Source organism: Alcanivorax sp. DG881, assembly GCF_000155615.1.
GTDB lineage: Bacteria > Pseudomonadota > Gammaproteobacteria > Pseudomonadales > Alcanivoracaceae > Alcanivorax.
This window is the reverse complement of the sequence record NZ_DS989915.1, coordinates 975695-1019787: the sequence shown is the minus strand read 5'-3', so window position 1 is coordinate 1019787 and position 44093 is coordinate 975695. Positions and strand designations below refer to the sequence as shown.

Here is a 44093-nt window from a genome sequence, read left to right as displayed (position 1 = left end):
CCCCTCTCCTTTTCCCTTGCTGTTGTTCCCCTGATGCTTAGCCGCCTTCAATTGAGCGATTTCCGTAATTACGGCAGCGCAGAGGTGGATTTGTCCCCGTCCCTGAAGTGATCCTGGGGGATAATGGCAGCGGCAAGACCAGTGTTCTTGAAGCCATTTACTTTATCGGCAGTGGCGGTCGTTCGTTTCGGGGCGGTCGTTTGTCGCGCCTGGTGCGCGATGGTGCGGAAGCCGCCACGTTGTATGCGGAGGTTTTAGCCGCTGAGGAATTGCACCGGCTTGGGGTGGATCGCAGTCCTACAGAGGAAGGTGGGCGCTCGAATGTCTGACCCAATTTTTAATCGCATTGCCGTCATTGGCCTGGGGCTGATTGGTGGCTCCTTCGCAGCGGCCGCGCGCGAAAACGGCCTGGCCCGTTCCATCGTGGCCGGTTCCCGCTCCGAGCGGACCCTGGAACAGGGCATCGCTTTGGGCGTGGTCGACGAGGGCAGTCAGGATCTTGCCGAGGCCGTGGACGGGGCCGATCTGGTGTTCGTTTCCACCCCCGTGTCGGCCATGGGGAAGGTGCTGGCGGCTTTGAAACCGGGCCTGTCCGGCACGGCCATCGTCACCGACGGCGGCAGCGTGAAGGGCAACGTGGTTACGGCCGCCCGTGAAGCGTTAGGGGAACATTTCTCCCGGTTTGTGCCCGGCCATCCCATTGCCGGCAAGGAGAAAAGCGGTGTGACCGCCGCCGATGCGCAGTTGTATCGCGATCACCGGGTGATCCTGACGCCCACTGATGCCACCGACCCGGCGGCCACCGCCAAAGTGCGGGCCATCTGGACGGCCATGGGCGCGGAAGTGCTGCAGATGTCGCCGGATTACCACGACCAGGTCCTGGCGGAAACCAGCCATTTGCCGCACCTGCTGGCGTTCTCGCTGGTGGACACGCTGGCCAGGCAGGGAGATTCCACCGAGATCTTCCGCTATGCTGCCGGCGGTTTTCGCGACTTCACCCGCATCGCCAGCTCCGATCCGGTGATGTGGCACGACATCTTTCGTGAAAACAAGGCGGCCTTGCTGCAGGCGCTGGACCAGTTCAGCGATGGCATCGGCCGCTTCCGCCAGGCGGTGGAAAATGAAGATTCCGATGCCCTGATGGGCATCATGACTCGGGCGAACACCGCCCGGGCCCATTTTTTGGCTATGAACGGGCGCACTTCCTATACGCGCGCCCACCATGTTCAGTGTGCAGGTGACGACGTAACCATGACAGACAGTAATGACGCCGCCCAGAATCCCACTTTTGTGGTAACACCGGGTGGTCAGCTACAGGGCCGCCTGCGCGTGCCCGGCGATAAATCCATGTCCCACCGTTCTATCATGCTCGGTTCGCTGGCAGAAGGGGTGACCCAGGTAGAAGGCTTCCTGGAAGGGGAGGATGCCCTGGCGACCTTGCAGGCATTCCGCGACATGGGGGTGGTGATTGAAGGCCCCCATAACGGCCAGGTGACGATTCACGGGGTCGGGTTGCATGGCCTCAAGGCACCGGGTAAAGCGTTGTACATGGGCAACTCGGGCACCTCCATGCGCCTGCTGACTGGCTTGCTGGCCGGCCAGGCTTTCGATGTGGAGCTGACCGGGGATGCCTCCCTGTCCAAACGTCCCATGGAGCGTGTCGCCAAGCCGCTGCGGGAGATGGGCGCCCAAATCACCACGGGCGAGCAGGGGCGTCCCCCGGTGCGTATTCGTGGCGGTCAGCCCCTCAAGGGCTTCCATTACGACCTGCCAATGGCGTCCGCCCAGGTGAAATCAGCCGTGTTGCTGGGTGGTTTGTATGCCGATGGGGAAACGTCGGTGACCGAGCCGGCTCCCACCCGGGACCATACCGAGCGGATGCTGGGCGGTTTTGGCTATGAGGTGCGCCGTGACGGCGCCACCAGTGCGCTGACGGGCGGTGGCACACTGTCTGCCGGCAAGCTGGAAGTGCCGGCGGATATTTCCTCCGCCGCCTTCTTCCTGGTGGGGGCGTCCATCGCGGCCGACAGCGAAGTGACCTTGCCGCATGTGGGCATCAACCCCACACGCACCGGCGTGATCGACATTCTCAAACTAATGGGGGCGGATATTCGCCTGGAAAATCAGCGAGATGCCGGCGGCGAGCCGGTGGCGGACCTGGTCGTCAAGGCGGCGCCGCTCAAGGGAATCGAGATCCCCGAAGCACTGGTGCCGCTGGCCATCGACGAGTTTCCGGCGATCTTCATCGCTGCGGCCTGCGCCGAAGGCGAGACAATCCTGCGCGGCGCGGAAGAGCTGCGCGTGAAGGAATCCGACCGCATCCAGGTGATGGCCGATGGCCTGGCCGCGCTGGGCGTGAGCCATGAGGTGTTCGAAGACGGCATTCGCATCACCGGGGGTGAGTTCGGTGGCGGTGAGGTCCAGTCCCATGGTGACCATCGCATCGCCATGAGTTTTGCCATGGCCGCCCTGCGCGCCACTGGCCCCATTACCATTCATGATTGCGCCAACGTGGCCACCAGCTTCCCCGGGTTCGCCCAGTTAGCGACCCATGCAGGCCTGAAGCTGGAGGTGAAATGACCCCTATTTTGACGATTGACGGGCCGGTTTCCTCCGGCAAGGGCACCGTGGCCCGCTTGGTGGCAATTCGCCTGGGCTGGCACCTGCTGGATTCCGGTGCCTTGTACCGTGTGCTTGGATATCATGCACGAAATCAAGGTGTTGCGCTGGATGACGAGCCTGCATTGATCGCTCTCGCGGAGGATTTGCCGGTGCGGTTTGTGGAGCAGCAAGGCAATACCGCGGTGATTCTTGCTGGTGAGGATGTGTCCAATATCATTCGCCAGGAAAGTGTCGGCGAGCTGGCCAGCCAGGTGGCCGTGCTGCAGCCTGTGCGTGACGCCTTATTGGCCCGTCAGCGGGCTTTTGCCGAGTCTCCCGGGCTGGTGGCGGATGGCCGTGACATGGGCACTGTGGTGTTTACCTCCGCTCCCCTCAAGATTTACCTCACTGCCAGCGCTGAAGAGCGCGCCAGACGGCGCTTTGAGCAGTTGAAGGAAAAGGGCTTTGGTGCTACCCTCGCGACCCTCGTCGAGGACATCCGCACCCGGGATGACCGTGACATGAACCGTGAGGTGGCGCCATTGCGCCCGGCAGACGATGCCGTGGTGATCGATTCCACCACCATGACGGTTGATGACGTGGTAAACCGGATTCTTGATGAGGCTGCCGCACGCCAGTTGGCGTAACGGTAGCACACACTTCGTTAGCGCCCTTCGGTGGACCGCCATCGTGGGGCAACTCTGTGTTAAGCGGCCGATCTGCTCAACCCTGAAAAAGTAAGCCAGCTGGGGAAGGGCGGGTCTCATCTATTGACTAACCCATGTCTGCTGGTTGGCATGTGCGAAAACTTGAGTGAATTTCATGACTGAATCTTTTGCTGATCTCTTTGAAGAAAGCCTAAAGGACCTGGACGTTGCCCGTGGCTCCATTATCAAGGGTACCGTTGTATCCATCGATAGCGACTGGGTAACCGTTAACGCAGGCCTGAAATCCGAAGGCATTATTGCCCGTGAAGAATTCCTCAGCGAGGCAGCGAGCTGGAAATCGTTGAAGCGACGAAGTCGATGTTGCTGTAGACGCCATCGATGATGGTATGGGCTTCACCCGTCTGTCCCGTGAAAAAGCCAAGCGCGCCGAAGTTTGGGGCGAGCTGGAAAAAGCTTTCGACGAAGACGAGATCGTAAAAGGTATGATTTCCGGCAAGGTGAAGGGTGGCTTCACTGTCGACATCGGCCCGATCCGCGCCTTCCTGCCCGGCTCTCTGGTTGATATCCGTCCGGTTCGCGATGTTGCGCACCTGGAAGGCAAAGAGCTGGACTTCAAGGTCATCAAACTCGATCCCAAGCGTAACAACGTGGTGGTTTCCCGTCGTGCGGTGATGGAAGCAGAGCACAGCGCAGAGCGCGAGCAGCTGCTGGAATCCCTGCAGGAAGGCATGGAAGTCAAAGGTATCGTGAAGAACCTGACCGACTACGGTGCGTTCGTGGACCTGGGTGGCATCGACGGCCTGCTGCACATCACCGACATGGCCTGGAAGCGTATCAAGCACCCGAGCGAGATCGTGGAAGTTGGCCAGGAAATCGACGTCAAGGTACTCAAGTTCGACCGCGAGAAGATGCGTGTCTCCCTGGGTCTCAAGCAGCTGGGCGAAGATCCGTGGCACGATATCGTGGGCAAGTACCCGGAAGGTACCCGCGTGAAAGCCAAGGTAACCAACCTGACCGATTACGGCTGCTTTGCCGAAATCGAAGAAGGTGTGGAAGGCCTGGTTCACGTTTCCGAAATGGATTGGACCAACAAGAACATCCACCCGTCCAAGGTTGTAGAGATTGGCGACGAAGTGGAAGTGATGATCCTGGACATCGACGAAGACCGTCGTCGTATCTCCCTGGGTATCAAGCAGTGTCAGTCCAACCCGTGGGATGCCTTCGAGCAGAAGTACCAGAAAGGCGAGCGCATCAGCGGCAAAATCAAGTCCATCACTGACTTCGGCATCTTCATCGGCCTGGAAGGCGGTATCGATGGTCTGGTGCACCTGTCCGACATTTCCTGGGAAGAGCAGGGCGAAGACGCCGTGCGTAACTTCAACAAGGGCGATGAGCTGGAAACCGTGGTACTTTCTATCGACGCAGAGCGCGAAAGAATTTCCTTGGGTATCAAGCAGTTGACAGATGATCCGTTTGCTCAGTATGTTGCTGCTAACGATAAGGGCGCAATTGTTAAGGGCGTAGTGAAAGCAGTCGACGCGAAAGCGGCCACTGTTGAGCTGGCTGAGAACGTTGAAGGTACCCTGCGTGCCAGCGAAATCAGCCGTGATCGCGTTAACGATGCGACCGAGGTTCTCAAGGTCGGTGACGAGGTGGAAGCCAAAATCACCAACGTTGATCGCAAGAACCGTGTTCTTAGCTTGTCCATCAAGTCCAAGGATCAGGCTGATGAGCGTGAAGCCGTCGAAGGCCATCAGGAGCAGCAAGACGCTAACGCTCCGAAGACCATTGGCGACTTGATCAAGAAGCAAATGGAAAGCAGCAACGAGTCATAAACGGCTCCTCCCGGGGGCCGGCATCGCGCCGGCCCCACTGGGCTGGGAGCCCAGGGAGTAAGCTGTAATGGCATTAACCAAGTCAGAACTGATTGAGCGCATTGCCGACCGGCAAGCGCAGCTGTCCCCCAAGGATGTGGAGCTGGCAGTCAAGACCTTGATCGAGCAAATGGCCGATTCCCTGGCCGGCGGTGGTCGCATTGAAATTCGCGGCTTCGGCAGTTTTTCCCTCCATTTCCGCGCCCCCCGCGTGGGTCGCAATCCCAAAACCGGTGCCAGCGTCGAGCTGCACGGTAAATACGTTCCTCACTTCAAACCTGGCAAAGAGCTCCGTGAGCGTGTCAATGAATCGCTGACAGACTCAGGCGAAGATGTTGATAATAACGGCAGTGACGGCAATCAAGCTGCCGCCAGTTAGTGTTGCCCGGCTTTCGAGCCTGGCCAGAAAAGGACGTTCCCGATGCGAAACCTTTACCGGATTCTGGTAATTCTGGCCGTTGTGGCCATTTTTCTTGTCGCCTTCCTCTTTGTTACCAGCAATCGTGATCTGGTGATGATCGATCTCTTGGTAGATGCCTGGCAGTGGCAGGTCTCACTGGGTGTGCTGGTAGTCTCCGTGCTGGCCATCGGCTTGCTGCTGGGCCTGCTGGCCGGGGTTGGCCTGCGTGGCATCAAGGGCCTGTTTTCATGAGCGAATCGTTGTGGCTGATTCCGCTGTTTTTTGTGGCCATTTCTGCCGGTTTTTTCATGGGGCGACGCGAAAGCAAGCGTCGCCAGCGCCGCCGTATGGCATCCCTGTCCAAGGACTATGTGGCCGGTATCAACTTCTTCCTCAATGAAGAGCCTGACAAGGGCATTGAGGCCTTGCTCAACAGCCTGGACGTGAGTGAAGAAGGGCTGGAAACCCACCTGGCCTTGGGCAAGCTGTTTCGCAAGCGGGGCGAGTTTGACCGTGCCGCGCAGTTGCATACTCATCTGCTTGAACATGGCGACTATGGTCGGCCGGTACAGGAAGAAATTCAGCTGGAGCTGGCACAGGATTATCTGGCCAGCGGCATCTTTGATCTGGCCGAACAGGTACTGCTGGAAATGCTGGACCAGGATTGCCAGGCCAAGGATGAAGTGTGCGAACAGTTGATGGGCTTGTACGAACAGGAGCGTGACTGGGTCAACGCTATCAGCATGGGTGAGCGCCTGCTCAAGAACCGTGCGAACCTGGCGCCGGTGTTGGCCCAGTTCTGCTGTGAGCAGGCGGAAACCCTGCGTCGGGACGGCGACACCAATCCGGCCCGCCGCATGCTGCGCCGGGCGTTGTCATTCGATAACCAGTGCGTGCGCGCCAGCCTGGCGGAAGGTGACCTGGAAATGGAGGAATCCAACTGGGGCGCCGCGATTGATGCCTTTCAGCGGGTCTGGAACCAGGACAGCGACTTCTTTGATGAAACGCTGGAGCGCCTGCGAGAGTGTTTTCAGCATCAGGAAAAGGAAGAAGATTTCATCCAGATGCTGGCCGATTACAGTGCAGAGAAACCCAGCACCACGCGTATTCTGTTGCTCTCTGAAACGTTGAAAGAGCGCTATGGCGACAAGGAAGCGGCGGACTTTATCCGTGAATACATGAAGGCCAACCCGTCTGTGCGGGGGCTCAACCGCATCATCGATATGAGCCTGGCCAGCACCGCCGAGGGTGAAGCCCGTGAGCATCTGGACATGCTCAAGCAGGTGTCGGAGAAGCTGCTGAGCGACAAGAGCCTCTACAAGTGCCGCCGCTGTGGTTTTGAAACCCCATTGATGCAATGGCGCTGCCCAAGCTGCAAACGCTGGGGCACCATCAAGCCGGTGGTGAAGGAAGTCTAGAAGCAGCTGTGAGCCATGAGCTATCAGCTGTGAGCGACAAGCTAGGCTGGATTGGATTGGTATATAGGCCTAAAGGCACTGATTTCCTCGGCATTTCTACGAAGCGGCTGTAGGATTCCGCTTGAGGGACGAACCGTGCGAAGCACGGAATCGACCGCAGGGCGATCAGGCATTTCCGGGCTCTACGGGCCTCTAAAGAATGGCCTCCCTTCGGCCTCGCTACGCTCAGGTTCGCACCTCAAGTGGTGCTCCTACAAAAACCGCTCGCAGGACGATTAACGCTTGCCAATGGCAATTCTTGAACCCGGTTATCCCAGCGCCTACCATAGCTCCGCCTACCATCACCCAGGATCTCTGCCATGCCTATTTCCAGCCCCGTTATTGTCGCTCTGGACTATCCCGATGCAGCCCAGGCTCTGGCCATGGCAAAGCAACTGGATCCGGCCAAGGTGCGGGTAAAGGTGGGCAAGGAAATTTTTACCCGCAGTGGCCCGGCGGTGGTGGAATCGCTACACAAGCTGGGCTTTGAGGTATTTCTGGACCTGAAATTCCACGACATCCCCAATACCGTGGCAGGCGCTGTGGCGGCCGCGGCGGACATGGGCGTGTGGATGGTGAACGTGCACGCCAGTGGTGGCCAGCGGATGATGGAAGGCGCGGCCAATGCCATTGCCAATCGCGCCCAGCGTCCACACCTGATTGCCGTGACTGTGTTGACCAGCATGGATGACAGCGATCTGCAGCAGGTGGGTGTGGTGGATGTGCCCAAGGTACAGGTGCAGCGCCTGGCAGAGCTGGCCAAGGCGTCAGGCATGGATGGCGTGGTCTGTTCTGCCCAGGAAGCGGTAATGCTGAAACAGGCCTGCGGATCGGCCTTTGAACTGGTGACCCCGGGGATTCGACCGGAAGGGTCAGACGCGGGAGATCAGCGTCGGGTGCTTACACCGGTACAGGCTCGTGATGCGGGTGTGGACTATATGGTAATCGGCCGGCCCATCACCCAGTCCGCCACACCTACGGATGTAGTCGACGCTATATTACAAAGTCTGGCCTAATCTGCTTACAACACCGTTTGTGGCTGGCGGATAACAGCAGTATTTATGCCTCCTTAAAGTGAGATTTCCATTCAGAATAAAGAATACGGAGATCTCATATGAAACCCTGTTACGTTGCGATTCTGCCTCTGCTGATGGCCCTGGTAATGCCCGCCGCTGCCGTCGAACTGCAGCCTGCCCCTGGCACAGACGCTGTCAAAACCGCCGCCGCAGAACCCGCCAAGGCGGCTGGGGCGAAGGCAGAGAACCGTGCCGTCAATTTGAATACTGCCGATATGGCCGAACTGGAAACACTGCACGGGGTTGGCCCGAAAACGGCCCAGGCGATCATCGATTTTCGGGATAGCCAGGGCGGCTTTACCAGCCCGGATCAGCTGCTGGCGATCAAGGGTATCGGGGAGAAAACACTGGCGAAAATGCGCGACCAGATCGTGGTGCAATAGCACGCCAGGGGCTGATTGCTGCGCGGGAAATCTATCCCGCGCAGCGATTCAGCGAGAGAATCAGGGGTGAGGTTCGTTGTCTTCATCATCCTGATGGTCGATAACACTGAGGTCGTCGACACGATCCACGTCCCGTTCAGGTCGCGGCGCCTTGGGAGGCACAGGCACAGGCTCGCCGTTTTCCTCCGGGTTTTCCGCTTTCCCGCCTTTCTCTCCTTTGCTTTCTTTTTCCTTGCTGGCTTTTTCTGCCTGGGCTTCCACTTCCTCGGTGCTCTTCTCTTCACCGATGCGGAAGGCCGCAAAGCCGGCGTGGACCACCTGGTTAACCGCCATGCCCAGCACTCGCCCGTTGTAGGGGGCGATAATGGCGCTGCCCGTATTGCTGATCGGGTCGGTGACGGTGCCGAGGATCTGGCCCTTTTTCACCTTGTCGTTGAGTTTCACCTCGGAGAGCAGAATCCCGCCCTGGCTGGCACGAATCCATTCTGATTCGAAGAACACCGGCTGTGGAGCGCTCCAGAAACGGCTGGCCTTACGCATCTCCAGGTTTTCCAGCAGGGTTTCAATGGCCTGCACGCCATAGTTCACTGCCTGGGTTTCCAGCCGGTTGGGGCCACCGGCTTCCATGGTCACGGCGACGATGCCGTCTTTAACCGCCGCATCGCGGAGCATGCCGCTGACACCGGGGCTGTGCAACACTGTCATGCCGCCAAAGTGCTTGGCGAAGGCGACCACGTCCTGGTTATCCAGATCCGCGCGTAGCTGAGGCAGGTTGACCCGCTTCTGGGAGCCGGTGTGCAGATCGACCAGATAGTCGCAGTGGCTGACGATATTGCCAAACAGGGAATGGGCCACGCGACTGGCCGCGCTGCCATCCTTGTTGCCGGGGAAATAACGGTTCAGGTCACGGCGATCGCTCAGGTAGCGAGTACCACTGCGAAAACCGTCCAGGTTGACGATGGGCACACCAATCACCGTGCCAGCCAGCTGATCCGGTTCCAGTTCGTACATCAGGCGGCGGACCATCTCGATGCCGTTCAGTTCATCGCCATGGATGGCGGCGGTGAGGCAGAGTTTGGGGCCGGGTTTGTCACCGTGGGCGACCAGTACCGGCACCGGCGTGGCAATGGACGCGAAGGACTGATCCGGCGTCCAGTGCAGGGTGGCAAAGGTGCCGGGTTCCACTGTCTGGCCCAGCAGTGGCAGGGGGGAGGGTTTTTCCGGCTCCGCCTCGGCGTTACCAGACGCTTCGTCTGCGTCACTCTGGTTGCTGTCCGCCCGGTGAGGAGGCTTGTTGGGCGTGTCAGCGTCGGTTTCCTGCTGCCGCTCCAGCGCTCGCTCTTCGTCTTCCATTTCGGTGGCCCAGACGGGCTGAGCCAAGGCGGTGAGCAATGACAGGATGCCCAGGGTTATCCATGACAGGCGTTTGTGCACAAACGGCTCCTTGCGTGTCGTTTTCCGTACGGCCGGCGCGGCGCACCGCGCCCGCGCTAGCCCTGTTGGTCCAGCTCATCCCAGCGGGAGAAAGCCACTTCCAGTTGCTGCTCCAGCTCACTTTGCCGGGCTTGTGCAGCACTGATATCAGCCGGCTCACCCTTGTAAAAATCCGGGTCGGACATGCGTGTCTGTACCGCGTCCAGATCCGCTTCCAGCTGTTCGATGCGAGCGGGTAATTGTTCCAGTTCCCGTTGATCCTTGTATGACAGCTTCTTGCGGGCAGGAGCAGGCTTTTCCGCTACTGCTGCCGGCTTGGCGGCTTTGACGGCTTTTTCCCGCTTCGGTTCCGGACGCTGGCGTAACCAGTCCTGATAGCCGCCCACATAGCTGTTCAATTCACCGTGCTCGAAGACCAGCGTGGAGGTCACCACATTGTCGATGAACTCACGGTCGTGGCTGACCAGCAGCAGGGTGCCCTGGTAGTTGATCAGCTGTTCCTCCAGGAGTTCCAGGGTTTCCGCATCCAGATCGTTGGTGGGCTCATCGAGTACCAGCAGGTTGAAGGGCTTGGTGAACAGCTTGGCCAGCAGCAAACGGTTGCGCTCGCCGCCGGACAGGGATTTCACCGGCTGGCGAACCCGGGCGGGGTCGAACAGGAAATCCTGCAGATAGCCGATCACATGCTTGTTCTGGCCATTCAGGTTGATCACATCGGAGCCTTCCGCCACGTTGTCGATCACGCTTTTTTCTTCGTCCAGGGTGTCGCGCAGCTGGTCGAAATAGGCCACCTGCAGCTGGGTACCCTGTTTTACGGTGCCGCTGTCCGGAGCCAGGCGATCCAGCAGCAGGCGAATCAGGGTGGATTTACCACAGCCGTTCGGGCCCAGAATGCCCACCCGGTCGCCGCGCATCAGGGCCACGGAAAAATCGCGGACAATCTGTTTGCCGCCCACCGCATAGCTGATTTGGTCGGCTTCCACCACGATCTTGCCGGAGTTGTCGCTGCTCTGGATGGTCAGGCTGGCGGTGCCGGTGCGGCTGCGGCGCTGGGAAAATTCGTCGCGCATGGCTTTCAGAGCACGCACCCGGCCTTCATTGCGGGTGCGGCGTGCCTTGATGCCCTGGCGAATCCACTTTTCTTCCTGACTCAGTTTCTTGTCGAACTCGGCATTGGCTCTTTCTTCCGCATCCAGCGCCGCTTGTTTGCCACTCAGGTACTTTTCATAACTGCCGGGCCAGCTGGTCAGCTTGCCGCGATCCAGCTCGATGATGCGGGTGGCCAGTGAACGAATGAAGGCCCTGTCGTGGGAAATAAAGACCAGGGTAGTGCCAAAGTTTTTCAGGAACTCTTCCAGCCACTGGATGGATTCCATGTCCAGGTGGTTAGTGGGCTCGTCCAGCAGCAGGATGTCCGGGTCCTGTACCAGAGCACGGGCCAGCAGTACGCGCCGCTTCATGCCGCCGGAAAGGCCGGCGAAAGACATGTCACCATCCAGATTGAGCTTGGAAAGCACGGTGTCCACCCGCTGGGACAGCTGCCAGGCACCGCGGGCCTCGATCTCGGTGCTCAGCTCTTCGAAGCGGGCCAGTATCTTGTCGTCCCCGTCGCCCAGATGGTGTACCAGCTCGGCGTGTTCGCTGAGCAGGGCGCCTTGCTCCCCCAGCCCTTCGGCCACCATGAAGTGCACGCTGTGCTCCTGGTCATCGGGCACTTCCTGTTCCAGCCGGGCCACACTCAGCCCCTGGGTCTTCTCGATCTGACCGTCATCGGCCTGAATTTCTTCGGCGATGACCTTCATCAGGGTGGACTTGCCCGCCCCGTTACGGCCGATCAGACACAGGCGCTCACCCACGTCGATGGACAGGTTGACGTGGTCCAGCAGCGGTTGTTGGCCATAGCTGAGTTGAATGTCGCGAAGGGTAATCAGTGGCATACTTTATAAATCCAGGCGTCATGAAACGCGCATCACGCAACCCTCAGCCTTCAAACCCAACAACACCGGGCGAACGAGACAATGGCAAGAGGTGAGAGTCAGTGCCTCGCGCCCGGGCCTTTAAGCAGGGAGAATGGGGGCCGGATAAGTACGGCCTGTCCCGGTTGAAGCGGGTCGCGTGTTGCGTGCAGCGTCTATCTAATTGAACGCGCAGTGTAGCAGCTTGTTACGGGCGTGTACTGGTACTTGGCGCCAGGCCGCTGCAGCATGGTCTGGTAAAGAAAGGCTGGCGGCAGGGCCGCCACAGGACAAGAAAGAACAAGGAAGGGAGGGGTAATGTCGGAATTTCTGCGCGAACGCTACGAAGAGGTGGATCTGACGCCGGGGCAGGGCAAGATCACGGCGACGATCTCCATCGGACTGGGTTTTTTGGCGCTGCTGGGAAGTTTCTGTTTTCTTTATCCGGAACTGTTTACCACGCCTGAATTCAGGGCGTTCTATAATGCCGAGATCTTGCGGCTACTGCTGTTTATCGGCATCGGTATCGGGTTTACCTGCGGGTTTTTCAGCGTGTTTCGTCACCAGGAACGGCGTTACGGCATCATCGGCATGGTGCTGGCCTGCATGGCTGCGCTAATCGGTTCCGGGCGCCTGGATGTGCCACCGGTGGATGGCCGCAGCCTGTATGCCGGCCTGGATTATTTTATCCTGACACTGCTGGTGCTGGGGCTGGTCTTTATTCCGCTGGAGCGCGCCTACCCGAAGAACCGGGAACAGAAGACCCTGCGCGGTGGCTGGGTGACGGACATGAAGTACTTCCTGTTCAGCCATGTGGCCCTGCAGCTGATCAGCTTCTTCACCATCATCCCTATTCAGGTGTTGCTGCACGACAAGGTGGATATCGGCTTCCAGCAGGCCATCGCCAGCCAGCCCCTGTGGCTGCAGTTCATTGAAATTCTGATTGTGATCGATCTGGGCAGCTACTGGATTCACCGGGCCTTCCATGAAGTGCCCTGGCTATGGAAATTCCACGCCGTGCACCATTCCACCACCCAGATGGACTGGTTAGCCTCCTCACGGCTGCATGTGGTGGAAATTATCGCCAACCGTTTTATTGGCTATCTGCCGATCTTTATTCTCGGCTTCTCACCCTCGGCGGTGTATGCCTATCTGGTGTTCGTGTCGTTCCACGCCATTTTTATCCACGCCAATGTCCGTTTCCGGTTCCCGGGCGTGCGCTGGCTGATCGCGACCCCGGAATTTCATCACTGGCACCATTCCTCGGAAGACGAAGCCGTAGACAAAAACTACGCCGCCTTCCTGCCCATCTACGATAAACTGTTCGGCACCCTGATCATGCCGGATCGCCTGGCCGCCGAGTACGGCACCCGTGCCAGCACCCAAGTGCCGGAAGGGGTGGTCAAACAGTTCCTGTTCCCGTTCCGCCGGGGCTGAATATGCATTCCCATCGCAACCCTCAAAGATGAATTTATGGATGACGTGATAGACATGCTGCGTGAGCGCCATGACGGTGGTCTGGTGGCTCTGGAACTGCCAGACGAAGACCGGTTGGTGGAAATTGAAGAGCAGCTGCTGATTTCACTGCCGGGGGATTACAAGGAGTTCCTGCTTAACGCCAGCGACATCGTCTGTGGCAGCCTGGAGCCAGCCACGGTGATGGACGACTACGCCCACAATTTCCTCCCGGAAATGGCCGCCAACGCCTGGGACCAGGGCCTGCCTCGCTATTTGATTCCCGTTTGCGAAGCCGGCAACGGCATCTACGCCATGTCCCAGGAAGGGGAAGTGGTGCTGTGGGAGCCGGGTAGCGGCATCAACGAAGACGAGGTGTGGGGCAGCATCTGGCAATGGGCGCGGGAAGTGTGGTTAGAGAGTTAATTAATAGTTAATAATGAATAATTAATAGCTAAACCCTAAACCGACCTGACGTAGCCGCTGTAGGAGCGCATCTTGAGGCGCGAACCGAGCGACAGCGAGGAAAAGCCGTTTCGAGTTACGAGAAGCGAGTTTCGAACCCCAGAACCCGAAACCCGTTCTGTTTTGTCTTTCGCAACTCGAAACTCGTCACTCGCTTCTCAACCCAGTACTATACCCCCGCCAAATCGAGCTCATTATTAATCAACACCACGCATTGCGACGCAAACAGCATGGTCGGTCCCAGGCTGATCTTCTCCGTGCCCAGTCGCTTCAGGCTGTTGAAGCTCTTCTTCGGCATGGGAATGTGATCAGTGAGCAGAAAACAGGGTTTCTCGGCAAAGGTGAGCTCGCGGATGCTCTCTCCCTTGGGGTCCATCATGTACAGCTGATGCCCATCCTCAGCCAGCTCCTTCACCAGCTTTTCAAAGCTCTGCGTGCGCACGGTAATTCCGCTCTCCACGGCTTTCATCTGTTCCTTGCCCATGCCGGCAGAAGCATCCAGCGCCCGCACCACCTTGGCCAGCAGCGCCTGCTCATGAAATCCGCCAATATCCCGCATCTCCGCCGCCACAAAGGTGATGGTGCGGGAATAGTCCTGGGTGCTTTCCAGCACCAGATGCACTACCGCATCGTCTCGATGCGACTGGGCCACAAAAATCGCATTCATCAACGTATGCGCCAGAATCTCGCTATGGGCATCCCCGCCCACGTTGGCGAGTAGAGTCTGGCTGTTAGTGGAGGCCGCGCGGGCCCGGAGAACGAAGGTTCGCATGGTCAGTGGCTCAGAAAAATGTGGAAAGATTGTACATCACAGGAGGCTCTAACGTGATCGCAAGATCGTAAAGTTGCACGCGTCGCTCGTTTTCAGCGGAACGTTCCGCATAATCCGGAACGGGCAATACCAATACGCTGAATGCACGAATTGAACAGGGGCGCTCCTTACTCTTCAGAATTTCTATTCTTTTTAGGGTTGATAACACACTCAAGTCTGATGGCCTCCTGATTGAACTTTCCTAAGGTTGTGGGAATCGAAGGAAGAAAATTCAGGGTGTGCTTGTGCCCTGGATGAAAATAAAAAAGCTGGCCTAACGCTTCCCAGGTAAATGACTCATGTATAGAACTCTCGCGATAATCATGGCGTTTTTGCTGTTTGCCATTCAGTACGGGTTTGCAGAAGAGGGAGTACCTTTAATGCGGCCGGATGGGTCTACAATCACTTTCTATCTGGACAAGAAAGGAGGTCGGCATCTGCTGGTGCTGATGCAGGGATCGGATTGCAATAGTGTGGTACACAGCAAGGTGATTAATGACCGCTTTGCCGCTGTGATCGGTGATGCGGATGTTCTTACGGTGGAAAAATATGCCCTTACCCGGTCGGTTCCCTGGAACGGTTCGGGTGACAGTCCGGAGTGTCCGGCATCGTATTATGAGCATGATTCTCCGAGACAGCGGGCGGACGACTATCTGCAAGTGATGTCATGGTTAGATGAGCAACTTGAATATGACAACATTATTCTTCTGGGGGGGAGTGAGGGGGCACTGGTTGCAGCAATGGTTGCTTCCCGGAGTGATAAGGTGAGTGCGGTTATCACTCTTAATGGCGGAGGCCGATTTTTCGTTGATGACGTTTTTTATAGCATGAGCGTTGATCTTCCACCGGAAGCATTTGAACAGGCAACACAGGGGTTTCTGGAATTTAAAGGAGCCATCGAAAGTTCCGAGAGTATGACTTTTGTGATGAGTGGGCACGGTTTTCGTTGGTGGAAGAGTATGTTGGCTGCAGATCAGACTGAACTGTTGCTGAGTGTCAGCGCCCCTTTGTTGATTATTCAGTCCGAACTGGATAAGAGTGTTTCGCCAAAGCTGGCTTATGATCAAGCGAGGATGCTGATGAAAAACAGGAATAACGTCGAATTTCGCACGGTTAAGGGACTTGATCACAAGTTTCATGATCCTTCTGGAAAGGACCGCACAAGCGAAGTCGTCTCTTCCGTTAAAGAATGGTTAGGAGACAACCAGATAACAAGCGAAATCCGGTGATGACATTGGTGCGCCAGGCAAGGCGCGCAAGGACATTTACCTGGGGCCGCAGTAACGGGAGTGTTTTGAGTGACGAATTTGGGGTCAGATCTTGCCCTGGTCCCCAAGTAGCAAAAGGCAAGGCCTGATCCTAATGGCTGGTCGGAAGGAGGCAAGAGCTGGTAATTGTGCGAGGTATTATCTGTGGCCGTCTGGCTTGTTAAAATTGTCAAAGAGATTGTAAGGAGCGGTTTCATTTTGGGGTATCGGGGTGGATGGATTTTTTTGTTTCTCAATATGTAGGTAAACTGTCTTTTTCATTTTTAGAGCGTTAGGCATCAAAAGCCCAGGTAAAGCTATCCAGGAGTAATGAAATGGCATTGAAAAAATCATCAAAGCAGCTCGTTTCTGAAGCGTCAGAAAAAATAGAAACGCTGTCCTTGGAAGAAACAAAAGCTCTTGTTGGAAATTCAGATGTTCAATTCGTCGATATTCGTGATGTCAGAGAGCTTAACAAAGAAGGTACTATTCCAGGCGCAATACATGCCCCGCGCGGTATGCTCGAGTTTTGGGTGGATCCTGATAGTCCATATTTTAAGCCTGTCTTTGCTGAAGATAAGAAGTTTATCCTTTTTTGCCGCTCCAGTTGGCGGTCGGCACTGGCAGCCGCTACGTTAAAAGAGATGGGGTTGAACAATGTCGCTCACATTTCCGGTGGGTATGGAGCATGGGTTGAATCGGGAGGGAAAACCGTTCCCGTTAAAAAGAAAATATAGTGTTCTTGATCGAGGTTGTTTTTCTTATGAAAGCATTGGGGAGAGACTTTTCTTTCGTCGCGTGCTCTGCCAAGCCCACCCCCTTTAGTGGACATCTTCTCATAACCGTGCAGCGTATCCGCAGTCAAACCTCTCGTTTCCCGTTACTTGGCTTCAGCAGGGAAATGGGAAGATTGGCCTTTTCCTCGATAGCCTGAGTTCAGGAGAAATTCAATGCACACCAACGAACGACCACCGGGTATGAATGAAGCGGATCGTGTGATCCTGTTTGATGGTGTTTGCGTGCTGTGCAGCTACTGGGCACGGTTTCTGGTGCGTTTTGATGCTCGCCGCCGATATAAGCTGGCTACTGTGCAGTCTGATGAAGGGCGTGCGATTCTGGCCTGGTGCGGTTTGCCGCTTGAGGAATTTGATACGTTGGTGCTGGTGGAGAAAGGCGCGTTTTATGTGCGTTCTACCGCCATTATTCGGGTGCTTAGGGGGCTTCCTTTTCCGTGGCCACTGGCGGCGGTCGCGCTGATATGCCCGCGTGGCATACGTGACTGGCTGTACGACCGTATGGCGCGCAATCGCTACCGTCTTTTTGGTAAATACGATGCCTGCGTGCTTCCTTCGCCGGACCACGCAGACCGTTTTCTGGGGGCGAAGTAGGTGATGAATCTTCAGGTCTGCCGTTTTTCCATCGCCTTTATCTGGCTTTATCAGGGCATTGTACCGAAGCTGCTGGGGCCCCATGCGGATGAGCTGCGCATGAATATGGCGCTTGGCCTGAATGAGGCACAGGCGCACCTGCTTTCTTATGTGGGGGGTGGGATGGAAGTGGTGCTCGGGTTGATGGTGTGGGTCTTTTACCGCCAGCGCTGGCCTTATGTCATCACTATTGCGGCCTTGTTCGGGCTGTTCGCTTTCACTCTTTTTGTGGTGCCTGCGTTTACCGTATCTGCATTTAATTCAACCACGGTTAATCTCGCGGTCTGTTCACTGGCGGTCATTGCGCTTGCCGAGCTGCGTGTGATGGAATCCGGAGGCTGACGTGCGCGCAGACAGTGCGACAACCGATCACACCAAAAATGACTCCGAGACGACGATGTTTATTGCAATGAACCGCTTCAAGATCAAACCCGGCTGCGAGCAGGACTTTATCGCTATCTGGAAAGGCCGGGATACTTTTCTGCAAGAGGTGCCGGGCTTCAAGAGTTTCAATCTGCTGCAGGGGGCAAGCACCGAGGAGTACACGCTGTTTTCGTCCCACGCCACCTGGGAATCCCGTGAAGCGTTTGAAGGCTGGACCAGGTCGGATGCGTTCCGAAAGGCCCACGCCAATGCCGGCGCCCGCAAGGATATTTACCTGGGGCCGCCGCAGCTGGAGTGTTTTGAGGTGGTGCTGTAAGCCCAGGCTCCCCGTAGGCGCGTTGCGGTTACCCAATCGAGTTGCGAGAAACGAGGAACGAGAAGCGAAAACCTGACTTTCCCAACGTCCAGATTTTGATTTTCGAAACTCGCTGCCCGCGACTCGTCACGGTTGCTCTATCGCGCCGCCAGCGACGCTCCTGCGGTGGTTAGCGCGGATCGCTGCTTTCGTTGGACTCGCCGTCGTTGGCTTCTGGCGGTCGAGTGTTGTCGTCCCCATTACCTTCCTCTTCTGCCGAATGTGTTTCCAGATTCAGCTGGTCGCCGTTGCCATTGCGGATATGGATGTCCAGTTGGCTGAAGGCGATTTCCACGTTGTGCTCATGGCAGAGGGCGTCGATGTGGCGGTTCAGCTCGTCGGTGGCGGCCAGGCGGTCGTTGATGTCATCCACGTGGACGCGCAGTTCATGGTCCAGGGTACTGGCACCAAAGCCCATAAACAGTACGACAGGTTCCGGGTCACGTAGTACGCGGCGGTTCTCTTTTGCGGCCTGCAGCAGAATGTCGCGGCATTTCTGCAAATCGGAGCCGTAGGCAAAGCCCACCTTGAGGATGATCCGGGTTACGGTGTCGGAGAGGGACCAGTTGATCAGCCGTTCGGTGACGAACACCTTGTTGGGGACCAGGATTTCCTTGCGGTCGAAATCAATCAAGGTGGTGGCACGGATGCGAATGCGGCTGACGGTGCCATCCAGGTTGTTGATGGTAATCACGTCACCGATGCGAATCGGGCGCTCGAACAGCAGGATGATACCGGAGATAAAGTTGGCAAAGATTTCCTGCAGGCCGAAACCCAGCCCGACGCCCAGTGCCGCCACCAGCCATTGCATCTTGTCCCAGCTCAGGCCCAGCGCGCCAAGCGTCAGCATGATACCGCTGGCGACAATCACGTAGGAGAGCAAGGTGGTGGTGGCGTAGCTGGTGCCCTGGCGCAGATCCATGCGTGACAGCACCAGCACTTCCAGCAGGCCCGGCAGGTTGCTGGCCAACAGGAAGGTCACGGCACCGATGACCAGCGAGGCAATCACGTCGCCAAGGCTGATGGGGGAGGTGGTGGCGGCCTGGCCGGCCCCTTCGGCGGTTTCCCACAGCACGATGTTGTCGGTATAGGCGAAGGCATGCAGTACGTCTGCCCAGACCCAATACACCAGCAGGCCGATTGCGGCCACCAGCGCCAGGCGGATCAGGCGCAGGGACTGCTGGTTGACCTGTTTCAGGTCCAGTTGCGGTTCTTCCACTTCCACGGCTTCGGCGCTGCTGGTGTCTTCTTTCTGTTCGGCTTCGCGCTGTGCCACGGCCCGTTTGTAGGAAAGCCGCTGGGCTGCCACGGCGAGGCCGCGCACGGCGGTGGCATCCAGAACGATCCACAGTGCGATCAGGTAGAGGCTGTAGATCATGTGCCCGGTGAGGCGTACCGAGGTGTAGTAGTAACCCACGCCGGTGAGCACGATCAGGGTGAGCGGGGCAAGAATGCACAGGCCGGTGGCCAGGGTCCTCATGGTGCGGCTGTAATGACGGCCGGGGTAGGACTGCGCCACCCAGGGCAGGCTCACCATGATGGTGATCATGGATGCCATCATGATTACCAGTCCGAGCCGGTCATTACTGAGCTGTGCTGGCCACTGGTCACCAAACGCCACCAGGAAGGTAAGGGGGATGAGCGCCAGGCCGGTTACCAGCAGGCGTCGCCGCATTTGATGGTTGTATTCCATGCTCCAGCGGAAATGGCGCTGGGCGATGCCATTGGTTTTAAGCAGGCGGTAGAGCACTTCGAATACCAGCCATAGCAAGGCAATCTGGGCCACGGCAGCGCCCATGACGCTGGTGAATGTGCCAGGCTGCACCCACAAGCCGGCGGCCAGCAGGCCAAGGAAAAGCGGGACAGGTGCCGCAATAAGAAAGGTGTACAGCAGGCTCAGGGGGGTGTGCGCCTGGCTGTCACGGCGCAGGTACCCTACATCCTTGTTCATTTCGTCGATGCGGGTTTTGAGCTTGCTGCGTACCACCATCAGCAGCGCTGCCGGGATGAGCAGTCCGATCAGCCAGACCCATTTGCGGCTGAACAGATTGCCGGTTCCCTCCCACAGGTCGCCCCAGGGCATGGTTTTAACCTGTTCCATCAGTTCTTTTGGCAGTTTGCCAAGCCATTCAAAGCTCAGGGGCTGGTTGCTGGGCATCCAGAAGGTTTGTTCGGAAATGGTGTTGTGCAGGCTGCGGGTAATTTTGCGCAGCTGTTCATGGCTGAGCTGGGTACGAGTGAGGATGGCCAGCTGGCGGCTCAGTTCCTGGTCCAGTTGGTCGTAAATGGCCAGGCGCTCTTCGCGGAGGATGGAAAAGGCCTGCTCCAGTGCCGGGCTCAGGGGTTTGTCCGCCTGGGTCTGTGAGGGCAGGGGGGCGTCATCCAGATCCTGCATGGCCCGTTCGATATCGAACTGGCTGAGGCGCGCGTCAGAAATATCCTTGTCCAGATTCAGTTCGCCCTGATCCTGGGGCAGGCTTTTTTGCTGCTCGTAAAGAATGCGCGACAGCAGCAAGCTGCCATCGAGCATGCGAATCTGGTCGTTGACGGTGGAGGATAATGAACGTGCCTTGTCCAGTTCGGTCTTGGTGTTGACCGCTTCACGCAGCAGGCTGTTTACACTTTCGCTGGCACCAGCCAGTTGTTCACGTAGGGCCCGGTTCTTGTCCATGGCTTTCTGGACCTGGGGGTGGTCCAGCACGCTTTGCGGGAGATCGGTTTCCGGGGAATTGGCGGTTTCCTCCAGCTGATTCAGGCGGCGCTCATTGATGAGTGGCTGCAGGGCGTCCAGTTTTGCTTCGATGATGAGCTGATGCTGTTTGTCGCTTTGTTGTCTCAGGCGGGCGATGTCCTGCTGCTTGTCGACGATGGCCAGCTCCTGGTTGTAGCGCTCGATGCGCGACTCCAGGGCTTTCATCTCCGTGTTCAAGGTGCCCGTTTGTAATTCGGACAAGGCTTCGCCTTCTTCATCCACGCCCTGGTTGAGGCGGGTGCGAATGACGTCCAGCCGGTCCATGGCTTTGCTGATCACGTTCTGGGCCTGTTCCGGCAGGGTCTGGGCACGGGTCAGGTCGCTGTTGGCGTCAGCCAGGTCTTCCTGGTTGGCTTCCAGGGCATCCAGCTCACTGACCAGGGCTTTCACCAGAGCGTCCAGATTTTTGGATGCGTAGTGTTTTTCCCAGTCGGTGTCCCGCTCCTGGCGCAGACGTGTGAGTTCGGCGTTGAGGCGTGTGCGTTGGCTGGCAGCCTGCCGGGAAAAGGTTTTCAGTTCCTTGATTTTTTCCTGGTTGCTGTCGATCTCCTGACGGAATTTCAGGGTCTCCTTGAGCTGTTTTTTGTCGGGATTGTCCGTGCCGTCAGATTTTTTATCACTGGTTTCCGTGAGCTGCTTTTGCAGGTCGCCAACGCCGGGCAGGGAAAAACTGCCAGGCTGCGCGATGGCGAGAACGGGTAGCAATATCAGCAGTGCGACAGGCAGTCGTCGATCCATAACAACGAGGCTCCAGAAAAGTGTTGTTGTCTTTGTATCACAGGGTTGCGTTTATTGCTTTCCCGGTGGCGTGTGCTGTGTTGAAGAGCGGCTTGTCAGGGCATTCGCGGCGTTACAGTCGCTTGATGCGGCGCAGCAGCTGGCGAACCAGTCCCAGTTCCCGGTCACTGGCCAGGGGCAGCAGTTCGTCCACCCATTGGTGGAGGTTTTCGGTCGGCTGTATCTGTAGTGCCGCCAGAAGTTGATGCAGGGCCTGGCGGGTGTGGCCGAAGGTGGTTGGGTCCGCTTCGGGCTGCACTGTCGCCGGCCGTTTGCGCAATTCCCATGCATAGACCATCACGGCCTGGCCCAGGTTCAGTGACGGTTGTGCCTGCGCCAGCGGGATGCTGCTGGCCAGGTCGCAGCGGGCCACTTCGTCGCCGGTCAGGCCGCTGGCTTCCCGGCCGAAGACGATGGCGACCCGCTGCACGCTGTTTCCCTTGCCAGCGACCAGTTCGGCGCAACGATCCGCATCCACATAACGGTCTTTCTGCAGGCGGTGCCGGGCGGTACAGGCAATGCTCAGGTCCACATCGGCCAGCGCCTGATCCAGGGTGTCCACGATCACGGCCTGCTCCAGCACGTCGTTGCTGTGGTGTGCGACCCACTGGGCGGCGCGCATGTCGCCCGGATTAACCAGTCGCAACTCTTTGAAACCCATGGTTTTTATGGCGCGGGCAGCGGCGCCGATGTTTTCCCCGCGGGCGGGTTCCACCAGAACAAAAACGATGTCCATGTATTGTCACTTCTTCATGGCAGGGTGTGCAGGTGCCCATTCTATACGAGGGGCGGGCATGGAGAGGAGCCGAAAAGGGAAGGCGAGCAGGGCGCGGCCTGTCAGGAAATGTCCATGTTTTGTCCGTCTGAGCCCTTGGGTTGGTATGCCGGGTTGTTTATTGTTTGATCAATAAACACAAAAAGTTACATAACCACAATAACGGGAGGGGACCCCCATGAAGAAGCTCGCACTCACCGGCCTGCTGGCCGCAGCTGTTCTGTCATCGCCTGCCCAGGCGTTTCAGCAAATCACCCACAAACGCATTGCCATTGATGCGGTTAACTACATGAAGGCGCACCCGACGACCACGGAGTACAACCGCCTGAAGAGTTGGGTCAACGCGGCCGGCTACAGCATGGACCAGTTTGCGGAAGTGATTGGGCAGGGTGCCTACGACGTGGACGATTTCCAGGATACCTACCTGTGTGGCGCGGTCACCGGGGACTGCGTGTATGCGCCGGTCTTCAATGCCGGGGCCTCCCTGGTGAACTACACTTCCTACTGGCATTTCCAGAACCATACCCGTGGCTCTGATGTTCACGGCAACGACCTGGGCGGTTATAACTACGACCTGCTCACCGTTTGGGGCGATATCGATAACATCGCGGCGACCTGGCTGGTGGGTGACTACATGGACGATGGTAACGGGGGCATGACCGGCTGGTGCTTCTGGAGCTGCGCCGATGACACTGAGTACAACACCTACGGTGTGACCGAAGCCAACTATCGTCAGGGCAGTACGTCCAGCAAGTCCATGTACGATGACTTCGAGGAAATGCCGTTCCAGCCCATCGATAACCTGGGCCAGTACTGGTACAGCCAGTTCCTCGCCAACCCCACGGCCCAGACCCTGGGTTTCGTGATGCACACCACTGACCTGCTGCAACCGCACCATGTGTGGACTACCTCGGCACTGAACCACAGTGGCTGGGAATCCTGGGTGGCGGATTACTACGACAGCGAGAACCTGAACAACACCGCTTTGGTCGATCAGGCTCTGACGGATTTCACTCCGCTTGCTACCGCCAGCAATGACATTCGCCCCTTGCTGACTCAAGGCGGTGCCATGGCTTACAGCAACGGCGGGATCGTGCTGTCCAGCACCGACCACTCGGACCGGGTACAGGTGGCACAGGTGGTGATTCCCCATGCCATCGCCATGGTGGTGCATGTGCTGAATCATGCCGCTGTGAAGGTTAATCCCTGATAAGAAAACGCAACAAGCGGCATGCATCACGCTACACGTAAAAGCACGTGCAGGGAGATGCGTGCCCGCGTTGCACCAATAACAAGATAGAGGAAAACGGCCATGGGATTGCATCGATGGATGTTGGCCATTGGGTTCGCAGCTGTTGCGTTGGCCGGCTATGCCAGCTGGCAGCGTTGGGGACCGTTGCCCGATAACGTGGCAGCAAGCGTGGATGGCAGCGTGATTCCGGCGGCGACCCTGAATGTGTTTGTGGCTGCCGCACAGCGCAGCGAACCGCAGGTCAGCCGTGAAGCTGTGCTCAAGGGGCTGGTGGAAAACCGGTTGTTGGCGGCCCTGGCCCATGAACATGACGACGTGGCCGCCCACGGGCATGCCGACACCAGTCGGGTGGGCTACGATGCGCAGACTCGCCAGGAACAACAACGCTTCAAACTGATTCGTACGGCTTTTGCCGATGACCTGCGGGTAGCGGTGGAAGAAAGCGGCACGACTGACAGTCTGGATTATCTGACTGAGCCGTTGTTGCTGTCTGAGGATGTGTTGGCTCCGTTGCTGTCGCTGGATCAGGCGTTGTACGCCACCATGACTGAGGCCCAGCAGCAGGCGGCCAGCCAGCTGGTGATTGCCCGTTACCGTTTTGCGGAGGATCAGCCAGAGCAGACGCTGACGCTGTGGGATCTGTATCGCCGGCAGAACATCCAGCTGAAAGTGCAGATGCACAACCTCAATACCGGCTTTATCCGTGAGGCGATCAAGCAGCAGCTCACCATGGAGTATGTGTTCTACTGGTTTGATCAACACTCCGGTTTGTCGGCCCGGGCCATTGCGGCAGTGGATGACTGTATTGATGACGCCATGAGCCGCGATGAGCTGCTCCATGACCTGGGGCTGATGCACGATATCCATGACGATAACCCGCAGTTACGGGCTTTGGCGGCTGAAGTGAGCCAGGACCAGATCGCCGCGTATTACCAACAGCACCAGGACGAATTTACCCGTGTGGAGCGTGTTCACGCTTACCACTTGCGGGTCAACAGTCAGGCCGAAGCCGACCGGATTTATGCCGAGCTGCTGGATGTCCAGAAAGCGCAGAAAGCCCAGAAAGCGGATAGTGGGGACCCGGCCATCGCGTTTGCTGACGCAGTCGCGCGTTATTCCGTTGCCGATGACCGTGAGCAGGGCGGGGCGCTGGGCTGGATCGACCGTGATAGCCGAGAGGACCACTGGACCCAGGCGCTGGCGTTTGTGCAGCCGGTGCAGCGAGTGTCACCGCCGTTCCGTAGCCCGGCCACAGACAGCGCGCCTTACTGGGAGCTACTCTGGGTAGACCAGAAAGAAATGGGCTACCAGAGTGTGGACAGCGAATCGGTGCGTTACCGGGCGGCCCAGGCCATCGCCCGGGAGCAGATGCAGCAGCGTTTTCAGACCTTGCTGGCTGATGCCACCGAGGCGGCGACGTTGCGGGTCAACCACGAGGTGTTGTGATGGCGGTGGGTGAGTGCCGGCCAGGCCAGACCGGGAGCTATCAGCGCCAACAGGGGCGGTTGCGGCCTGGGTTGCTGGCCGGGTTGTTGATAGCCGCAAGCGCCAGTGCCTATTGGCTGTTGCCCCCGGCGCCGGCGGCATCGGCAGGCAATATGGCGGCGGAAGCTACTGCGGATTCGAGCCCTGATGCCGGCCCCAAAGTGGAAGCCGCAGCGCCGCCGGCAGCCCTGCCGATGATCGATACGGTGGCGGAACGTTCTCTGCCTATGCCGAAGAAGCGGGCGGATAACGCCCCGTCCGTGGTGCCGACGCCTTCACCCCAGGCGGTAGCGGCCCTGCGTGAAAGTATGCGAAACGGCGACCCGCGTACGCCGCCGCTGGTTCGCAATACGGATTTACGTGAACCGCCCAGCGCGGCGGAACTGGCCGACCCAGCGCAGTATCAGCAGTACGAAGCGAGACAGAATCAGGCGGTTCGTGCGTCTTTCGTAGCGGCAGCGAATCGCAAAATGGTGGAGCTGGAAGGGCTGATCGCCAGGGGCAAGGAATTCGGCATCGCCCCTGAACAGCTGCAAGAAGGGATCGCCAAACTGGACAAGCTGCGTGAGCAGCGCGATCAGTTGGTGGCGCAGCACCCTGAGCTTGCGGCTGAAGAGGAGGAAGCCGGAGCAGAGGGCGCTGAGGATGCGGAAGGCGCCGGCGATACGTCGCAGTACTGAGCGCCCAGTTCGCGGGCGCTGTCCTGAATCTCGCTATCATCCGGTGCCACCGACAAGGCCTGGCAAATACTCTGCCGGGCCTGTTTGCTGTCACCCGCTGCCTTTTGGGCATAGGCCAGGTTGTTCCAGGCGGCGGCCAGTTCCGGCTCATGGCGCACGGCTTGTTCAAACGCAGCCCGCGCTTCTTGCTGCTTGCCCTGCGCCCACAAGGCATTGCCATAGCCAAACCACAGCTGCCCGCTTTGCGGGAAGGCGTCCACGGCAGCGGGCCAGAAGGCGGCGCTATTGGGCAGCGGCGAGATGGCCCGGAACAGCGCATCAGGCTCGGCGCTGGCGGGCAACTGGCCGGCTTCCACCAGCGTGAATCCCCACTGATCGGCCCTGGCCCAGGTGCGAATAAAGCGATTCCAGTGGCTGCTATCGCTCTGGGTGGTGCCGCTGTGCAACACCACGGTATCGCCCTCATCCCGATAACCGGTTACCACGGCGAAGTGCCACTTTGGCCAGCTTGGCAACGCCAGGTTCTGCATCACCAGCACTGGGCGGTTGGCCTGTAATTCCTGAAACAACGCCTCGGCGGATTCCACCGGATAGGCCATCAAGCCGCGGCTGCGGGCTGCGGCCCGCAGCTCAATGCCCAGCGACCCTTTGCGCTCCGGCAACCAGACTTCGTCCACCAGTGCGTCGGCGCTGACTTCCTTGCCTGCCCACTGCAGCATCATCGCCAGGGCGGCTGGGCCGCATTGATAAGCGTCCTGGGGGACAAAGGGCACCACCACCTGTTGATCGGTGTGCACGCTGGCGCTTTGCGGTGGGGGAAAACTCTGGCAACCGCCCAGCGTTAGCAGTGCGGTTGCCAGTAGGGCGGCAACCGGTTTTCCGGAAAACATGCCGCGCAATGCCGTCACCATTAATTGACCGGGTCAATCACCGGGAAGACATCGGTAGCGCCGAGCAGATCCAGAATCACCAGTACCAGGATGATAGCCAGTACCACGCCCAGTACGCCCTGACCGGCTGGCAGCTCTTCGGATTTCTGAGCCAGCTGCTGCAGCTCGGCATCGGTGAGGCGGTCCAGTCGCTGACTGACCTGCTCCTGGTTTACGCCGTATTCGCTTAGCGCCTGAGCGGCCACTTTATGATCCATCAGCTGCATGACTTGCTGCTTCATGGCCGCGCGATCCTGTTGCTGAATCACGGTGTCATTACCAATCATGGCGGCTTGTGCGGCGGGAACCATCAGCACTTGCATAAACAGCAATACAAAGGCACTGAAAATACCGGTAACGCGTTTTGACGTGGTCATGAACCATTCTCCTGTGTTCTTGAAGGGTTATACGCTACCAGTGTGACCGCTATTCAACAGGATCGCTGCGTGATCCGGGCGATCTTTTACAAGGACTTTACCGATGTCGGTGGCAGCAATGCCTTCACGATCAAGATGTTGCAGTGCCTGCCCGGCATAGTCGGCGGGCAGACAGAACACTAGCCCCCCGGCGGTTTGCGGGTCGCACAGGGCGGTAAGCAGGGCGTCGTCCACGGGCTGCGGCTGTTGGCAATGCACCAGTATCTGTCGGTTGGCATCGCTGAGGGTGCTGGCCACACCTTGTTGAATCAGCGACAGCGTGCCAGGCAGCAGCGGTACCTTGTGGCAATCCACCGACAGGGTAACGCCACTTTGCTGGCTGATTTCGTAGAGATGGCCGAGCAGCCCGAAGCCGGTGATATCGGTGCAGGCATTCACGGGGACATCCTGCAGGGCCCGTTGCGCCATATGGTTGCTGGTCAGCAGGTGGCGCAGCGTTGTGTCCAGCCAGGGGCCGTGGAATGCGGCACCATTGCTGCTGTTCGCCTGCATCAGGGCCGCCAATTGCACGCCGCTACCCAATGGCTTGGTGAGGATCAGCCGGTCGCCGTCGCGGGCGCCGCGTTTGTGCCAGAGCTGTGCCGGATCCGCCTGGCCGTTGACGGTGAAACCCGCGGCCATCTGTGGGCCTTCGATGGTGTGGCCACCGACCAGGGTGCAGCCGGCTGCGTTCAGTTCCCGGACGGCTCCGGCCATCATCCGTTGCAGGTCACGGCCCTGCAGGCGCGGGTGGTGCCAGGGCAGGGTAATGTTGGCCAGGGCTGAGTGGGGCCGGGCGTTCATGGCGTACAGGTCGCTGAGGCTGTGCAGGGCGGCAATGCGCCCGAACAGGTAGGGCTCATCGATAAAGGCGGGAAAGAAATCCAGGCTCTGGACCAGCCGCTGCCCGGCGGGCCAATCGATGATGGCGGCATCATCGGCGGCGTCTACACCGGCTTCAATCCCCGGATTAATGACTGGCTGAAGGCCTGCCAGTGCTTCATGGAGGGCGTCGCTGCCGACCTTGGCGCCGCAGCCGGCGCAGTGCAGGGCGTCGGGGTCCGCGGGGGCGGTGGGCATGGCGGGCAGGTGTTGATCGAACTTGGCCATGAAGGCCCGGTCGATATGATCCTTCCAGCGCCATACCCAGTGCCCGGCCACAGACAGGCTGCCGCCACGACTGGCAATGGCATCTTTGCCGCCGGCGGATAGCAGCGACAGGAATCGGGATTGCGGGCGATAGGCAACCAGCGGTTGCCCTTGAATGGCCGCGCGCAGGTTGTCGGCCAGTGTGCGCGCCTGACGAACCGCGTAGACCCCGGCCTTGGGCAGGGATGTGGGAAAGGCGGCGCAGTCACCGGTGGCAAAAATGCGTGCATCGGAGAGCGTCTGCAGGCTTTCCGTGACGCGTACAAAACCGCGCTGGTCGCACTCCAGCCCGCTGTCTTCCAGTATCGGCAGGCCGCGCACCCCCGTGCACCAGAGCACCCATTGGGCGGTTAGCGGCTGATCTCCCATCTGCAGTTGCTGTTGTGCATCACAGTGAACGCGATTGTGGGTATGCAGGGCGACGTTATGGGCTTGCAGCCGCTTGCGCATCTTCTCGCGCACGCTGGCGGGAAAGCCGGGCAGCAATTCCCCTCCGGTGATCAGTTGAATCTCTGCCGGTTGCTGGCGGTTCTGAAAATGGTGGGCCATGGCCAGTGCCATTTCGGTACCGCCGGCACCGGCGCCGACCACCGCCAGTGAGGGCGTTTGCCCGCCGGCGTCGCGGCAGAGTTGTTGCCAGCGGGTATAAAAGCTGGCCACCGGTTTGACCGGCACAACGCTGTCGTGATCGTTGCCGATGGGCGAGAGATCCGGCGTGGCGCCCACGTCCAGGCTCAGCCAGTCGTAGGCCAGCTGGCTGCCATCGCTGAGCTGTAATTGCCGTTTCTGTGGATCAAGCTGTGTGACGCTGGCCTGAACAAACCGGCAGCCGCTGGCCTGGCACAACCGGTACACATCCACATGGGTGTCATCCAGCGTGTAGTGGCCGGCGATCAGCCCCGGCAACATGCCGGAATAGGCGCTCAGGCTGTCCGGGGACACCAGGGTCAGGCGTACGCCGGGAATCGGTTTCATGGCCAGCATGCGCAGGGCCAGCGCATGGCTGTGGCCGGCGCCGACAAAGACCAGGTCGTATTGAGCGGAAGGGCTTATCACAGTTGCAGGTCACCTTGCAGATAGCAGCGGGCGGTGCCGCTGAGGGTGACGCGGTCGCCTTTCAGCTGGCAGTGCAGTTCACCGCCACGGGCAGAGAGCTGGCGGGCATGGAGCGTGTTTTTGCCGAGTTTGTCCGCCCAGTAAGGCACCAGGGTGCAATGGGCCGAGCCGGTGACCGGGTCTTCCGGAACGCCTTTGGCCGGGGCAAAAAAGCGGCTGACAAAATCACAGTCGTCGCCGGGCGCGGAAATCATTACCGCGAAGGTATCCAGCGCCGCGATGGCGGTGAAGTCGGGTTGAAAATTGCGCACCTGATCGGCGCTGTCCACGATGATCAGGGTGTCCCGGGCTTGTAGCACCTCGCGAATGGGCAAATCCAGCGCCCGGGAAAACGGGGTGATGTCAGTGAGCGCGTGGGCCGGCCGTGACGGAAAATCCAGGCTTAATGTCTGCCCGCTGCAAGTCACGAACAAGGGACCGGAGGCGGTGGAAAAACGCACTCGCTCACCGGGAAAGCCCAGCGCATTGAACACCACCCAGGCGGTGGCCAGGGTGGCGTGGCCGCACAGGTCGACTTCCACCTGAGGGGTAAACCAGCGCAACGCGTAGCCTTGATCGTCGGGGACCAGAAAAGCGGTTTCCGAGAGATTGTTTTCCAGTGCGATGTTCTGCAGCAGGGCGTCATCCAGCCAGTGTGTCAGCGGCACCACCGCGGCCGGGTTGCCGGCAAACAGGGCGTCGGTAAAGGCGTCCACTTGGTACAGTTTCATAGTGCGACTCGTGTTTGCGTTCTTCTGGCGGTGTCGGTCAACCGCTTGCCGGGGCCTTGCTTGCTGAAACACCGTGGCCCGGTTGCAGCCTCAGGCGCTGTCTTAGCGTGCGTGACAGGGCATCCACTCCCAGATTGAGCAACACCGTGGCCAGGATCAACAGGGCGGTTCGGTCAAAGCGGAATTCCGCCACGCTGGAATCAATATAGAAACCCAGGGTGTGAATGCCAAGAATCCCCAGTACCGCCGTTTCGCGCATGATCACCTCCCAGCGATAGAGCAGGAAAGCGAGCAGGTTCGGGCTGATGCGTGGCAAGACCTCCCAGGCGTAGCGGTTGATCCCGGTCGGCGCGTCCGCCCGCAGGCGCAGGGTTTCACTGAAACGGCCCGTCAGGTGGGCGACGATGGCGCCGGTATGCAGGGCAAGCGCAAAAATGCCGGGCAACATGGAGGGGCCGAGCAGGATCAGGAAAAAGAAGGCGAGAAAAAACTCCGGTGTGGTGCGCAGCACCACCAGCAGGCCATGGCCCAGCATACGGCTGACCCGGTTACCGAATAACGGTGAGGTAAGGGGAAACAATACCAGCGCCAGAATGCCGGTGAGCAGTAGCGCGGCCAGGCCCAATACGCTGGTCTGCCACAGGCCGGGCCACAGTTGTTGCTGCCAGAGCATGGCAAACCACTGCCACAGTTCCAGCAGGCCACCGCCGTGACGCAGGGGGGCAGGCACCAGATCCACGGTGACAAAACGCACCAGGGTGGACAGGTTGCCGGTGAAGACCGGGGGCGCCCACACCACGGCGGCGATCAAATACAGGGGAATCAGCGCCGGGCGCAGCCACCAGCGCAGGGTGAAAATCAGCGCGAAAAACAGGTACAGCAAAGCCGCTCCCTGATCGTAGACCCCTTCACGAAAGGCGGTTTCCAGATGGAAGCCCAGGGTAGGCAAACCGATAAAGCCGAGAATGGCGGAGGCGCGCAAGGCGCATTCCAGCCGGTAACTGCCGTAGGCCTTGAACGCCTGCCAGACCAGTGGCAGCCGGGCGAAGAAAAAGCGGCTGACGGCGGAGGTGCTGGCGGGCAGGGAATGAGCGGGGGCTGGGTCCGATTCCTCCAGAAATTCGCCGAATACCTTGGCAAAGATACCCGCATAGGGAATGGCGATGGCCAGTACCCCTGTAAGCGTGCTCAGGCCGGCAACCTGTAGTAGCAGCAGGCCCCAGAACAGCTCGTGGACGGCACGGATGCTGGCGGCAAAACTGCGTACCGCCCGCGACGACCAGCAGACTGCCATCAAAAAACCGAACAGGGCAGCCAGCGCGGTGCCTTGCCAGGCAAAGGCCAGGGTATTGGCCAGCGCCTGGCCCAGCTGCTCGGTGGCGAAAAAATCCGGGGTCATAAACCCCTTGGCCATGCGCAGCAGTTCCTGGCCAGGACTGGAGCGGGCGATCTCCATGTCGGCCAGCAACAGTGCCACCAGGCCGGCCAGGGCGAGGCCGCCGGTGGTGCGCCGCCAGCGACTGGCTGTGGTGTTCAGCGGTGGGCTGGCGGGAGGCATGGTAGGGCGTTCACTGCTACGCATCGTCCTGATACAAGGTATCCAGATCGCTGAGGGACAGCGACCGGGTGGCGGCGTCGAGGACGATTTGGCCCTGGTTCAGGCCGATGATCCGGTCGCTGCAGGCCAGTGCCAACGCCTGATCATGCAGGGCAATCACGGCACTGTGGTGGCGAGCCAGTGACAGGGTGAGCAAGGCAAGGCCCTGGTGTTCGTCCAGACTGGAAACGGGTTCGTCGGCGAGCAGAACCGGGCGTTGCGTGTAAAGGGCCCGGCCCAGTGCGGTGCGTTGCGCCTGGCCGCCGGAGAGCTGATCGACGCTGGTGAACAGCTTGTCGTGAAGCGACAGGTCGGCCGCCAAAGCGCCCACCTGTTCGCGCTCGTGTCGACTGGGAGCAAGCAGGTTGCGCAGATTGGTGACGGTGCGGTTGCGCGACAGGGCGCCCATGTAGATGTTGTGGAACACGCTTAGCATGGGCACCAGGGCGCCCGCCTGGGGGCACCAGGCACAGACGCTTTCCTGCTGGCTGCGCAGGGCATTGAGAAGGGTGGACTTGCCGGCGCCGGAGGGGCCGAGCAGGGCGACTTTTTCGCCCTGCTCAATGGTCAGCGTCAGGCTGTCGAAGACAACCTGATCGCCATGCCCCAACCGGGCCTGCTGGAAATGGAACACGCCGGAACTTGCCTGTGGCCGTTAGTCCAACAGGCCGATGGCGCTGGCGGTGTCCTCGATGGGGGCATAGTCCGCATTGGAGGCCGGGATAAATTTTTCCCGGGGGAAAGCCTGCAGCAGTGCCGGATCGTCGATGGACAGCAGGGTTTCGGTAACGCGCTGGCTGAAGCCTTCGCCGAAGCGCTCATCCAGATCGCCGCGCACGGTCCAGTGGTAGTCTGGATAGGTGGGGGTTTCCCAGATCACGCTGACCTTGCTGGTGTCGATTTTGCCTTCCGACAGCTCGCGCTCCCAGACTTTGAAATTTACCGCGCCAGTGGCGTAGGCACCGCTTTGTACCAGGGCGATGGTGCGGCTGTGGTCGCCGGAGAAACCGACTTTCTCGAACAGGTCTTCCGGCGACTTGTTGAAGGTATCGCGCAGATAGAATTCCGGCATCAGGCGGCCGGAGGTGCTGCCTTTGGAGCCGAAGGTGAATGACGGCTGTGCAATGAAGTCGTCGCCCAGCGTGTCGACGGGCTCAAGCCCGGTGCTGCTGTTGGCAATGAAATAGGATTTGAACGCGGTGTCTTCCTGGCCCTGGGCGATGGCCTGGGAACCGGGAACAAGACGTCGCGCCTGTACGCCGGACAGACCGCCGAACCAGGCCATTTGCACTTCATCGTTGCGGAAGGCAGTCACTGCGGCAGCGTAGGATTTCACCGGCACGTATTGCACGGGCACGCCCAACTGTTCTTCCAGGTAAGCGGCGATGGTACCGAACCGTTTTACCAGCTGGGATTCATCCTGATCCGGAATCGCCGTAAAGGTGAAGGTATCGGTTTTGGGGTCATTACAGGCAGAGAGCAGCAGGGCAGCAGCCAGTGCAGCCAGAAATTTCAAACGCATTGTTGTCTCCGTTCAATAGGGAGGCTTACCGAACTTTATGCGGGAAAACGCACGGATACGATTGCGGGTTCGGCCATACGCAGTCGTGGCAGCAGTATAACGGCTTGCGAGGGGTTTTGCGTTAGCGGTTGTTGAGGAAATCGCTGACTTCGGCGCGGGTGCCCTGGAAGACAATGGTGCCTTCGCGGCGCGACAGCATGTAGTCGTACATGGGGTCGTAATAATCGGCGAGCAGGCTGTGAATCCATTCGCGATGCAACTCGGTATCGCCGCAGGCGGTTTGTACGGCCAGGGCTTCCTGGAGTTGCTGGCGAAGCTGTTGATGGCGAATGCCACCCAGGCGGCGGCGAATGCGATCCATGGCTGCCAGCAGTTCATCGCCAAGCTGCTTGAGGGCATTCTGCTCACCGAAGTAGCGGGCATATTCCTGTAACGGCCCGATCACGTAATCTTCCAGGGTGACCTGTACGCGGGCGTCCAGGGATTCCTCAATGACGATGCGTGGCTGTGCCTTGATCTGGTCTTGCAGGGAAAAAGGCAGATGGCAGCGCCCGATCAGCTTGCTTTCGTCTTCCACCAGAATGCGGGCAGGCTGGGCGGCACGTTGTTTTATCAGGGCGATGGCCAGGCTGTTTTCAAAATCAATTTGGCCGGGTTGGCCGCCGGGGCGTCGGCCGAAGGAGGAGCCGCGGTGGTGGGCCAGCCCTTCCAGATCGATGGCGTTGGCCTGTTGTTCAATCACGCGTGTTTTTGCACAGCCGGTACGGCCGCATAGCACTTCCAGTGGCAGGCTGGCGATACAGGCTTCCATTTCATCAATCAGAAATCGGCGCAGCGCCTTGTAACCACCAGTGATCAGTGGTGCATCGATGCCTGCTTCGCGTAGCCAGGCCTGGGTGGTCTGGCTGCGCAGCCCGCCACGGAAGCAATACAGGTAGCCGTTGGGGTTGGCCTGCCACCACTGCTGCCAGGCCCGCATACGCTGTTCCCGTTCCTCGCCGCTGACCAGCTTGTTGCCCAGATCAATTGCCGCCTGCTGGCCCTGCTGCTTGTAGCAGATGCCAATCTGGTGACGTTCGTCATCGTTGATCAGGGAAATATTGGCCGCACCGGGAAAGGCGCCCTTGGCGAATTCCACGGGGGCGCGCACGTCCAGCAGGGGCGTGTCATTCAGAAACAGGGAAAGGTAATCACGGGTATCGTCTCGCATGGGGAGCGAGTTTAGTGCAGTGGCATGCAGCACGCTACAGGCAGCACGCAACAACACGGGCCGACGCTGGAAAGCCTGAAACGTCAGAGGCCGCGACCAGACTGTGGGCGCGGCCTCTGACGTTTCGTCCTGCTCGAAAGCCGGACGTGTTGTTGCGTGCAGCGTGATGCCTGTTGCGGCTGCTATTACTCCGCCGGACGGATCTGGCCGGCCAGGTGGGGTTTGATCCCGTCCTTGGCGAGCAGACGGAAATCGCTGCCGCCGTCGGCCGGCTTGTTCTCGAACTTCACGGTGGCGGGCACGAACATGGGCAATTTGAACTGCACGTCCACGGTGAACGCGTCTTCCGGCAGCTGGTTCTGCAGTTCGGCCAGGCAGCGGGCCTTGGACCACATGCCGTGGGCGATCTGGCGTTTGAAGCCGAACAGCTTGGCGGACAGCGGGTATAGATGAATCGGGTTGCGGTCACCGGAGACGGCGCCGTAGCGGCGGCCGATATCCCCCGGCACTTTCCACTCCACCGTGTCGGTGGCCGGTTGCGGCTTGGGTGCGTCTTTCTTCTTGCTGCTGCTACCGCCGCCGCTGCGGAAGAAATTCACGGACTCACTTTCCCAGACTCGCTCGCCACCGGTGCTGACGCTGGTGAAGATGGAAAATTCGTAACCCTTGTCGACTTTCTGCAGGTTGCCCAGAAAGCACTTCACGTTCAGTTGCTCGCGTTCTGCAATGGGGCGGTACTGGGTGATGCTGTTGCGTACATGTACCAGGCCCATGGCGGGGAACGGAAAACCGTCGGTAAGAATCAGAGCCATATGCAGCGGGAAAGCGTGCATGTGCGGATAGGTCACGGGCAGTTTGCCGTCGGCGGCAAACCCGCACACCTTCCGGTAAGCAGTCAGATGCTTTTCATCGAGGGAGACGTCATTCAGTCGCAGGCCCACGTCCGGCAAGGTGGGGTTGCTGCCGGGCTTTACGGTGGCGCGCAATACGGCCTTGGCGAAGTTGATCACCATGGGTGGTGAATTACGCAGTTCGCGGAATTTGACCTCACTCATTACTCAATCCTTTCCCGTTGATTGCGTTGCAGCGTAGGCAACGGTGGCAATGCAAAAGAGTATAGAACAGGGCAGGCGAGTCGCTATTGGCCGTATAGACAGGCGGTCTGGTGAGTTAAGCACAGGGGCGCGGCGCAAGGTCGTAAAGTGTGAAGTGTGTTCAGGAATGGCTCTTGTCCGAGCGCCACATGCCTACGCCGAAGTAAATCAGGCGCAGTTGTTTCTCCGCGGTGATCAGCACTTCTTGCTGGCCGGTCTCATCAATTTCTTCCAGTTCCAGCATTTCCTGTGTCAGCGCGGTGACGTTGTTGACGACCAGCCCGGCCATCATTTGCAGGTCTTCAGCATTAATGTGATTGAGGAAGGGGAAGCGCGCCATGTCCATGGCCAGTTCGTTGGTGAACATGCGGATTTCACGGCGGATGGCATTGCGCATGGTGGGCGTGCCGCTGGCCAGTTCCTTGGAGACGAACAGAAAGTGCGCCCGGTTGTTGCGCACATAGGTGAAGTAGGTCTCCACGGAGCCACGCAGCATGCGCTCGTTGGGCAGTTCCTGCTGACGCACCTGGCGCATCATTTGACGCAGGGTACGGAACGACTCGTCCAGCAGCGTGAGGCCCAGGGCGCTCATGTCCGGGAAATGACGATAGAAGGCTGTGGGCACCACGCCCGCTTTCTTGGTGACTTCCCGCAGACTAAGGGCGGAAAAGGGCGCCTTTTTAACCACCAGCTCCAGCGCGGCCGACATCAGGGCTTCACGGGTCTGGCCCCGTTTGGGCTTGCGAGATCTGCTGGTGCTTTCCGTCGTCATTGGTTTTTGCCTCCAAAATCAGCTGCTTATTCTCTTCTGTGCGGGCTGGTGATGCAACCAATTCCCCTTGAGCCTTTGTAACACCATGATAGGCAAAGACTTTATTTTTTTAGTGAACATGTGTTGACGGGAAAGGGTGTGTTGTGAATAATGCGTACAACTGTTCACTTATAGGGCCTGACCCCATGAACTCGATGACACTGACATCCAACCGTTTTCAGCAAGGTGTTAACCGCCTGCTGCAATCCCGTGTGGCGGAAATTCTGTCTTATCCCCACGGCGTTGACCGTTATCTGGAAGTGTTCAATCCGCTGTGGTCTGTTAACGAAGTGCGCGCCAGGGTAGAAGCCGTACGCTACCTGACCAATGACAGCGTGACCCTGACCCTGCGTCCCAACCACAACTGGGAAGGCTTTATTCCGGGTCAGTTTGTCCAGCTTTCCGTGACCATTGATGGCAAGCGTCAGACGCGCTGCTATTCCCCGGCCAATTCCCTGCACCGTACCGATGGCTGCATCGAATTGACCGCCAAAGTGCACGCTAACGGCTTTGTTTCCCGTCATCTGCGTGAACAGCTGAGTGTTGGCGATGTGGTAATCCTGTCCCAGGCGGATGGCGAGTTTGCCCTGCCGGAAGAACGTCCGGAGCAGGTGCTGTTGATCAGTGGTGGCAGCGGTATCACCCCGGTGATGTCCATGCTGCGCACCCTGTGTGATGAAGGCTTTGCTGGCCCGATTACCTTTCTGCATTACGCCAATAGCGCCGCCGACATGATCTACGCCAGCGAGCTGGACGAGATCGCGCGGACCCACGACAACGTGACCCTGGTGCGCTGCTTCAACAATGACGGTGAACAGGGCGAGCTGTCGGGCCTGTTTTGCCGTGAACATCTGTTTACCGCTGCGCCAGAATTTGCACAGGCAACCACTTTTCTGTGTGGCCCGCCGCCGATGATGGCCGCGGTGGAGAAAGTCTGGGAAGAAGACGGCTTGGCAGAACGGCTGCACAAGGAGCAGTTCACCCTGGCGGCGCCGCAGATCGAAAGCGACAGCGCTGAAGGCGAAGTGCGCTTCGTACAGAGCGAGAAAATGGCCATCAATAATGGCGCTACCCTGCTGGAGCAGGCCGAGTCCGCCGGGCTGACCCCGGAATCCGGTTGCCGCATGGGTATCTGCCACGCCTGTACCTGCCGTAAGACGGCTGGTGAAGTCCGCGATATCCGCACCGGTGAGATCACCAGTGGTGAAGAAGACATTCAAATTTGCATCAGCGTGCCGGTGGGCACGGTGACGCTAGACATCTAAACGGAATTACCCCAACCGAAGCGTCCCGAGACGAATCTTCAAACCGGGTTTAAGGAGAAAGCACATGAGTATTTTCAGTAACTTGAGCGCCGAACAATTCGAGACCATTGGCCAGGAACTGGACGCCATTCGTAATCGTGAAATGGCGGACCTGGGCGAAGAAGATGCCACCTATATTCGCACCCTGATCAAGCGTCAGCGTCGTCTGGAGATTGCCGGGCGCGGCCTGTTGATGGCGGGTTTCCTGCCGCCGGCATGGCTGGCCGGTGTAGCTTGTCTGTCTGCCTCCAAGATCCTGGACAACATGGAAATCGGCCATAACGTGATGCACGGCCAGTACGACTGGATGGGTGATCCGGCCATTAACTCCAAGGTTTTTGACTGGGACAACACCTGCACCAACACGGCCTGGAAGCAGACCCACAATTTCGAGCACCACACCTTCACCAACGTGCTCGACAAGGACCATGACATTGGTTACGGCATCCTGCGCATGTCGGAAGACCAGGAATGGGAGCCCCGCTTCCTGTTCAACCCGATCCTGGCAGGCATCCTGGCTACCTTCTTCCAGCACTTTGTGGCGATTCAGAGCCTCAAGCTGGAGGACTACCTGATCTACAAGACCAAGACCAAGGAAGAGGTGAAGGCCGAATTCAAGCCGACCTGGAAGAAGATGCGCAAGCAATTGGTCAAGGACTATCTGTTGTTCCCGGCCCTGGCGGGTCCGTTCGCCCCCTTCGTGTTCGCCGGTAACCTGACGGCCAATGTGGCGCGTAACCTGTGGTCTTCCCAGGTGATTTATAACGGTCACTTCCCGGAAGAGGTGGAACAGTTCCCGGAGTCCGTGATTGAGAACGAGACCCGTGGCCAGTGGTATGTACGCCAGCTGCTGGGCTCTGCCAACTTTGAAGGCAGCCGTCTTATGCACGTGATGAGCGGCAACCTGAGCTTCCAGATCGAGCACCACCTGTTCCCGGACATGCCGGCGCATCGTTACGCGAGAATCGCCCCGGAAGTACGCGCTATTTGTGAAAAACACGGCCTGCCTTACAACACCGGGTCGTTCATGCGGCAATCCCTGAGCGTCTGGAAACGGATCTTCAAACTGTCCCTGCCCAGCAAAACGGAAGGCGACAGCAAGAAAGGCCCGCTCAATGGTCTGCGAGCCAAAGTGGTGTCCCTTACCCGTGAACCGCAGTCAGAAAACCGCAAGGCTGCCTGATCGCCCCAGCAGCCTGCTAGGCGGTTTGATCTCCTGGTTCGGGCCGGTGCTGCGCTGGTTCCGGCCCTGCCATCCTTATGCTACTCTCAGTGATTCTGAGAGTAGCTTTTTTTGTATTGGGGACAAGGCAACGCATGGCAGAAATGACGGATTCCGGTGTGCTGTTACGGATGGCCTACAAGGCCATGGTAAAAGCCGGTATTGATGCCGATGCCGTGTTGGCGGAGGTTGGGCTCGACAAGTCCATTTTGCAGGTCCCTGACCTGCGTACCCCTCATGATGCCCAGGAATGGTTCTGGCAGGCTCTGGAAAAAGTGTCTGGCGATGAACATATCGGGTTGCATCTGGGTGAACATATTCCCGTCTATAAAGGCCAGGTGCTGGAGTACCTGTTCCTGTCCAGTCCGACCTTTGGTGAAGGCCTGAAGCGGGCGCTGGATTATCAGCGCTTGCTGTCCGATGCCGCCCAGGGGGAATTGTTTGAGGAAGGCGATCGGGTTTTCCTCAAGCAGATGATCTGGAGTAACCGTCTCAGTCATCTCAATGAATGCATGATGATGGGCGTGATCAAGTTTTTCCGTTTCGTTACCGATGATGCGTTTGAGCCGGTGGAGGTGCATTTTGGCCACGCCCGCCATGCGGATCAGCTGGAATACGAGCGCCTGTTCGATTGCCCGGTGAAATTCGATATGCCCAGTGTGGGCATGTATTTCGATGCCAAGGTCATGACTCTGCCATCCGCCCATCACGAACCGGAGCTGTTGCACCTGCACGAACAGCTCGCCAGTGAACAGGTCGCCCGGCTGGAAAAACAGGATTTGGTCGCTCAGGTGAACCGGCTGATTGGTGAATTACTGGAGTCCGGCCACGCCAACCTGGAAGAGGTGGCGGAACGGTTGGGGATCAAGGCGCGCCAGTTGCGCACGCGGCTGGCAGATGCCGGCACCAACTTCAACCAGCTGGTGGCCGACTACCGTTGCCGTCTGGCCAAACGCTTGCTGGCCGGTACCGATGAATCCATTGATGAAATTGTCTATCTCACCGGCTTTTCCGAGCCTTCCACCTTTTACCGTGCATTCAAACGCTGGGTGGGGATGACCCCCATTGAATACCGCAAGTTGAAAGCGGAAGAGGACGCGCTGGGCTAAGGTAGTAGTCAGGCTTTAGTGAAATAAAAAAGGCGCCAATGGCGCCTTTTTTATTGCGCTATCGCTTGGCCGCCGCCTGTTTAAAGCACCATGGCCGCCAGCCACCCGGCGGCAATCAGCGGCAAGTTGTAGTGCAGGAAGGTAGGGATAACCGTGTCGCGAATATGGTCGTGTTGGCCGTCTGCATTGAGGCCGGCGGTGGGGCCGAGAGTGGAATCTGATGCCGGTGAGCCGGCATCACCGAGGGCAGCGGCGCTGCCTACCAGCGCTGCCGTGGCCAGGGGAGAAAAGCCCAGTGCCAGGCAGAGCGGCACATACAGGGTGGTGATGATGGGAATGGTGGAAAAGGACGAACCAATGCCCAGAGTCACGAACAGGCCAAGCAACAGCAGCAGCGCGGCAGCGATAGGCGGGCTTTGCAAGCCACTGGTTACCGCTTCCACCAATACGGGAACCTGGCCGCTGGCATTCACCACAGAGGCGTAACCGTTAGCGGCGATCATGATGAAGCCGATCAGGGACATCATTTTGACCCCCTGAGTGAAGGCATCCTGGGAATCCCGCCAGGGCACCACGCCGCCCGCTGTAAAGACCAGAAAACCCACCAGTGCGCCGAGAATAATCGAGTCGCTGTAAAGCTGCAGGGCCAGCGCCGACGCCAATGCCAGGGCGGCGACGATCACGTTGCGTACCGAGAGAGGGGCGTGCTGTTCTTCACCGGGTAGCTGTACGGGCCGGTAGTCGCGGGGTTTGCGGTAACGGATGATGGCAAGCAACAGGCCAACCACCATGCCCGCAGCGGGCAGTAGCATGGCCAGCGGCAGGGTGTCGTTGGGTAACTCAAGGCCGGCCTTGGCCAGGCTGGGGCCCAGTTGGGTATGCAGGAAAATACTGCCGAAGCCCACTGGTAACACCATATAAGGCGTGATCAGGCCAAAGGTCAGGATGCAGGCGGCCAGCCGGCGATCCAGGCGCAGCTGGTGCATCACTTCCAGCAAGGGGGGCACCAGAATCGGGATGAAGGCGATATGAATGGGCACCAGGTTCTGGCTCATGATCGCGGCTGCCAACAGCACGGTGAGCAGCAGGGTGCGAATGCGGCGAAGCTGGCTCGGCGCCGGCGAGCGGCCAAGTTTTTCGATAATGCGCCCGGCCAGCCATTCGGTGATACCGGAGCGGGCGATGGCCACGGCAAAAGCCCCCAGCAAGGCATAGCTGAGGGCAATGTTGGCACCGTCGCCTAACCCGTCAGTGAAAGCGGAAAGCGTGCTTTGCAATTCCAGTCCACTGCCCAGTCCTGCCACCAGAGCGGCGCACAGTAGCGCCAGCACCACATTCATGCGGGCAAGGCTGAGGCCCATCAGAATCAATACGGACCAGACAATGGGATTGAATAACGGATTCATGGTGCCTCCACCGGGCGTGCTCTGAGTCTACCGCGAGGCGGCGCAGTCTAGCAGGGGCGGCGAGCACTTCCTAACCGGGTATGGGGCGTATTGGCGTCGCTACCCCAGGATGGAGTGTTAATAATTCCAGTGTAGTTCGGCAAACAGGGTGCGCCCCGGGTAGGGGTAATAGGCGTAGTAACGCGCATCTGTCAGGTTGTCCACGCCCAGCGCCAGGCTGAATTGTTCGTCAATCTGGTAGCGCCCACGAAGGTCCAGGACCAGATAGTCGTCGGTGAAACCAAAGCCTTCTGCCTCACCATCGCTGTTGTCCAGGGTGTCATAGGCGTCGCTGGCATAACGCAAGCCGCTGCTCAGGGCCACCTGTCGGGTGGCTTGATAAAGGGCCTGCAGGTTTGCTCTCCAGCGGGGTACGCCGGGGAACTGTTTGCCTCTGGAGGACGGCAGAGTGGCGTTGTTCTTGATGGTGGCCTGGGTGTAAGACAGATTGAAATCAACGGTGAGGTCGTTGAGCAGCAAGCGGGGCCAGTGGCCGATAAATTCGATGCCCCGGGAGAGCACCCGATCGATGTTCTGATAATTGGTGATGCCGGTGAAGGCATTGGTCTGGCGGAAAATGGTGTTATCCACGTCGTTTTCCCACAGGTTTATGGTGATCGTCGCCTCAGGAAAGAAACGCTTTAGCATCAGGTTTTTGCTCAGGCCGTCTTCGGTTTTCAGGTTCGGATCAAAGGCGGCGTTGAAGTTACCGGTGTTATCCAGGTTGCCCTGATACAGCTCGCCAACGGTGGCGAAACGGTATGCCTGGCCCACTGACAGCGTAGACAGCCATGATGGGTTGAAACGGTAGCTCAGGCTGGCCTTGGGTGAGAAACGGGTTTCATGCCGCTCCGGGTAGTCGGCCATTAACCCGGGCAGGGTCAGGCTGCCCTGGCTGGCATGCCACCATTCCTGGCGACCGCCCAGTGTCAGTGCCAGTTTTTGCGTCAGCGCCCACTCGTTCTCGATGAACAGGGCCTGGGTTTGGGTTTGGCCCCGGGAGCGGCTGGTCAGGGTGGGATTCAGGGCGGTGCGCCAGGCGCTGGTGGCATAACTGGCCAGATCCAACTGGTAACGGTCAAAGTGATAGCCGAACGCCAGCCGCTGGCCCAGCCAGCGGTGGTTATGCCGGTGCCCCAGGTTTAGATCCAGGGTTTGCCAGCCGGTACCGAGGTCTTCGATCTGGGCGCCAGGACCGCCCCTGGTGGCCAATTGGTAATTATTGGCGGAGATGCGGATATCCTCGTCCAGCAGGTTGTAGGTCGAGATAGCTGTTTGAATATCCCACCCCTGGCCGAGGTCGCCTTCCAGCTCCAGCCCGACCAGCAGGTCTTGTCTATCGGTGGTGTTCATGCGCTGCCCGAAAACCGTGTAGTCGGCACCGTCAATGTTAACGGTGCCGTCGTACACCGGGTTGCCCTGGTTGTCGTGCAGGTAAGATTCAGGGTCCAGTGAATCGCTGCGCCGGTTCAGGTAGGCGAGGGTAAGGCGGGCTTGCAGGGACTCTGTTAGATCGTAGCCAAACTTCAGTTTGAGATTCTGTTCGGTAATGTCTTCTGAGGGGCCGGCGTTGTACACGTAACCGCCAGGGGAATAGGGGGCCGCGCCGGTGACGGGCGTGCCGGAGTTGCTTCCCTGGGGGGAGCCGGTGATGCCATAGGTTTGGGGCTGGGCCTTGTTGCGCAACTGGCTGGCCGCCATCAGGACGCGCCATTTCCCGCTGTGGTTGCCGACCATGGCATTGAGGCGGTTGCCGGGATAGTCGTCCTCTGTGCCGTAAGCATCGAAAGCTTGCAGGAAGGCGCTGGCACTCAAGTGTGCTTCGAACTGGTCCGGCATACGCGTGGTAAAAGCGACAACGCCCCCCAGGCTGTTGCCGCTGTAGCGGGCCGAGTAGGGGCCATAGAGGATGTCGACACTGTCAATTTCCCGGGGCTGGATGGCATCCCAGCGTGGCGCGGTGGCGAAATTGGCGCCGAGAAAGTTGCTCAGCAGAAGCCCGTCGCTGTAGACCAGCGCGCGGGGGGTCTGGAAGGTATGCATGTCGCGAAAGGTGAGCAGTCCATTCTGGTCGCCGATAAAACGTTTACGGACCACCAGATTGGGTTGGTATTTGATTACGTCTTCGCTGTCGGCGGTGTTGATTGTCGCGAGCTCGGAGGCCGTGATATGGGTGTTGAGTGCGACGGGCTGGCTTTCCAGGGCGGGCTTGTTCCCGGTGACCGAGATGGTATCCAGTTCATTGGCGTGTGCGGTAACGCTGGCCAGCAGCAAGCTGCCGATAATAAGACGTTGCATGAAACCCCCATTTCATCCTGAGGGCCATTATTCGCGTAAGTGACTGCGGTAACAATGTGGTCATGCTGGCGGGCTGTGAAATGAGGCCGGAAGGGGCGAACGCCCCTAACGATTTAACGGTCCGTGCGGTGTGATTCACCCTCAATGGTGTCACCGTTGAGGGGGGGCCGGTCATCGTTGCTGCCCGGCCGCTGCTGGAACGGGTTGGTGTCTCCGCCAGGGTAGCTGGAGCGGGTGTAAGCAAACCCGGCTCCTTGCACGGTGGTGAAGCTTTGCAATGAGCCTTTCTGGATGACTTTGTTGGCCATCCAGCGGCGTGAGCCGGGCAGTAGCAGGGCAAAGCCCACGGTGTCGGTAATAAAGCCGGGGGTGATCAGCAGGGCGCCGCCGAGCAGCAGCATCATGCCTTCCACCATTTCCTGCCCGGGCATTTCACCTTGTTGCATGC

At 58.9% G+C, this 44093-nt stretch carries 39 protein-coding genes and 1 pseudogene; 22 read left to right on the top strand and 18 right to left on the bottom strand.

The features are described 5' to 3' along the window. The first annotated feature begins 107 nt into the window (after window positions 1-107). The 9 genes and pseudogenes from ADG881_RS17865 (at window position 108) to ADG881_RS04530 (ending at window position 8459) form a co-directional block, all read left to right on the top strand. Window positions 108-329, top strand: a complete 222-nt coding sequence (locus tag ADG881_RS17865; protein WP_007151320.1) for a hypothetical protein — start codon at window positions 108-110, stop codon at window positions 327-329. Further along, window positions 322-2580, top strand: a complete 2259-nt coding sequence (locus tag ADG881_RS04565; protein ID WP_007149164.1) for a bifunctional prephenate dehydrogenase/3-phosphoshikimate 1-carboxyvinyltransferase — start codon at window positions 322-324, stop codon at window positions 2578-2580. Before ADG881_RS17865 ends, ADG881_RS04565 begins: the two co-directional genes overlap by 8 nt. Then, complete coding sequence (cmk, locus tag ADG881_RS04560) at window positions 2577-3248, top strand: (d)CMP kinase (RefSeq protein ID WP_007148871.1); 672 nt, start codon at window positions 2577-2579, stop codon at window positions 3246-3248. Before ADG881_RS04565 ends, cmk begins: the two co-directional genes overlap by 4 nt. Window positions 3249-3423: 175 nt before the next feature. After that, window positions 3424-5104: pseudogene (rpsA, locus tag ADG881_RS04555) on the top strand (30S ribosomal protein S1). 67 nt (window positions 5105-5171) lie between these two features. Continuing rightward, a complete protein-coding gene (gene ihfB, locus ADG881_RS04550) occupies window positions 5172-5522 on the top strand; it encodes an integration host factor subunit beta (RefSeq protein WP_007149969.1) in 351 nt (116 codons plus the stop codon). Between the two features lie 42 nt (window positions 5523-5564). Further along, the gene (locus ADG881_RS04545) at window positions 5565-5795 is read left to right on the top strand and encodes a lipopolysaccharide assembly protein LapA domain-containing protein (RefSeq protein WP_007148948.1); all 231 of its coding nucleotides are present in this window, start codon (window positions 5565-5567) and stop codon (window positions 5793-5795) included. After that, window positions 5792-6961 carry a lipopolysaccharide assembly protein LapB gene (gene lapB / locus ADG881_RS04540; protein ID WP_007150041.1) on the top strand — a complete coding sequence of 390 codons (1170 nt, stop codon included), beginning with the start codon at window positions 5792-5794 and terminating at the stop codon, window positions 6959-6961. The genes ADG881_RS04545 and lapB overlap by 4 nt, the downstream gene beginning before the upstream one ends. 359 nt (window positions 6962-7320) lie before the next feature. Then, entirely contained in the window at window positions 7321-8016 is a 696-nt protein-coding gene (gene pyrF, locus ADG881_RS04535; protein ID WP_007150397.1) for an orotidine-5'-phosphate decarboxylase, read from the top strand. A 98-nt stretch (window positions 8017-8114) separates the two neighbouring features. Next, window positions 8115-8459, top strand: a complete 345-nt coding sequence (locus ADG881_RS04530) for a helix-hairpin-helix domain-containing protein (RefSeq protein ID WP_007150004.1) — start codon at window positions 8115-8117, stop codon at window positions 8457-8459. Window positions 8460-8519: 60 nt separating this feature from the next. Here ADG881_RS04530 and ADG881_RS04525 read toward each other — a convergent pair whose 3' ends face one another. Together ADG881_RS04525 and ADG881_RS04520 are read right to left on the bottom strand one after the other, a co-directional pair. Then, window positions 8520-9893 (bottom strand): succinylglutamate desuccinylase/aspartoacylase family protein, encoded by a 1374-nt coding sequence (locus tag ADG881_RS04525; RefSeq protein ID WP_007150468.1) that lies wholly within the window; start codon window positions 9891-9893, stop codon window positions 8520-8522. Between the two features lie 56 nt (window positions 9894-9949). After that, entirely contained in the window at window positions 9950-11830 is a 1881-nt protein-coding gene (locus tag ADG881_RS04520) for an ATP-binding cassette domain-containing protein (protein WP_007149448.1), read from the bottom strand. A gap of 336 nt (window positions 11831-12166) precedes the next feature. Between ADG881_RS04520 and ADG881_RS04515 the strand changes: the two genes are divergently transcribed. Together ADG881_RS04515 and ADG881_RS04510 are read left to right on the top strand one after the other, a co-directional pair. Then, window positions 12167-13285 (top strand): sterol desaturase family protein, encoded by a 1119-nt coding sequence (locus ADG881_RS04515; RefSeq protein ID WP_007149728.1) that lies wholly within the window; start codon window positions 12167-12169, stop codon window positions 13283-13285. Between the two features lie 36 nt (window positions 13286-13321). Continuing rightward, window positions 13322-13729 (top strand): SMI1/KNR4 family protein, encoded by a 408-nt coding sequence (locus ADG881_RS04510; protein ID WP_007149491.1) that lies wholly within the window; start codon window positions 13322-13324, stop codon window positions 13727-13729. A 208-nt stretch (window positions 13730-13937) separates the two neighbouring features. Here the strand turns inward: ADG881_RS04510 and trmY are convergent, their stop codons facing one another. Next, window positions 13938-14540, bottom strand: a complete 603-nt coding sequence (trmY, locus tag ADG881_RS04505) for a tRNA (pseudouridine(54)-N(1))-methyltransferase TrmY (RefSeq protein ID WP_039926125.1) — start codon at window positions 14538-14540, stop codon at window positions 13938-13940. Between the two features lie 362 nt (window positions 14541-14902). Between trmY and ADG881_RS04500 the strand changes: the two genes are divergently transcribed. From ADG881_RS04500 to ADG881_RS04480, 5 genes are all read left to right on the top strand, one after another. After that, the gene (locus ADG881_RS04500; protein ID WP_007149999.1) at window positions 14903-15808 is read left to right on the top strand and encodes an alpha/beta fold hydrolase; all 906 of its coding nucleotides are present in this window, start codon (window positions 14903-14905) and stop codon (window positions 15806-15808) included. Window positions 15809-16161: 353 nt separating this feature from the next. Beyond that, window positions 16162-16563, top strand: coding sequence for a rhodanese-like domain-containing protein (locus ADG881_RS04495; protein ID WP_039926124.1), 402 nt, complete (start codon window positions 16162-16164; stop codon window positions 16561-16563). Window positions 16564-16776: 213 nt separating this feature from the next. Further along, window positions 16777-17214, top strand: a complete 438-nt coding sequence (locus tag ADG881_RS04490) for a thiol-disulfide oxidoreductase DCC family protein (RefSeq protein WP_039926121.1) — start codon at window positions 16777-16779, stop codon at window positions 17212-17214. 3 nt (window positions 17215-17217) lie between these two features. Next, window positions 17218-17595 carry a DoxX-like family protein gene (locus tag ADG881_RS04485; protein ID WP_007148395.1) on the top strand — a complete coding sequence of 126 codons (378 nt, stop codon included), beginning with the start codon at window positions 17218-17220 and terminating at the stop codon, window positions 17593-17595. A gap of 55 nt (window positions 17596-17650) precedes the next feature. Next, window positions 17651-17953 (top strand): antibiotic biosynthesis monooxygenase, encoded by a 303-nt coding sequence (locus tag ADG881_RS04480; RefSeq protein WP_007150753.1) that lies wholly within the window; start codon window positions 17651-17653, stop codon window positions 17951-17953. A gap of 169 nt (window positions 17954-18122) precedes the next feature. On the opposite strand, the gene mscK is transcribed toward ADG881_RS04480, so the two are convergent. Continuing rightward, on the bottom strand, window positions 18123-21482 hold the full coding sequence (mscK, locus tag ADG881_RS04475) for a mechanosensitive channel MscK (RefSeq protein ID WP_007149225.1): 3360 nt from the start codon (window positions 21480-21482) through the stop codon (window positions 18123-18125). 112 nt (window positions 21483-21594) lie between these two features. After that, window positions 21595-22257: a tRNA/rRNA methyltransferase gene (locus ADG881_RS04470; RefSeq protein WP_007150056.1), complete on the bottom strand. Its 663-nt coding sequence runs from the start codon at window positions 22255-22257 to the stop codon at window positions 21595-21597. 217 nt (window positions 22258-22474) lie between these two features. On the opposite strand from ADG881_RS04470, the gene ADG881_RS04465 reads away from it, so the two are divergent. The 3 genes from ADG881_RS04465 to ADG881_RS17480 all read left to right on the top strand — a co-directional run bounded on the left by ADG881_RS04465 (window position 22475) and on the right by ADG881_RS17480 (window position 25713). Further along, window positions 22475-23506, top strand: coding sequence for a hypothetical protein (locus ADG881_RS04465; protein ID WP_007151006.1), 1032 nt, complete (start codon window positions 22475-22477; stop codon window positions 23504-23506). 102 nt (window positions 23507-23608) lie between these two features. After that, entirely contained in the window at window positions 23609-24994 is a 1386-nt protein-coding gene (locus ADG881_RS04460; protein WP_156790339.1) for a peptidylprolyl isomerase, read from the top strand. Next, window positions 24991-25713: a hypothetical protein gene (locus tag ADG881_RS17480; RefSeq protein WP_156790338.1), complete on the top strand. Its 723-nt coding sequence runs from the start codon at window positions 24991-24993 to the stop codon at window positions 25711-25713. The genes ADG881_RS04460 and ADG881_RS17480 overlap by 4 nt, the downstream gene beginning before the upstream one ends. Here the strand turns inward: ADG881_RS17480 and ADG881_RS04450 are convergent. From ADG881_RS04450 to ADG881_RS04405, 10 genes are all read right to left on the bottom strand, one after another. Beyond that, complete coding sequence (locus ADG881_RS04450; protein WP_007150233.1) at window positions 25611-26624, bottom strand: PA2778 family cysteine peptidase; 1014 nt, start codon at window positions 26622-26624, stop codon at window positions 25611-25613. The two genes, ADG881_RS17480 and ADG881_RS04450, sit on opposite strands and share 103 nt — an antisense overlap. Continuing rightward, entirely contained in the window at window positions 26624-27019 is a 396-nt protein-coding gene (locus ADG881_RS04445) for a PA2779 family protein (RefSeq protein ID WP_007149305.1), read from the bottom strand. The genes ADG881_RS04450 and ADG881_RS04445 overlap by 1 nt, the downstream gene beginning before the upstream one ends. Window positions 27020-27046: 27 nt before the next feature. After that, on the bottom strand, window positions 27047-29263 hold the full coding sequence (gene selD, locus ADG881_RS04440) for a selenide, water dikinase SelD (RefSeq protein WP_007148569.1): 2217 nt from the start codon (window positions 29261-29263) through the stop codon (window positions 27047-27049). Then, a complete protein-coding gene (locus tag ADG881_RS04435; RefSeq protein ID WP_007149271.1) occupies window positions 29260-30033 on the bottom strand; it encodes a PhzF family phenazine biosynthesis protein in 774 nt (257 codons plus the stop codon). The genes selD and ADG881_RS04435 overlap by 4 nt, the downstream gene beginning before the upstream one ends. Window positions 30034-30070: 37 nt before the next feature. Continuing rightward, the gene (locus tag ADG881_RS04430) at window positions 30071-31591 is read right to left on the bottom strand and encodes an ABC transporter permease (protein ID WP_007151084.1); all 1521 of its coding nucleotides are present in this window, start codon (window positions 31589-31591) and stop codon (window positions 30071-30073) included. A 16-nt stretch (window positions 31592-31607) separates the two neighbouring features. After that, the gene (locus ADG881_RS04425) at window positions 31608-32264 is read right to left on the bottom strand and encodes an ATP-binding cassette domain-containing protein (RefSeq protein WP_007149849.1); all 657 of its coding nucleotides are present in this window, start codon (window positions 32262-32264) and stop codon (window positions 31608-31610) included. A 21-nt stretch (window positions 32265-32285) separates the two neighbouring features. Then, a complete protein-coding gene (locus ADG881_RS04420; protein WP_007149800.1) occupies window positions 32286-33152 on the bottom strand; it encodes a putative selenate ABC transporter substrate-binding protein in 867 nt (288 codons plus the stop codon). Between the two features lie 121 nt (window positions 33153-33273). Then, the gene (gene mnmH, locus ADG881_RS04415) at window positions 33274-34362 is read right to left on the bottom strand and encodes a tRNA 2-selenouridine(34) synthase MnmH (RefSeq protein WP_007149763.1); all 1089 of its coding nucleotides are present in this window, start codon (window positions 34360-34362) and stop codon (window positions 33274-33276) included. A 185-nt stretch (window positions 34363-34547) separates the two neighbouring features. Then, window positions 34548-35417: a MaoC family dehydratase gene (locus ADG881_RS04410; protein ID WP_007148368.1), complete on the bottom strand. Its 870-nt coding sequence runs from the start codon at window positions 35415-35417 to the stop codon at window positions 34548-34550. 160 nt (window positions 35418-35577) lie between these two features. Then, entirely contained in the window at window positions 35578-36228 is a 651-nt protein-coding gene (locus ADG881_RS04405; protein ID WP_007150637.1) for a TetR family transcriptional regulator, read from the bottom strand. A 194-nt stretch (window positions 36229-36422) separates the two neighbouring features. Here ADG881_RS04405 and ADG881_RS04400 point away from each other — a divergent pair, with 194 nt between their 5' ends. From ADG881_RS04400 to ADG881_RS04390, 3 genes are all read left to right on the top strand, one after another. After that, complete coding sequence (locus tag ADG881_RS04400; protein ID WP_007151529.1) at window positions 36423-37532, top strand: ferredoxin reductase; 1110 nt, start codon at window positions 36423-36425, stop codon at window positions 37530-37532. A 64-nt stretch (window positions 37533-37596) separates the two neighbouring features. After that, complete coding sequence (locus ADG881_RS04395) at window positions 37597-38754, top strand: acyl-CoA desaturase (RefSeq protein WP_007148990.1); 1158 nt, start codon at window positions 37597-37599, stop codon at window positions 38752-38754. Window positions 38755-38888: 134 nt separating this feature from the next. Next, window positions 38889-39902: an AraC family transcriptional regulator gene (locus ADG881_RS04390; RefSeq protein ID WP_007148364.1), complete on the top strand. Its 1014-nt coding sequence runs from the start codon at window positions 38889-38891 to the stop codon at window positions 39900-39902. Between the two features lie 80 nt (window positions 39903-39982). Here ADG881_RS04390 and ADG881_RS04385 read toward each other — a convergent pair whose 3' ends face one another. From ADG881_RS04385 to ADG881_RS04375, 3 genes are all read right to left on the bottom strand, one after another. Beyond that, window positions 39983-41308: a Na+/H+ antiporter family protein gene (locus tag ADG881_RS04385; protein WP_007150086.1), complete on the bottom strand. Its 1326-nt coding sequence runs from the start codon at window positions 41306-41308 to the stop codon at window positions 39983-39985. Between the two features lie 117 nt (window positions 41309-41425). After that, window positions 41426-43645 carry a TonB-dependent receptor gene (locus ADG881_RS04380; protein WP_007148376.1) on the bottom strand — a complete coding sequence of 740 codons (2220 nt, stop codon included), beginning with the start codon at window positions 43643-43645 and terminating at the stop codon, window positions 41426-41428. 113 nt (window positions 43646-43758) lie between these two features. Continuing rightward, window positions 43759-44093: FxsA family protein (locus ADG881_RS04375; protein WP_007148557.1), on the bottom strand; the 335-nt coding region annotated here is incomplete at its 5' end.

Bases quoted from the DNA above. Each gene is read 5' to 3' on its own strand.
- ADG881_RS04420 (WP_007149800.1), bottom strand. From the start codon at position 33,152: ATGCGTTTGAAATTTCTGGCTGCACTGGCTGCTGCCCTGCTGCTCTCT.
- ADG881_RS04510 (WP_007149491.1), top strand. From the start codon at position 13,322: ATGGATGACGTGATAGACATGCTGCGTGAGCGCCATGACGGTGGTCTG.
- ihfB (WP_007149969.1), top strand. From the start codon at position 5,172: ATGGCATTAACCAAGTCAGAACTGATTGAGCGCATTGCCGACCGGCAA.
- ADG881_RS04400 (WP_007151529.1), top strand. From the start codon at position 36,423: ATGACACTGACATCCAACCGTTTTCAGCAAGGTGTTAACCGCCTGCTG.
- ADG881_RS04460 (WP_156790339.1), top strand. From the start codon at position 23,609: ATGGGATTGCATCGATGGATGTTGGCCATTGGGTTCGCAGCTGTTGCG.
- ADG881_RS04410 (WP_007148368.1), bottom strand. From the start codon at position 35,417: ATGAGTGAGGTCAAATTCCGCGAACTGCGTAATTCACCACCCATGGTG.
- ADG881_RS04470 (WP_007150056.1), bottom strand. From the start codon at position 22,257: ATGGACATCGTTTTTGTTCTGGTGGAACCCGCCCGCGGGGAAAACATC.
- ADG881_RS04485 (WP_007148395.1), top strand. From the start codon at position 17,218: ATGAATCTTCAGGTCTGCCGTTTTTCCATCGCCTTTATCTGGCTTTAT.
- ADG881_RS04500 (WP_007149999.1), top strand. From the start codon at position 14,903: ATGGCGTTTTTGCTGTTTGCCATTCAGTACGGGTTTGCAGAAGAGGGA.
- ADG881_RS04450 (WP_007150233.1), bottom strand. From the start codon at position 26,624: ATGGTGACGGCATTGCGCGGCATGTTTTCCGGAAAACCGGTTGCCGCC.
- mscK (WP_007149225.1), bottom strand. From the start codon at position 21,482: ATGGATCGACGACTGCCTGTCGCACTGCTGATATTGCTACCCGTTCTC.
- ADG881_RS04435 (WP_007149271.1), bottom strand. From the start codon at position 30,033: ATGAAACTGTACCAAGTGGACGCCTTTACCGACGCCCTGTTTGCCGGC.
- mnmH (WP_007149763.1), bottom strand. From the start codon at position 34,362: ATGCGAGACGATACCCGTGATTACCTTTCCCTGTTTCTGAATGACACG.
- ADG881_RS04520 (WP_007149448.1), bottom strand. From the start codon at position 11,830: ATGCCACTGATTACCCTTCGCGACATTCAACTCAGCTATGGCCAACAA.
- ADG881_RS04495 (WP_039926124.1), top strand. From the start codon at position 16,162: ATGGCATTGAAAAAATCATCAAAGCAGCTCGTTTCTGAAGCGTCAGAA.
- ADG881_RS04430 (WP_007151084.1), bottom strand. From the start codon at position 31,591: ATGCCTCCCGCCAGCCCACCGCTGAACACCACAGCCAGTCGCTGGCGG.
- trmY (WP_039926125.1), bottom strand. From the start codon at position 14,540: ATGCGAACCTTCGTTCTCCGGGCCCGCGCGGCCTCCACTAACAGCCAG.
- ADG881_RS04390 (WP_007148364.1), top strand. From the start codon at position 38,889: ATGGCAGAAATGACGGATTCCGGTGTGCTGTTACGGATGGCCTACAAG.
- ADG881_RS04545 (WP_007148948.1), top strand. From the start codon at position 5,565: ATGCGAAACCTTTACCGGATTCTGGTAATTCTGGCCGTTGTGGCCATT.
- pyrF (WP_007150397.1), top strand. From the start codon at position 7,321: ATGCCTATTTCCAGCCCCGTTATTGTCGCTCTGGACTATCCCGATGCA.
- ADG881_RS04480 (WP_007150753.1), top strand. From the start codon at position 17,651: ATGTTTATTGCAATGAACCGCTTCAAGATCAAACCCGGCTGCGAGCAG.
- lapB (WP_007150041.1), top strand. From the start codon at position 5,792: ATGAGCGAATCGTTGTGGCTGATTCCGCTGTTTTTTGTGGCCATTTCT.
- ADG881_RS04385 (WP_007150086.1), bottom strand. From the start codon at position 41,308: ATGAATCCGTTATTCAATCCCATTGTCTGGTCCGTATTGATTCTGATG.
- ADG881_RS04490 (WP_039926121.1), top strand. From the start codon at position 16,777: ATGCACACCAACGAACGACCACCGGGTATGAATGAAGCGGATCGTGTG.
- ADG881_RS04565 (WP_007149164.1), top strand. From the start codon at position 322: ATGTCTGACCCAATTTTTAATCGCATTGCCGTCATTGGCCTGGGGCTG.
- ADG881_RS04530 (WP_007150004.1), top strand. From the start codon at position 8,115: ATGAAACCCTGTTACGTTGCGATTCTGCCTCTGCTGATGGCCCTGGTA.
- cmk (WP_007148871.1), top strand. From the start codon at position 2,577: ATGACCCCTATTTTGACGATTGACGGGCCGGTTTCCTCCGGCAAGGGC.
- ADG881_RS04380 (WP_007148376.1), bottom strand. From the start codon at position 43,645: ATGCAACGTCTTATTATCGGCAGCTTGCTGCTGGCCAGCGTTACCGCA.
- ADG881_RS04405 (WP_007150637.1), bottom strand. From the start codon at position 36,228: ATGACGACGGAAAGCACCAGCAGATCTCGCAAGCCCAAACGGGGCCAG.
- ADG881_RS04465 (WP_007151006.1), top strand. From the start codon at position 22,475: ATGAAGAAGCTCGCACTCACCGGCCTGCTGGCCGCAGCTGTTCTGTCA.
- ADG881_RS04445 (WP_007149305.1), bottom strand. From the start codon at position 27,019: ATGACCACGTCAAAACGCGTTACCGGTATTTTCAGTGCCTTTGTATTG.
- ADG881_RS04515 (WP_007149728.1), top strand. From the start codon at position 12,167: ATGTCGGAATTTCTGCGCGAACGCTACGAAGAGGTGGATCTGACGCCG.
- ADG881_RS04395 (WP_007148990.1), top strand. From the start codon at position 37,597: ATGAGTATTTTCAGTAACTTGAGCGCCGAACAATTCGAGACCATTGGC.